At 70.5% G+C, this 53,519-nt stretch carries 59 protein-coding genes, 1 other RNA gene and 17 pseudogenes (2 of these 77 running past the window's edge); 44 read left to right on the top strand and 33 right to left on the bottom strand.

Annotated features, from left to right (window positions below; genetic code table 11):
* The 4 genes and pseudogenes from O0235_RS01510 to O0235_RS01495 form a co-directional block, all read left to right on the top strand.
* Positions 1-387, top strand: partial view of a (2Fe-2S)-binding protein gene (locus tag O0235_RS01510; protein WP_270056815.1) — the 3' portion only. It extends 96 nt beyond the left edge of the window; 387 of the gene's 483 nt are visible here — the last part of the coding sequence; the start codon falls outside the window, past its left edge; its stop codon occupies positions 385-387.
* Positions 384-1,546, top strand: a pseudogene (locus tag O0235_RS15320) (xanthine dehydrogenase family protein molybdopterin-binding subunit); the annotation flags it as partial. The gene O0235_RS01510 and the pseudogene O0235_RS15320, both read left to right, overlap by 4 nt.
* An 81-nt stretch (positions 1,547-1,627) precedes the next feature.
* Positions 1,628-2,647 carry a xanthine dehydrogenase family protein molybdopterin-binding subunit gene (locus tag O0235_RS01500; RefSeq protein WP_373324400.1) on the top strand — a complete coding sequence of 340 codons (1,020 nt, stop codon included), beginning with the start codon at positions 1,628-1,630 and terminating at the stop codon, positions 2,645-2,647.
* On the top strand, positions 2,647-2,910 hold the full coding sequence (locus tag O0235_RS01495) for a MoaD/ThiS family protein (RefSeq protein WP_270056813.1): 264 nt from the start codon (positions 2,647-2,649) through the stop codon (positions 2,908-2,910). Before O0235_RS01500 ends, O0235_RS01495 begins: the two co-directional genes overlap by 1 nt.
* Before the next feature lie 12 nt (positions 2,911-2,922).
* Here O0235_RS01495 and O0235_RS01490 read toward each other — a convergent pair whose 3' ends face one another.
* Both O0235_RS01490 and O0235_RS01485 read right to left on the bottom strand, forming a co-directional pair.
* The gene (locus tag O0235_RS01490) at positions 2,923-3,501 is read right to left on the bottom strand and encodes a nitroreductase family protein (protein ID WP_270056812.1); all 579 of its coding nucleotides are present in this window, start codon (positions 3,499-3,501) and stop codon (positions 2,923-2,925) included.
* 4 nt (positions 3,502-3,505) lie between these two features.
* Positions 3,506-4,689: pseudogene (locus O0235_RS01485) on the bottom strand (acyl-CoA dehydrogenase family protein).
* A 164-nt stretch (positions 4,690-4,853) separates the two neighbouring features.
* Here O0235_RS01485 and O0235_RS01480 point away from each other — a divergent pair.
* The 12 genes and pseudogenes from O0235_RS01480 (at position 4,854) to O0235_RS15305 (ending at position 14,498) form a co-directional block, all read left to right on the top strand.
* A complete protein-coding gene (locus O0235_RS01480) occupies positions 4,854-5,156 on the top strand; it encodes an urease subunit gamma (protein ID WP_270056811.1) in 303 nt (100 codons plus the stop codon).
* On the top strand, positions 5,153-5,530 hold the full coding sequence (gene ureB, locus O0235_RS01475) for an urease subunit beta (protein WP_270056810.1): 378 nt from the start codon (positions 5,153-5,155) through the stop codon (positions 5,528-5,530). The genes O0235_RS01480 and ureB overlap by 4 nt, the downstream gene beginning before the upstream one ends.
* Positions 5,527-7,226, top strand: a pseudogene (locus tag O0235_RS01470) (urease subunit alpha). Before ureB ends, O0235_RS01470 begins: the two are co-directional and overlap by 4 nt.
* A gap of 8 nt (positions 7,227-7,234) precedes the next feature.
* Positions 7,235-7,504, top strand: coding sequence for a hypothetical protein (locus O0235_RS01465; RefSeq protein WP_270056809.1), 270 nt, complete (start codon positions 7,235-7,237; stop codon positions 7,502-7,504).
* Between the two features lie 64 nt (positions 7,505-7,568).
* Positions 7,569-7,928, top strand: a complete 360-nt coding sequence (locus O0235_RS01460) for an urease accessory UreF family protein (protein WP_270058011.1) — start codon at positions 7,569-7,571, stop codon at positions 7,926-7,928.
* Positions 7,925-8,593, top strand: a complete 669-nt coding sequence (locus tag O0235_RS01455) for a GTP-binding protein (RefSeq protein WP_308445655.1) — start codon at positions 7,925-7,927, stop codon at positions 8,591-8,593. The genes O0235_RS01460 and O0235_RS01455 overlap by 4 nt, the downstream gene beginning before the upstream one ends.
* A complete protein-coding gene (locus O0235_RS15315) occupies positions 8,590-9,318 on the top strand; it encodes an urease accessory protein UreD (RefSeq protein WP_373324352.1) in 729 nt (242 codons plus the stop codon). The genes O0235_RS01455 and O0235_RS15315 overlap by 4 nt, the downstream gene beginning before the upstream one ends.
* Before the next feature lie 144 nt (positions 9,319-9,462).
* A pseudogene (gene urtA / locus O0235_RS15310) lies at positions 9,463-10,744 on the top strand (urea ABC transporter substrate-binding protein); the annotation flags it as partial.
* Between the two features lie 122 nt (positions 10,745-10,866).
* Positions 10,867-11,765 (top strand): annotated as a pseudogene (gene urtB, locus O0235_RS01430) (urea ABC transporter permease subunit UrtB).
* 37 nt (positions 11,766-11,802) lie between these two features.
* Complete coding sequence (gene urtC / locus O0235_RS01425; protein ID WP_308445665.1) at positions 11,803-13,509, top strand: urea ABC transporter permease subunit UrtC; 1,707 nt, start codon at positions 11,803-11,805, stop codon at positions 13,507-13,509.
* A complete protein-coding gene (locus O0235_RS01420; RefSeq protein WP_270056806.1) occupies positions 13,479-13,742 on the top strand; it encodes an ABC transporter ATP-binding protein C-terminal domain-containing protein in 264 nt (87 codons plus the stop codon). Before urtC ends, O0235_RS01420 begins: the two co-directional genes overlap by 31 nt.
* A pseudogene (locus O0235_RS15305) lies at positions 13,739-14,498 on the top strand (ATP-binding cassette domain-containing protein). Before O0235_RS01420 ends, O0235_RS15305 begins: the two are co-directional and overlap by 4 nt.
* Here the strand turns inward: O0235_RS15305 and O0235_RS01410 are convergent.
* From O0235_RS01410 to O0235_RS01390, 5 genes and pseudogenes are all read right to left on the bottom strand, one after another.
* Complete coding sequence (locus O0235_RS01410) at positions 14,495-14,773, bottom strand: DUF6295 family protein (RefSeq protein ID WP_270056804.1); 279 nt, start codon at positions 14,771-14,773, stop codon at positions 14,495-14,497. The pseudogene O0235_RS15305 and the gene O0235_RS01410 overlap by 4 nt on opposite strands.
* Entirely contained in the window at positions 14,701-15,423 is a 723-nt protein-coding gene (locus O0235_RS01405) for a dienelactone hydrolase family protein (protein WP_373324351.1), read from the bottom strand. Before O0235_RS01405 ends, O0235_RS01410 begins: the two co-directional genes overlap by 73 nt.
* A gap of 168 nt (positions 15,424-15,591) precedes the next feature.
* Positions 15,592-18,163, bottom strand: a pseudogene (gene polA / locus O0235_RS01400) (DNA polymerase I).
* 38 nt (positions 18,164-18,201) lie between these two features.
* Positions 18,202-18,324, bottom strand: a complete 123-nt coding sequence (locus O0235_RS01395; protein WP_270056803.1) for a hypothetical protein — start codon at positions 18,322-18,324, stop codon at positions 18,202-18,204.
* A gap of 58 nt (positions 18,325-18,382) precedes the next feature.
* Positions 18,383-18,652 carry a hypothetical protein gene (locus O0235_RS01390; protein ID WP_270056802.1) on the bottom strand — a complete coding sequence of 90 codons (270 nt, stop codon included), beginning with the start codon at positions 18,650-18,652 and terminating at the stop codon, positions 18,383-18,385.
* On the opposite strand from O0235_RS01390, the pseudogene O0235_RS15300 reads away from it, so the two are divergent.
* The 6 genes and pseudogenes from O0235_RS15300 to O0235_RS01370 form a co-directional block, all read left to right on the top strand.
* Positions 18,633-19,064: pseudogene (locus O0235_RS15300) on the top strand (acyl-CoA dehydrogenase family protein); the annotation flags it as partial. The gene O0235_RS01390 and the pseudogene O0235_RS15300 sit on opposite strands and share 20 nt — an antisense overlap.
* Positions 19,065-19,257: 193 nt before the next feature.
* A complete protein-coding gene (locus O0235_RS01385) occupies positions 19,258-19,575 on the top strand; it encodes an acyl-CoA dehydrogenase family protein (RefSeq protein ID WP_373324350.1) in 318 nt (105 codons plus the stop codon).
* 145 nt (positions 19,576-19,720) lie between these two features.
* Positions 19,721-19,888 (top strand): annotated as a pseudogene (locus O0235_RS15295) (ABC transporter ATP-binding protein); the annotation flags it as partial.
* Between the two features lie 110 nt (positions 19,889-19,998).
* Entirely contained in the window at positions 19,999-20,472 is a 474-nt protein-coding gene (locus O0235_RS15290) for an AAA family ATPase (RefSeq protein WP_373324349.1), read from the top strand.
* Complete coding sequence (locus O0235_RS01375; protein WP_270056800.1) at positions 20,469-21,383, top strand: ABC transporter permease subunit; 915 nt, start codon at positions 20,469-20,471, stop codon at positions 21,381-21,383. Before O0235_RS15290 ends, O0235_RS01375 begins: the two co-directional genes overlap by 4 nt.
* A 21-nt stretch (positions 21,384-21,404) precedes the next feature.
* Positions 21,405-21,668 carry a flagellar biosynthesis anti-sigma factor FlgM gene (locus O0235_RS01370; protein ID WP_270056799.1) on the top strand — a complete coding sequence of 88 codons (264 nt, stop codon included), beginning with the start codon at positions 21,405-21,407 and terminating at the stop codon, positions 21,666-21,668.
* On the opposite strand, the gene O0235_RS01365 is transcribed toward O0235_RS01370, so the two are convergent.
* The 3 genes from O0235_RS01365 to O0235_RS01355 form a co-directional block, all read right to left on the bottom strand.
* Positions 21,665-22,753 (bottom strand): CoA transferase, encoded by a 1,089-nt coding sequence (locus tag O0235_RS01365; protein ID WP_270056798.1) that lies wholly within the window; start codon positions 22,751-22,753, stop codon positions 21,665-21,667. The two genes, O0235_RS01370 and O0235_RS01365, sit on opposite strands and share 4 nt — an antisense overlap.
* Entirely contained in the window at positions 22,750-22,884 is a 135-nt protein-coding gene (locus O0235_RS01360; protein WP_270056797.1) for a hypothetical protein, read from the bottom strand. Before O0235_RS01360 ends, O0235_RS01365 begins: the two co-directional genes overlap by 4 nt.
* A 164-nt stretch (positions 22,885-23,048) precedes the next feature.
* Positions 23,049-23,456: a thioesterase family protein gene (locus tag O0235_RS01355; RefSeq protein ID WP_270056796.1), complete on the bottom strand. Its 408-nt coding sequence runs from the start codon at positions 23,454-23,456 to the stop codon at positions 23,049-23,051.
* 91 nt (positions 23,457-23,547) lie between these two features.
* Between O0235_RS01355 and rnpB the strand changes: the two genes are divergently transcribed.
* The 7 genes and pseudogenes from rnpB (at position 23,548) to O0235_RS01320 (ending at position 27,610) form a co-directional block, all read left to right on the top strand.
* An RNA gene (rnpB, locus tag O0235_RS01350) (RNase P RNA component class A) lies at positions 23,548-23,914 on the top strand.
* 95 nt (positions 23,915-24,009) lie between these two features.
* Complete coding sequence (locus O0235_RS01345) at positions 24,010-24,195, top strand: YbbN family protein (RefSeq protein ID WP_270056795.1); 186 nt, start codon at positions 24,010-24,012, stop codon at positions 24,193-24,195.
* Positions 24,129-24,941, top strand: coding sequence for a tetratricopeptide repeat protein (locus O0235_RS01340; RefSeq protein ID WP_270056794.1), 813 nt, complete (start codon positions 24,129-24,131; stop codon positions 24,939-24,941). The genes O0235_RS01345 and O0235_RS01340 overlap by 67 nt, the downstream gene beginning before the upstream one ends.
* Positions 24,938-25,588 carry a hypothetical protein gene (locus tag O0235_RS01335; protein ID WP_270056793.1) on the top strand — a complete coding sequence of 217 codons (651 nt, stop codon included), beginning with the start codon at positions 24,938-24,940 and terminating at the stop codon, positions 25,586-25,588. Before O0235_RS01340 ends, O0235_RS01335 begins: the two co-directional genes overlap by 4 nt.
* On the top strand, positions 25,558-26,022 hold the full coding sequence (locus O0235_RS01330; RefSeq protein ID WP_270058005.1) for a hypothetical protein: 465 nt from the start codon (positions 25,558-25,560) through the stop codon (positions 26,020-26,022). Before O0235_RS01335 ends, O0235_RS01330 begins: the two co-directional genes overlap by 31 nt.
* A gap of 89 nt (positions 26,023-26,111) precedes the next feature.
* A pseudogene (locus O0235_RS15285) lies at positions 26,112-26,746 on the top strand (SDR family NAD(P)-dependent oxidoreductase); the annotation flags it as partial.
* A gap of 3 nt (positions 26,747-26,749) precedes the next feature.
* Positions 26,750-27,610 (top strand): PAS domain-containing protein, encoded by an 861-nt coding sequence (locus O0235_RS01320; protein ID WP_373324399.1) that lies wholly within the window; start codon positions 26,750-26,752, stop codon positions 27,608-27,610.
* On the opposite strand, the gene O0235_RS01315 is transcribed toward O0235_RS01320, so the two are convergent.
* Positions 27,600-28,337 (bottom strand): tyrosine-protein phosphatase, encoded by a 738-nt coding sequence (locus O0235_RS01315; protein ID WP_270056792.1) that lies wholly within the window; start codon positions 28,335-28,337, stop codon positions 27,600-27,602. The genes O0235_RS01320 and O0235_RS01315 overlap by 11 nt on opposite strands.
* Before the next feature lie 113 nt (positions 28,338-28,450).
* Here O0235_RS01315 and O0235_RS01310 point away from each other — a divergent pair, with 113 nt between their 5' ends.
* Positions 28,451-29,308: a M20/M25/M40 family metallo-hydrolase gene (locus tag O0235_RS01310; protein WP_373324347.1), complete on the top strand. Its 858-nt coding sequence runs from the start codon at positions 28,451-28,453 to the stop codon at positions 29,306-29,308.
* The gene (locus O0235_RS15280) at positions 29,274-29,540 is read left to right on the top strand and encodes a M20/M25/M40 family metallo-hydrolase (RefSeq protein ID WP_373324346.1); all 267 of its coding nucleotides are present in this window, start codon (positions 29,274-29,276) and stop codon (positions 29,538-29,540) included. The genes O0235_RS01310 and O0235_RS15280 overlap by 35 nt, the downstream gene beginning before the upstream one ends.
* Here the strand turns inward: O0235_RS15280 and O0235_RS01300 are convergent.
* The 4 genes from O0235_RS01300 to yqeC all read right to left on the bottom strand — a co-directional run bounded on the left by O0235_RS01300 (position 29,444) and on the right by yqeC (position 31,483).
* Positions 29,444-30,079, bottom strand: coding sequence for a hypothetical protein (locus tag O0235_RS01300; RefSeq protein ID WP_270056791.1), 636 nt, complete (start codon positions 30,077-30,079; stop codon positions 29,444-29,446). The genes O0235_RS15280 and O0235_RS01300 overlap by 97 nt on opposite strands.
* A 2-nt stretch (positions 30,080-30,081) precedes the next feature.
* Positions 30,082-30,291: an ACT domain-containing protein gene (locus tag O0235_RS01295; RefSeq protein WP_270056790.1), complete on the bottom strand. Its 210-nt coding sequence runs from the start codon at positions 30,289-30,291 to the stop codon at positions 30,082-30,084.
* Between the two features lie 66 nt (positions 30,292-30,357).
* Complete coding sequence (locus O0235_RS01290; protein ID WP_270056789.1) at positions 30,358-30,738, bottom strand: hypothetical protein; 381 nt, start codon at positions 30,736-30,738, stop codon at positions 30,358-30,360.
* Entirely contained in the window at positions 30,701-31,483 is a 783-nt protein-coding gene (gene yqeC / locus O0235_RS01285) for a selenium cofactor biosynthesis protein YqeC (protein ID WP_270056788.1), read from the bottom strand. The genes O0235_RS01290 and yqeC overlap by 38 nt, the downstream gene beginning before the upstream one ends.
* A 22-nt stretch (positions 31,484-31,505) precedes the next feature.
* Here yqeC and mobA point away from each other — a divergent pair, with 22 nt between their 5' ends.
* The 5 genes from mobA to O0235_RS01260 all read left to right on the top strand — a co-directional run bounded on the left by mobA (position 31,506) and on the right by O0235_RS01260 (position 35,506).
* Positions 31,506-32,123 carry a molybdenum cofactor guanylyltransferase gene (gene mobA / locus O0235_RS01280; protein ID WP_270056787.1) on the top strand — a complete coding sequence of 206 codons (618 nt, stop codon included), beginning with the start codon at positions 31,506-31,508 and terminating at the stop codon, positions 32,121-32,123.
* 205 nt (positions 32,124-32,328) lie between these two features.
* Positions 32,329-33,729 carry a MoxR family ATPase gene (locus O0235_RS01275; protein ID WP_270056786.1) on the top strand — a complete coding sequence of 467 codons (1,401 nt, stop codon included), beginning with the start codon at positions 32,329-32,331 and terminating at the stop codon, positions 33,727-33,729.
* 63 nt (positions 33,730-33,792) lie between these two features.
* A complete protein-coding gene (locus O0235_RS01270) occupies positions 33,793-34,269 on the top strand; it encodes a GNAT family N-acetyltransferase (protein WP_270058002.1) in 477 nt (158 codons plus the stop codon).
* Between the two features lie 38 nt (positions 34,270-34,307).
* Positions 34,308-34,643 carry an RNHCP domain-containing protein gene (locus O0235_RS01265; protein WP_270056785.1) on the top strand — a complete coding sequence of 112 codons (336 nt, stop codon included), beginning with the start codon at positions 34,308-34,310 and terminating at the stop codon, positions 34,641-34,643.
* Positions 34,640-35,506, top strand: a complete 867-nt coding sequence (locus O0235_RS01260; protein ID WP_270056784.1) for an acyl-CoA thioesterase — start codon at positions 34,640-34,642, stop codon at positions 35,504-35,506. Before O0235_RS01265 ends, O0235_RS01260 begins: the two co-directional genes overlap by 4 nt.
* Here the strand turns inward: O0235_RS01260 and O0235_RS01255 are convergent.
* The 7 genes from O0235_RS01255 to O0235_RS01225 all read right to left on the bottom strand — a co-directional run bounded on the left by O0235_RS01255 (position 35,460) and on the right by O0235_RS01225 (position 40,964).
* Positions 35,460-36,782: a dihydrolipoamide acetyltransferase family protein gene (locus O0235_RS01255; protein WP_270056783.1), complete on the bottom strand. Its 1,323-nt coding sequence runs from the start codon at positions 36,780-36,782 to the stop codon at positions 35,460-35,462. The two genes, O0235_RS01260 and O0235_RS01255, sit on opposite strands and share 47 nt — an antisense overlap.
* Positions 36,783-36,786: 4 nt before the next feature.
* Positions 36,787-37,770 (bottom strand): alpha-ketoacid dehydrogenase subunit beta, encoded by a 984-nt coding sequence (locus O0235_RS01250; RefSeq protein WP_270056782.1) that lies wholly within the window; start codon positions 37,768-37,770, stop codon positions 36,787-36,789.
* Positions 37,771-37,773: 3 nt separating this feature from the next.
* Positions 37,774-38,364: a thiamine pyrophosphate-dependent dehydrogenase E1 component subunit alpha gene (locus tag O0235_RS01245; RefSeq protein WP_270056781.1), complete on the bottom strand. Its 591-nt coding sequence runs from the start codon at positions 38,362-38,364 to the stop codon at positions 37,774-37,776.
* Entirely contained in the window at positions 38,337-38,489 is a 153-nt protein-coding gene (locus O0235_RS01240; protein WP_270056780.1) for a hypothetical protein, read from the bottom strand. The genes O0235_RS01245 and O0235_RS01240 overlap by 28 nt, the downstream gene beginning before the upstream one ends.
* Positions 38,489-38,761 (bottom strand): thiamine pyrophosphate-dependent enzyme, encoded by a 273-nt coding sequence (locus tag O0235_RS01235; protein ID WP_270056779.1) that lies wholly within the window; start codon positions 38,759-38,761, stop codon positions 38,489-38,491. Before O0235_RS01235 ends, O0235_RS01240 begins: the two co-directional genes overlap by 1 nt.
* Positions 38,758-40,179: a dihydrolipoyl dehydrogenase gene (gene lpdA, locus O0235_RS01230; protein ID WP_270056778.1), complete on the bottom strand. Its 1,422-nt coding sequence runs from the start codon at positions 40,177-40,179 to the stop codon at positions 38,758-38,760. Before lpdA ends, O0235_RS01235 begins: the two co-directional genes overlap by 4 nt.
* Positions 40,180-40,289: 110 nt before the next feature.
* Entirely contained in the window at positions 40,290-40,964 is a 675-nt protein-coding gene (locus O0235_RS01225) for a class I SAM-dependent methyltransferase (RefSeq protein ID WP_270056777.1), read from the bottom strand.
* Here O0235_RS01225 and O0235_RS15275 point away from each other — a divergent pair.
* From O0235_RS15275 to O0235_RS01200, 7 genes and pseudogenes are all read left to right on the top strand, one after another.
* Positions 40,963-41,439, top strand: a pseudogene (locus tag O0235_RS15275) (aminotransferase class III-fold pyridoxal phosphate-dependent enzyme); the annotation flags it as partial. The gene O0235_RS01225 and the pseudogene O0235_RS15275 overlap by 2 nt on opposite strands.
* Positions 41,440-41,660: 221 nt before the next feature.
* Positions 41,661-42,371 carry an aminotransferase class III-fold pyridoxal phosphate-dependent enzyme gene (locus O0235_RS01220; protein ID WP_373324345.1) on the top strand — a complete coding sequence of 237 codons (711 nt, stop codon included), beginning with the start codon at positions 41,661-41,663 and terminating at the stop codon, positions 42,369-42,371.
* 36 nt (positions 42,372-42,407) lie between these two features.
* Positions 42,408-42,785 carry a hypothetical protein gene (locus tag O0235_RS01215; RefSeq protein WP_270056776.1) on the top strand — a complete coding sequence of 126 codons (378 nt, stop codon included), beginning with the start codon at positions 42,408-42,410 and terminating at the stop codon, positions 42,783-42,785.
* Positions 42,786-42,827: 42 nt separating this feature from the next.
* Entirely contained in the window at positions 42,828-43,826 is a 999-nt protein-coding gene (locus tag O0235_RS01210; RefSeq protein WP_270056775.1) for an aldo/keto reductase, read from the top strand.
* The gene (locus O0235_RS01205) at positions 43,826-43,948 is read left to right on the top strand and encodes a hypothetical protein (RefSeq protein WP_270056774.1); all 123 of its coding nucleotides are present in this window, start codon (positions 43,826-43,828) and stop codon (positions 43,946-43,948) included. The genes O0235_RS01210 and O0235_RS01205 overlap by 1 nt, the downstream gene beginning before the upstream one ends.
* Positions 43,935-44,366 (top strand): annotated as a pseudogene (locus tag O0235_RS15270) (inositol monophosphatase family protein); the annotation flags it as partial. The gene O0235_RS01205 and the pseudogene O0235_RS15270, both read left to right, overlap by 14 nt.
* An 8-nt stretch (positions 44,367-44,374) precedes the next feature.
* Positions 44,375-44,602 carry an inositol monophosphatase family protein gene (locus O0235_RS01200; protein WP_270056773.1) on the top strand — a complete coding sequence of 76 codons (228 nt, stop codon included), beginning with the start codon at positions 44,375-44,377 and terminating at the stop codon, positions 44,600-44,602.
* A gap of 79 nt (positions 44,603-44,681) precedes the next feature.
* Here the strand turns inward: O0235_RS01200 and O0235_RS01195 are convergent, their stop codons facing one another.
* From O0235_RS01195 to nusA, 8 genes and pseudogenes are all read right to left on the bottom strand, one after another.
* Positions 44,682-44,855 carry a DUF5679 domain-containing protein gene (locus tag O0235_RS01195; protein WP_506005448.1) on the bottom strand — a complete coding sequence of 58 codons (174 nt, stop codon included), beginning with the start codon at positions 44,853-44,855 and terminating at the stop codon, positions 44,682-44,684.
* Between the two features lie 145 nt (positions 44,856-45,000).
* A complete protein-coding gene (locus tag O0235_RS01190; protein WP_270056772.1) occupies positions 45,001-45,168 on the bottom strand; it encodes a hypothetical protein in 168 nt (55 codons plus the stop codon).
* A 62-nt stretch (positions 45,169-45,230) separates the two neighbouring features.
* Positions 45,231-45,377 (bottom strand): annotated as a pseudogene (locus tag O0235_RS15265) (tRNA pseudouridine(55) synthase TruB); the annotation flags it as partial.
* A gap of 121 nt (positions 45,378-45,498) precedes the next feature.
* Positions 45,499-45,807, bottom strand: a pseudogene (gene truB, locus O0235_RS15260) (tRNA pseudouridine(55) synthase TruB); the annotation flags it as partial.
* Positions 45,808-45,865: 58 nt separating this feature from the next.
* Positions 45,866-46,150 (bottom strand): annotated as a pseudogene (gene rbfA, locus O0235_RS01185) (30S ribosome-binding factor RbfA); the annotation flags it as partial.
* Between the two features lie 101 nt (positions 46,151-46,251).
* A pseudogene (gene infB, locus O0235_RS01180) lies at positions 46,252-48,000 on the bottom strand (translation initiation factor IF-2); the annotation flags it as partial.
* 26 nt (positions 48,001-48,026) lie between these two features.
* The gene (gene rnpM / locus O0235_RS01175) at positions 48,027-48,338 is read right to left on the bottom strand and encodes an RNase P modulator RnpM (protein ID WP_444546134.1); all 312 of its coding nucleotides are present in this window, start codon (positions 48,336-48,338) and stop codon (positions 48,027-48,029) included.
* Between the two features lie 30 nt (positions 48,339-48,368).
* Complete coding sequence (nusA, locus tag O0235_RS01170) at positions 48,369-49,898, bottom strand: transcription termination factor NusA (RefSeq protein ID WP_270056770.1); 1,530 nt, start codon at positions 49,896-49,898, stop codon at positions 48,369-48,371.
* 115 nt (positions 49,899-50,013) lie between these two features.
* On the opposite strand from nusA, the gene O0235_RS01165 reads away from it, so the two are divergent.
* Positions 50,014-51,183 (top strand): cysteine desulfurase family protein, encoded by a 1,170-nt coding sequence (locus O0235_RS01165; RefSeq protein WP_270056769.1) that lies wholly within the window; start codon positions 50,014-50,016, stop codon positions 51,181-51,183.
* A gap of 39 nt (positions 51,184-51,222) precedes the next feature.
* Here the strand turns inward: O0235_RS01165 and acpP are convergent, their stop codons facing one another.
* The 3 genes and pseudogenes from acpP to fabF (O0235_RS01140) all read right to left on the bottom strand — a co-directional run.
* A complete protein-coding gene (gene acpP, locus O0235_RS01160) occupies positions 51,223-51,474 on the bottom strand; it encodes an acyl carrier protein (RefSeq protein WP_270056768.1) in 252 nt (83 codons plus the stop codon).
* A 54-nt stretch (positions 51,475-51,528) separates the two neighbouring features.
* Positions 51,529-52,770: pseudogene (gene fabF, locus O0235_RS15255) on the bottom strand (beta-ketoacyl-ACP synthase II).
* A gap of 8 nt (positions 52,771-52,778) precedes the next feature.
* On the bottom strand, positions 52,779-53,519 hold the 3' portion of the coding sequence (fabF, locus tag O0235_RS01140) for a beta-ketoacyl-ACP synthase II (protein ID WP_270056766.1). The gene runs 498 nt beyond the window's last position; 741 of the gene's 1,239 nt are visible here — the last part of the coding sequence; the start codon falls outside the window, past its right edge — the gene reads right to left on this strand; the stop codon is at positions 52,779-52,781.

The raw sequence follows: 53,519 nt of genomic DNA, 5'->3' as shown, positions 1-53,519 counted from the left end.
CTCGGCCTCACCGGCAGCAAAGAGGGTTGCAACAACGGCAACTGCGGCGCCTGCTCCGTTCTCATGAACGGCCGCGTCGTCAACGCCTGTTGCGTCCTGGGCGTCGAAGCCGACGGCGCCGACATCACCACCATCGAAGGCATCGCCCGCGGCGACCGCCTCCATCCCCTCCAGCAGGCCTTCCTCGAAGAAGCCGCCCTCCAGTGCGGCATCTGCACCCCCGGCTTCATCGTCTCCGCCAAGGCCCTGCTCGACCGCGAGCCCGACGCCGACGAGCGCCGCATCCGCTTCTGGCTCTCGGGCAACCTCTGCCGCTGCACCGGCTACGACAAGATCATCCGCGCCGTCCAGCGCGCCGCCGCCCAGCTCCAGGAGGCCCAGGCATGACGACCGTCGAAAAGCCCCAGTACCGCGTCATCGGCACCCGCCCCATCCGGCCGGACGGCGTCGAGAAGGTCACTGGCAAAGCCCTCTACGGCGCCGACGTCCGCCTGCCGGGCATGATCTACGGCAAAATCCTCCGCAGCCCCCACGCCCACGCCCGCATCCGCAGCATCGATACCTCGGCCGCGGAGCGTGCGCCCGGCGTCCTCGCCGTCGTCACCCACGCCGACCTCCCCACTGCCGCCGACCGCGTCGAAGAGCTCGGCGAGAGCGCCGTCAACGTCAAAGAAGTCTCCGAGAACATCCTCGCCTCCGAGAAAGTCCTCTACCGCGGCCACGCCGTCGCCGCCGTCGCCGCCACAAGCCCCCACCTCGCCGAGGAGGCGCTCAAGCTCATCCGCGTCGACTACGAGGTCCTCCCGCCCGTCCTCGACGTCCTCGATGCCATGCGCGAGGACGCGCCCCTCCTCGACGAGAACCGGCGCACGAAGACCCTCATGACCGGCGAACTGAGCGAAAAGCCGTCCAACGTCGCCAGCTACAACCGCTTCCAGGGCGGCGACATCGAGGCCGCCTTCGCCGAGGCCGACGTCATCGTCGAGCGCGAATTCCGCACGAAGATGGTCCACCAGGGCTATATCGAGCCCCAAAACTCGACCGCGAACTGGAACGCCGACGGCACGCTCACCATCTGGACCAGCACCCGGGCGCCTTCGCCGTGCGGAACCTCGTCGCCGAGGTGCTCAAGAAGCCCATCGCCCAGGTCAAAGTCGTCCCGATGGAAATCGGCGGCGGCTTCGGCGGCAAGCTCCCCATCTACCTCGACCCCGTCGCCGCCCTCCTCTCGAAGAAGAGCGGCCGCCCCGTCAAAATCGTCATGTCCCGCACCGAGGTCTTCGAGGCGACCGGCCCAACCTCCGGCACCGTCATCCGCGTCAAAGCCGCCGCGAAGGGCGACCGCCTCACCGCCGTCCGGGCCAGCCTCTTCTACGAGGCCGGCGCCTTCCCCGGCTCCTCCGTCGGCGCCGGCTCGATGACCATGCTCGCTCCCTACGACGTCGAGAACTTCGAACTCCACGCCTACGACGTCGTCGTCAACAAGCCCAAGACGGCCGCATACCGCGCCCCCGGTGCGCCCGCCGCCGCCTTCGCTATCGAAAGCGTCATCGACGAGCTCGCCCGTCATCAGAAGGTCGACCCGCTCGTCTTCCGCAAGGTCAACTCCGCCCGCAAGGGCACGAAGATGGTGAACGGCATCGCGTTTCCCCGCATCGGCCACGAGGAGTGCGTCGAAGCCGCGCTCAACTCCGACCACTACCGTTCGCCCATCGAAGGCCCCTACCGCGGCCGCGGCGTCGCTTCCGGCTACTGGTTCAACGGCGGCATGCAATCCTCCGTCGTCGTCGCCGTCAACACCGACGGGACCGTCAACCTCGTCGAAGGCTCGACCGACATCGGCGGCACCCGCGCCTCCCTCGCCATGCAGCTCGCCGAGACCCTCGGCATCCCGTACGAAGACATCCGCCCATCCGTCGTCGATACCGACTCCATCGGCCACAACGACGTCACCGGCGGCAGCCGCACGACCTTCGCGACCGGCATGGCCGTCTACGAAGCTGGCATGGCCGTGCGCCGCGAGATGATCGCCCGCGCCGCGAAGCTCTGGGGCCTCCCCGAAGACGACGTCGAATATGCCGACGGGGTCGTCCGCAGCAAGAAGGACGGCCGCCAGTTCACCTTCAAGGAGATCGCCGCCCAGTCGGCCCGCACCGGCGGCCCCATCACCGGCAAAGCGTCGCTCGTCGCCCGCGGCGTCGGCGGCGCCTACGGCACCCACATCGTCGACGTCGAAGTCGACCCCGAGACCGGCAAGGTCACCATCCTCCGCTACACCGCCGTCCAGGACGTCGGCACCGCCATCCACCCGTCCTACGTCGAAGGGCAAATCCAGGGCGGCGTCGTGCAGGGCATCGGCTGGGCCCTCAACGAAGAGTACGTCTTCGACGACGAGGGCCGGATGGTGAATTCGAGCTTCCTCGACTACCGCATGCCGACCGCGCTCGACGTGCCGATGATCGACACCATCCTCGTCGAAGTGCCGAACCCCGGCCATCCCTACGGCGTCCGCGGCGTCGGCGAAGTGCCCATCGTCCCGCCGCTCGCGGCCATCGCCAACGCCATCTACGACGCCACCGGCCACCGCTTCACCGAGCTCCCGATGTCGCCGCGCCGCATCGTCGAGGCGCTGAACGGCCTCGCCTGATGGCGCGCATCGTCATCCCTGCGGCCCTCCGCAATCTTTGCGGCGGGTCGCAGGAACTCGACGTTCCCGCGGCAACCGTCGATGAGCTACTGCGCGCCGTCGATGCGCGCTGCCCCGGCTTCTACGCCCGCGTCGTCGAGGACGGCCGGCTCCGCCCCGAACTCGCCTTCGCCGTCGACGGCGAAATCGCGCCGCTCGCCCTCCACGACGCGCTCGGCCCCGCAGCCGAGGTCACCATCGTCCCGGCGCTCGGCGGCGGCTGAGGCCCGCTCGCCTCACCACGCCTCGCCCCACCGCTCCCGGAAGGCCACCTCGCGCACTGGCCGGCGGCGGTTCCTGCCGTATGCGCGGTCCGGCCACCCGAGCGGGATGATGGCGTGCACGGCGGCATCCCCCGGCAGGCCGAGCAGCGCGCGCACCTCCTCCTCCCGCGCCTTCCAGCGCGTCGTCAGCACCGCGCCCAGCCCGGCCGCCTGCGCGGCGAGCAGCAGATTCTGCACCGCCGGGTAGATGGAGGCGCCGAGCGCCGCCGCCCCCGCCTCCCCGCTGCCGAACACATCGCGAGCCGAGCACACCGCGATGAGCACCGGGACCTCCTCCCACGGCGTCCGGTCCGGCGCGCCCGCCCCGTAGAACTGCCGTCCCAGCTCATCGAACAGCTCGCCCAGCCGCCGCTTCGTCTCCCGCTCGCGCACGACGACGAACCGCCACGGCTGGGCGTTCCGCGCGCTCGGCGCCCGGGTAGCCGCCCGAAGCAGCCGCTCGACGAGCTCATCCGGCACCTCCCGGCCGGTGAAGTGCCGGACCGCCCGCTGCCGTGCCGCGAACGCCTCGAACTCCTCCAGCGTCACCATCTCGCTACCCCCGCGGCAGCCCCAGCCCGCGCGTCGCGATGATGTTCCGCTGGATTTCGCTCGTCCCCGCCGCAATCGTGGCCGGAACGACCTGCATGTACTCCAGCGCCGCGCTCCTGCCGAGCACCCGCTCCGGGTCATCGAACTGCCGCAGCTGGCCCGCCATCCCCGTCAGGTGCATCTTCGTCAGCGCAATCCGCTGCGAAAGCTCCGAGCCGTACATCTTGCACATCGAGGCCTCCATGTTCGGGACGCCCCGCGCGCCTGCACGGAGATCACCACGAACGAGAGCAGCTCGCACACCGCTGTCTCCACCGCCCGGTCCGCCACCTCCAGCCGGTAGGCCGGCGCGACCGGCCGGCCAGCTGCCGTGCGCCCCCGCACGTACTTCGCCATCCGCTCCACGTTCTTCCGCGCCGCGATCGCCCGCGCGATGTTCGAACGCTCGAAATCGAGCGTGGTCGTTCCCACGTACCAGCCGCGATGCTCCTCGCCCACCCGGTTCCGCACCGGCACCCGCACGTCTTCGAAAAACACTTCGTTGAACACGTGCCCGTTCGCCATGTTGATCAGCGGCCGCACCGTAATCCCCGGCGACTTCATGTCGACCAGCAGGTAGCTGATGCCCCGGTGCTTCGGCGCATCCGGGTCGGTACGCACCAGCATGAACATCCAGTCCGCCCGGTGCGCCCCGGAGGTCCAGATCTTCTGCCCGTTCACGACGTACTCGTCGCCGTCGCGTACCGCCCGCGTCTGCAGCGACGCGAGGTCGCTGCCCGAGCCCGGCTCGCTGAAGCCCTGGCACCACGCCACTTCGCCCCGCAGCATCGGGGGCAGGTGTTCTGCCTTCTGCTCCTCCGTGCCGTGGAGCATGATCGTCGGCCCCACCAGGTTCAGCATCTGCCGGCTCGTCGGCGCCCCGGCCTCGTGCAGCTCCTGGCTCAGCACGAACTGCTCCAGCACCGACATGTCCGCGCCGCCGTACTTCTTCGGCCAGGCCGGCGCAATCCACCCGTTCTCGGCCAGCCGGTCCAGCCACCGCTTCACCCGGTCTTCGTCCTGCGGCGCCTCGAAGGGGCTCTCCTCCTCGTCTTCCGCCGGCGCGCCAGCGCGCCAGTGCTCATCGACGAAGGCCCGCACCTGCGGCGCCACGCGGCCAGTTCCGGCGAATCCCGGAATCTCATGCATCACACCCCGGGAAGTGCCGCGGATTCTACGCGAACGCCGTTCGCCCCGCACCGCCGCCCGCCACCGTTGCGTTCCTGTTACGAACCTGCGTCGCGGCCGCCGGTGAAACATGCCCGAAACTCCGCCCGCCTAGCTTGCTTCCATCCCCTTCGACAGGAGCAGCGATGCGGCTCACCGAGCGCGAAGTCGACAAACTCCTCATCACCCTCGCCGCCATGCTGGCGCGCGAGCGCCGCGCCCGCGGCCTCAAGCTCAACTACCCGGAGGCGGTCGCCGTCATCGCCTCCGGCCTCCTCGAGGCCGCCCGCGACGGCCGCTCCGTCGCCGAACTCATGGCCATGCAGGGCGCCTTCCTCACCCGCGACGACGTCCTCGAGGGCGTCCCCGAGATGATCGACAGTGTCCAGGTCGAGGCCACCTTCCCGGACGGCACCAAGCTCGTCACCCTCCACCAGCCGATCCCATGAGCGGACCCCACACCAGCGACCCCACCCTCCCCGGCGCCATCCTCTTCGGCGAAGGCGACATCGTCATCAATGCCGGCCGCGACGTCGTCGAACTCGAGGTCGTCAACACCGGCGACCGCGCCGTCCAGGTCGGCTCCCACTTCCACTTCTTCGAGGCCAACGCGGCTCTCCGCTTCGACCGCGCCGCCGCCTTCGGCCGCCGGCTCGACATCCCCGCCGGCACCGCCGTGCGCTTCGAAGCCGGGCAGTCCCACACCGTCCGGCTGGTCCCCTTCGGCGGCGCCCGCCGCATCATCGGCTTCAACCGGCTCGCCGAGGGCCGCTCGCCCGGTGAGGCGCTCGAAGCCGCCCGCGACCGGGGGTTCCTGCCGTGAGCCAGTCCCTCTCCCGCAGCCGCTACGCCCACCTCTACGGCCCCACCGCCGGCGACCGCATCCGTCTCGCCGATACCGACCTCTTCGCCCTGGTCGAGCGCGATTACCACACCCCGGGCGATGAAGCCTGCTTCGGCGGCGGCAAGAGCATCCGCGACGGCATGGCGCAAACCGCCTCCCCGGCGAAGCGCTCGACCTCGTCATCACGAACGCCGTCATCATCGACCACTGGGGCATCGTGAAAGCCGATATCGGCGTCCGCTGCGGCCTCATCGTCGGCATCGGCGCCGCCGGCAACCCGGACACGATGGACGGCGTCACGCCCGGCCTCGTCATCGGCCCCGGCACCGAAGTCATCGCCGGCGAACACCTCATCGCCACCCCCGGCGGCATCGATGCCCACATCCACTTCATCTGCCCCCAGCAGGTGGAAGAGGCGCTCACCAGCGGCGTCACCACGATGATCGGCGGCGGCACCGGCCCCGCGACCGGCACCAACGCGACCACCTGCACGCCCGGGCCCTGGAACATCGCCCGCATGCTCGAGGCCGCCGACACCTACCCGGTCAACATCGGCCTCCTCGGAAAGGGCAACACGTCCGATGTCACCGCTCTCTGGACGCAGGTCGAAGCCGGCGTCTGCGGCCTGAAGCTCCACGAAGACTGGGGCTCCACGCCGGCCGCCATCGATACCGCCCTCCGCGTCGCCGATGCCTTCGACATCCAGGTCGCCATCCACACCGACACCCTGAACGAGGCCGGCTTCGTCGAGTCCACCATCGCTGCCATCGGCGGCCGCACCATCCACACCTTCCACACCGAAGGCGCCGGCGGCGGCCACGCGCCCGACATCATCCGGGTCGCCGGCCTGCCGAACGTCCTCCCCTCGTCCACGAACCCGACCCGTCCCTTCACCGTGAACACCGTCCAGGAGCACCTGGACATGCTCATGGTATGCCACCACCTCAACCCGGCCGTGCCCGAAGACGTCGCCTTCGCCGAATCGCGCATCCGCGCCTCGACCATCGCCGCCGAGGATATCCTCCACGACCTCGGCGCCATCTCGATGATGTCGTCCGACAGCCAGGCGATGGGCCGCGCCGGGGAGGTCATCCTCCGCACCTGGCAGACCGCCGACAAGATGAAGCGGCAGCGCGGCCCGCTCCCGGGCGACCCGCCCGGCGCCGACAACGCCCGCATCAAGCGCTACATCGCCAAGTACACCATCAACCCCGCCGTCGCCCAGGGCATCAGCCACGTCGTCGGCGCCATCCAGCCCGGCCTCCTCGCCGATATCGTCCTCTGGAACCCGGCATTCTTCGGCGTCAAGCCCGAACTCGTCATCAAGGGCGGCATGATCGCCTGGGCTGCGATGGGCGACCCCGGCGCCAGCATCCCAACCCCGGAACCCGTCCGCTACCGGCCGATGTTCGGCAGCCGGGTGCCGTCGACCCGCCGGCTCTTCCTCTCGAAGGCCGCCGTCGATGCCGGCGTCCCGGCCCGCCTCGGCCTCCGCACCCCCGCCGTCGCGGTCGCCAACACCCGCGCCATCGGCAAGCGCGATATGGTGCACAACGACGCCTTGCCTGACATCCGTGTCGACCCGGAGACGTTCACGGTCACCGTCGACGGCGAGCCCGCCCTCTGTGACCCTGCGGCCGAGCTGCCGATGGCCCGCCGCTACTTCCTCTTCTGAGGCTGGCGATGGAGCGCGAAACCGGCACGCTCCCGCTGCTCCGCCTGCTCCAGCTCGCCGATTCGGCGTTTCCCATCGGGGCGTTCGCCTACAGCCACGGCCTCGAAACGCTCGCCGCCGAGGGCCGCCTTGCCGGCGAATCCGGCCTCGCCGACCTCCTCCGCCGCTACATCGCCGGGCCGGTGTGCGGCCAGCTTTGCCTGCCGCCCGCGCCGCGGCTGACGCCCGCTCCGACCGCGCCATCGCCCGCGCCGACGACCGGTTCGACGGTTCGCTGACGCTCCCCGGAGAGCGCACCGCGAGCGCCGCCATGGGCCGCCGCCTCATCGACCTCGCCCCGAAATCGCCGCGCACCTCCGCGACTGGTCCTACCGGGCCGCCGTCCTCAGCGGCGAATCCCCGGGCCACCATCCGATCGTCTTCGGCGCGCTCGCCGCCCGGCTCGGCGTGCCGCTGCGCGAGAGCCTCGCCGCTCTCGGGCTCGGCGCAGTGACCAGCCTCGTCAGCGCCGCCGCACGCCTCGGGCTCATCGGCCCTGCGGCCAGCGTCCGCCTCGCGGCCGGCGCAGGCCCGGCCCTCGCCGCCGCCGTCGACGCGGCGGTCAGCGGCCCGGCCCGGCGGGTGTTCGGCAGCTGGTTCCCCGAACTCGAAATCGCCGCCGCCCGTCACCCCAGCCTCCCCTTCAGGATGTTCGCCACATGACCGGTCTCCACCCCCACACCGAAATCCCCACCGCCCCGCGGTCCCGCCCCATCGACCCCCGCGGCATCGTCCGCATCGGCGTCGCCGGTCCCGTCGGCTCCGGCAAGACCGCCACCCTGCTCGCCCTTTGCCGCAAGCTCTACCCCTTGCTCGACCTCGCTGTCGTCACCAACGACATCTACACCGAAGAAGACGCCCGCATCCTCCGGTCGCACGCGGCCCTGCCCGACGACCGCATCATCGGCGTCGCCACCGGCGCCTGCCCCCACAGCGCCATCCGCGAGGACCCGTCCCTCAACCTCGCCGCCATCGACACCCTCGCGGCGCGCCACCCGCGGCTCGAACTCATCCTCATCGAAAGCGGGGCGATAACCTCTCGGCCACCTTCAGCCCCGAACTCGTCGACCGCATCATCTACGTCATCGATGTCGCCGGCGGCGACAAGATCCCGCGCAAAGGCGGGCCCGGCACCACCCGCGCCGACCTCCTCGTCATCAACAAAGGACCTGGCGCCCTACGTCGGCGCCAGCCTCGACGTGATGGAGCGCGCCGCCCGCGCCGCCCGCGGCGACCGCCCCATCCTCGTCACGAACATGAACGACCCGGCCGACCAGGCCGCCGTTGCTGCCTGGGTCACAGCGCAGGTCGCGGCCCTCCGGCAGTGACCTCCCGCGCCCGCCTCATCGTCGCCGCGGGAGCCCCCGCGCCTCGCCGAGGCGTACGCCGAGTCGCCCCAGCGCTGGACCCCGGGGCACGCCGAGGCCTCCTGGCGCATCATCTACCACCAGCTCCTCGGCGACGGCTGCTTCCCCGCCGACCGGCTGCTGACGTCGGTTGCGGTCTCCGGGGCGCCCGCGCGGTCGTCCGGGCCGCGGCAGCCACCCCGCTGCGCGCTGGCGCGCCGTCCGTCGCAGCTGCCCGGCTCAGGGTCGGCGCCGGCAGCGCGCTCATTTACGCCCCCGGCGCGCTCATCCCCCACGCCGGCGCCCGCCACCTCGCCGCGCTCGACGCCCGCGTCGAACCCGGCGGCTGCCTCGCGGTGGTGCAGGCATGGGCGCCCGGCCGAACCGCCCACGAGCGCGGCCGCTTCCACCATCTCCGCTCGCGGGTTCGCCTCGCGGTCGGCGCCCGCCTGCTCCTCCATGAGGACGTGACCGTCCGCGCCCCCGACTGGCCCGCAGGCGATCCCGTCGCCGTCACCATCTGCGCCATCGGCGATTGGGCCCCGGCCTGTCCCGACTGGTGGAAGCCCGCGCTCGAACCCCTTCCGTACGCTGCCGCGAATCCCCTGCGCGGCGGCGCCATCGTTCGCGCCCTCTTCCCGGCGCTCGGCGCCGCGGCGGCGTTCGTCGAGGGAGTGTTGAGGTTATGCGCAAATCCCTCGACATGAAGATTTGTTCATCGCCGGGAAAATTCCCCGAAACACTCCCGAAAGACGACTGAAACGAACCATTCCTACCTTTCCTGCATGCCCGGGCGATCCAGGGTTCGCACATCAGGCGGTCCGGGCAACAACGGAGAGGAGTTCTTTCGCATGACCAGTGACCCGAAAAACAACTACTGGCTCCGCCGGCGCTTCGGCCGCCGGACCTTCGTCAAGGCCGGCGCAGCGCTCGCCGTCTCCCCGGCCATCGCCTCCATCGCTGCTGCCTGCGGCGGCGATGACGACGATACCGCGCCCGCCTCGGGCGGCTCCGGCGGCTCGTCCGGCGACACCATCCGCGTCGGCATCCTCCACTCCCTGAGCGGCACCATGGCCGTCTCCGAGGTCGCCGTCCGCGACGCCGACCTCATGGCCATCGAAGAGATCAACGCCGCCGGCGGCGTCCTCGGCAAGAAGCTCGAGCCCCGCGTCGAAGACGGCGCATCCGACTGGCCCACCTTCGCCGAGAAAGCCAAGAAGCTCATCCAGAGCGATAAGGTCGCCGTCACCTTCGGCTGCTGGACCTCCGCCTCCCGCAAAGCCGTCCTGCCCGTCTTCGAATCGAACAAGGCCCTCCTCTACTACCCGGTCCAGTACGAAGGCCTCGAATCCTCGCCCTACATCTTCTACACCGGCGCCACCACCAACCAGCAGATCGTCCCGTCGGTCGAATACCTCCTCGAACAGGGGAAGAAGAACTTCTTCCTCGTCGGCTCCGACTACGTCTTCCGCGCACGGCCAACAAAATCATCAAGGCGCAGCTCGCGGCGTCCGGCGGCAAAGTCATCGCGGAAGAGTACACGCCCTCGGCCACACCGAGTACGCGACGCTCATCGCCAAGATCAAGTCGTCGAACGCCGACGTCATCTACAACACCCTCAACGGCGACTCCAACGTCGCCTTCTTCAAACAGCTCCGCGATGCCGGCATCAAGGCCTCGGACCTCACCACGATGTCCGTCTCCATCGCCGAGGAGGAGGCTGCGGCCATCGGCGGTGACGTCATGGAAGGCCATCTCGTCGCCTGGAACTACTTCCAGACGGTCAAGACTCCGGAGAACGAGAAGTTCGTGCCCGCCTACCACGCCTTCACCGAGAAATCCGGCAAGAAGCGCCCGACCTCCGACCCGGTCGAAGCCGCCTACATCTCCGTCCACCTCTGGGCCATGGCCGCCAACAAGGCCGGCACGACCGACGTCGAAAAGGTCAAGGAGGCGATGGCCAACCTCGAATTCGCCGCCCCCGAAGGCCCCGTCAAGGTCCACCCCACCAACCACCACATCTCCAAGACGGTCCGCATCGGCCGCATCCGGCGCGACGCCCTGATCGACGAAATCTGGGCGACCCCCGGGCCGGTCGAGCCGGACCCGTACCTCGAAACCTACCCTGGGGCGCCGAGTTCGCCAAGGAAAAGAAGTCCTAGCCCGCTGCCTCCCGGGCGCTGCCTGGCGGGGGCAGGATGCCTGCCCCCGCCCCTGTATTTCCGCAAGCACCGGCTCTTCGACGGAGGGACACCATGGATATCTGGCTTCAACAACTCTTCAACGGCGTGAGCCTCGGGTCGATTCTCCTGCTCGTCGCCATCGGCCTGGCGTTCTCCTTCGGCCTCATGAACGTCATCAACATGGCCCACGGCGAGATGATCATGATTGGCGCCTACTGCGCCTACCTCGCCCAGCAGCTCCTCGAAGGGCCGCTCGGGTCCAGCGCCCCCGACATCAGCTTCCTCCTCGCGCTGCCGGCCGCGTTCGCCGTCGCCGGGCTCGTCGGCATGGGCCTCGAAGTGACGCTCATCCGCCGGCTCTACGGCCGGCCGCTGGATACGCTGCTCGCCACCTGGGCGTCAGCCTCGTCCTCCAGCAGCTCGCCCGCTCCATCTTCGGCGCGCCGAACGTCCAGGTCACGACCCCGTCCTGGCTCCAGGGCGGCATCGCTGTCACCGGCAGCTTCACCATGCCGTACATCCGTCTCTTCATCATCGCGATGGTCCTCGCCGCGGTCGCCCTCGTCTGGCTCTACCTCGTGCGGACCGCCGCCGGCCGCCGCACCCGCGCCACCATGCAGAACCGCGAGGTCGCCGCCGCGCTCGGCGTCCGCACGCCCCGCGTGGACATGCTGACCTTCGGCCTCGGCTCCGGCCTGGCGGGCCTCGCCGGGTGCGCCCTCGCCCTCCTCGGCCCCATCGGCCCCTCGCTGGGCACCTACTACATCGTCGATTCGTTCCTCGTCGTCATCCTCGGCGGCATCGGGCAAGTCGTCGGCACGGCCATCGCCGCCCTCGCCATCGGCGGCGCCAACGCCCTCCTCGAATTCCAGCTCAGCGCCTCCGTCGCGAAGGTCCTCGTCTTCGCGCTCGTCATCGCCTTCCTCCAGTGGCGGCCGGCCGGCATCATCGCCCGCCGCGCGGCCCGCTGAGGAGCGCCCGCATGGCAGCTGCAGCCGCTCGCGTCACATCCCCGGGACCGGTCCGCGCGACCTGCTCCGCCTCGCCGGTCCGCTCGTCCCCATTCTCCTGACTGGCGCCATCCTGTTCCTCGCGCCGGCCTTTCTCTCCGACTTCCGGCAGAACCTGCTGGCGAAGTTCCTCTGCTTCGCCATCCTGGCTATCGGCATCGACCTCCTCTGGGGCTACGCCGGCATGCTCAGCCTCGGCCACGGCGTCTGGTTCGGCCTCGGCGGCTACGCCATGGGCATGTACCTCAAGATGGAAGACGCCGACGGCCGCCTGCCCGACTTCATGAACTGGAGCGGCCTCACGTCCGTCCCCTGGTTCTGGAAGCCGTTCGAACATGCCTGGTTCGCCCTCCCCGCCGCCGTCCTCGGCCCCGGCATCATCGCCTACGTCGTCGGCTACCTCGTCTTTCGGAGCCGGGTCAAGGGGGCGTACTTCTCCATCATCACCCAGGCCCTCGCCCTCATCCTCTCCATCTTCTTCGTCGGCCAGCAGCAGTACACCGGCGGCACCAACGGCCTCACCAATTTCAGCACCCTCTTCGGGTTCAGCCTCGCCGACCGCGCCACACAGGACGCGCTCTATTACCTCACCGTCGCCACCCTCCTCGCCACGATGCTCTTCGCCACGTGGCTCACCCGCGCGCCGCTCGGCCGGCTCCTCATCGCCATCCGCGACGACGAGGACCGCGTCCGCTTCTCCGGCCACAACGTGACGCTCCTGAAAGCCGCAGTCTTCGCGGTCTCCGCCGCGCTCGCCGGGCTCGCCGGCGCCCTCTACGTGCCCCAGGTCGGCATCATTTCGCCAGCCAACATGGGCATCGTCCCGTCCATCGAATTCGTGCTCCTCGTCGCCGTCGGCGGCCGCGCCACCATCACCGGCGCCGTCATCGGCGCCATCCTCGTCAGCTGGGCGCGGAGCATCCTCAGCGAGAACTACCCGGATACCTGGCTCTACTTCTTCGGCGCGCTGTTCATCGCCAGCGTGCTCCTCTTCCCTGCCGGCATCGTCGGCACCTGGCGCAGCCTGGTCCGCCACCGCCGCCTGCCCATCCGCCGGCCGCCCTTCCGCACCCCCGCCGCCGTCCGGCTGGAATCCCCGGAGCATCCCATGAGTGAGGCCATCCTCAATATCGAAAACCTCTGCGTCTCCTTCGACGGCTTCCCCGTCCTCGATGACCTCAGCCTCCTCGTCGCCCGCGGCGAACTCCGCTTCCTCATCGGCCCCAACGGCGCCGGCAAGACGACCCTCATGGACGTCATCTCCGGCAAAGTCCGCGCCCGCTCCGGCCGCGTCCTCTTCGACCCGGCCGTCCCGGCGTCCGGCGACCCCCACCCCTCGACCATCGAGGTCCACGGCGAAATCCGCTTCGAAGGGCTCGACCTCGCCCGCATGCGCGAAGACGCCATCGTCCGCGCGGGCATCGCCCGCAAGTTCCAGACACCCTCCGTCTTCAACAGCCTCACCGTCGCCGAGAACGTCGCCGTCGCCGCCGCCTACCGCGACCGCTTCCTCCGCCAGCTCTTTCCGCCTTCGGCGGCCCGCCGCGAACGCGTCACCCGCGCGCTCGAAGACGTCGCCCTCCTCCACCGGGCCGACGTCCCGGCCGGCGCGCTCTCCACGGCGAACGCCAGTGGCTCGAAATCGCCATGCTCCTCGTCCAGTCGCCCCGGATCATGCTCCTCGACGAGCCGATCGCCGGCATGACCCGGCAGGAGCGCGAGCGGACCGGCGAACTCCTCCACCGCCTCGCCGGCGCTCACACCATCATCATCACGGAGCACGACATGGAGTTCGTTCGCGAATTCGCCCGCACCGTCACGGTGCTCCACATGGGCCGCGTCCTGCGCGAAGGCCCCATCGACGAGATCCAGCGCGACCCGGTCGTCCGCGAGGTCTACCTCGGGCGCCAGAAGGCCGCCGCCGGGGATGCCGCATGACCCCGCCCCTCCTCGACCGCCTGCCCTTGACCCGCCCCGCTCCGCCGCCCGTCCCCATGGACGGCGCCCTCCTCCGCATCGACCGCCTCTCCCTCGCCTACGGCCAGGTCGAGGTCGTCCGCGGGGTCAGCCTCAGCGTCGCTCCCGGCCAGGTCGTCTGCGTCATGGGCCGCAACGGCGCCGGCAAGACCACGCTGATGAAGGGCATCATCGGCGCCCTCCGCGCCCGCTCCGGCCGCATCCTCTTCGACGGCCGCGACCTCACCGCCCGGCCATCGTTCGACCGTGCGCGCGCCGGCATCGGCTACGTGCCCCAGGGCGCGGCATCTTCCCCAGCTGTCCGTCCTCGAGAATCTCCTCCTCGGCCTCGAACCTCGCGGCGGCCGCGACGACGGCCGGCTCGAGGAGGTCTTCGAGCTCTTCCCCGTCCTCCGGCAGATGGCGAAACGCACCGCCGGCGTCCTCTCCGGCGGCCAGCAGCAGCAGCTCGCCATCGGCCGCGCCCTCATGGGCCGGCCCCGCCTCCTCCTCCTCGATGAGCCCACGGAGGGCATCCAGCCGAACATCGTCGAGCAGATCGAGGGCGTCATCGCCTCGCTCAAGGGCCAGGTCGCCGTGCTCCTCGTCGAGCAGTTCCTCGACTTCGCCCTCGCCAACGCCGACTACTGCTGCGTGCTCGAAAGCGGCGCCGTCACCATGGAGGGTCCGCCTGCGTCCCTCGAGGCCGAGCGGCTCCGCGAGGCGCTCGCCGTCTAGCCCCGGGCCGCGCCGCCCGATTCGTACGCCTCTGCCTCGGCGCACGCCGCGAGCAGCGCCTCCGCGAGCGCCCGCGCCGAGGCCACCGTCAGCTCGACCCCCACTCGCGCGTCCAGCCCGCCAGCCTCATCGACGAAGTCCACCGTCACCGCGTGTTCGAGGTCGATGTGGAACGGGTGGTCGTAGGTGACGTTCGCCCGCGTCACCGGGAACCAGCCCTTCCGCCCGAACCCTGCGCCCTCGAGCTGCGTGTGGATGAGGATGTTCGTGCACATCGCCGTCCCTCCCATTCAGCCGAGGTGCTGGCGGAAGAAGCTGATGACCTTCTTCCAGCCGTCGACCGCCTGCTCGGCCCGGTAGGCCGCCGGCCGGTCGTGGTAAAGAAGCCGTGCCCGGCGCCGGCGTACATATGGAACTCGTACTGCTTGCCGTGCCGCTGCAGCGCTTCCTCGTGCTGCCGCACCTGCTCTGGCGACGGCGCCCGGTCCTCTTCGCCGAACAGGCCCAGCAGCGGGCACGAGAGCCGCTCCGTGTAGTCGATCGGCGCCACCGGCCGCTTTTCCGTCAGGTCCTCCGGCCGCATCACCACGCCGCCGCCCCAGAGGTCCACGCACGCGTCGAACGGTTCGAGGCAGGCGGCCAGGTACGCATGCCGCCCGCCCGAGCAGGTGCCGGTCACGCCCACCTTCCCGTTCGATTGCGGCAGCGCGCGCAGGAAGTCCCTGCACGCCGCCGCATCAGCGACTACCTGCGCGTCCGGCACGCCGCCCTCCGCCCGGACCTTCGCCGCCACGTCCTCCGGCGCCCCCGTGCCGGCCCGGCAGTAGAGGTCTGGCGCCGCCACCATGAAGCCGTGGTGCGCCAGCTTCCGGCAGGCCTCCTTCGTCCACTCGTCCCAGCCCGGCATGTGGTGCAGCCACACCACCCCGGGAACGGCCCCGGCCCGAGCGGGCGCACGAAATACACCGAAATCCAGTCGCCCCCGTGGCCGGGAATCTTCGTCACCTCGGCGAGCATGCCCTCGTAGCTGCCGGTATCGGCCATGCGGCCCTCCTTGAACCAGGTTCGGATGTGCGCGCGAGTATACCCGCGCCTACTCCATCTCGCCCCAGTTCCGCCCCTGCTTCAGGTCCACCTTTAGCGGCACCTTCAGCTCGATGCTCGCCGGCATGATCCGCGCCGCCAGCTCGCGAATCGCCTCAACCTCGTCCGCCGGGCACTCGAAAATCAGCTCGTCGTGCACCTGCAGGATCATCCGGCTCCGGAAGCCCCGCTCCCGCAGCTCCGCATCCACGCGAATCATCGCCACCTTGATGATGTCCGCCGCCGTCCCCTGGATCGGCATGTTGATCGCCTCCCGCTCCGCCGCCGACCGCACCTGGAAGTTCGAGCTCCGGATGGCCGGCAGGTACCGCCGACGCCCGAAGAGCGTCTGCGCATAGCCGTGCTCCCGCGTGAACGCCAGCGTCTCCTCCTGCCACCGCGCGATGCCCGGGAAGTTCCGGTAGTACGACTGGATGAACGCTTCCGCCTCCTCTCGCGTCATCCCGGTGCGGCTTGCTAGCCCGAACTCCCCATCCCGTAGGCGATGCCGAAGTTCACCATCTTCGCCGTGTCGCGCATCTGCCGCGTGACCTCCGAGGGGTCCACGCCGTACACCGTCGCCGCCGTCGCCCGGTGGATGTCCTGGTCCGCGAGGAACGCCTGGATCAGCCCCTCGTCGCCCGTGACGTGTGCGAGGATGCGCAGCTCGATCTGCGAATAGTCCGCGCCCACCAGCCACGGGTCATCGAACCCGCTCGCGACGAACGCCCGCCGGATCGCCCGGCCCGTGTCCGTCCGCACCGGGATGTTCTGCAGGTTCGGGTTCACGGAGCTCAGCCGGCCCGTCGCCGCCACCGTCTGCTGGAAGTCGGTGTGGATCCGCCCGTCCTCCGCCACCGCCGCCGGCAGCGCGTCCGCGTACGTCGATTTCAGCTTCGTCAGTTCGCGGTACTGGAAGATGAGGTCGATGATCGGCGTCAGCGGCCGCAGCGATTCGAGCGACCGCTGGTCCGTGCTGTACCCCTGCGTCGTCTTCCGCGTCTTCGGCAGCCCGAGTTCGCCGAACAGCACGTCGCTCAGCTGCTTCGGGCTCGCGATGTTGAACTCGTGCCCGACGATGGCGAAAATCTCGCGCTCCGCCTTCGCCGCCTCTTCGCCGAGCTGCCGCGAGGCCTCCCGCAGCACCGTGAGGTCGACCGCCATGCCGGCCTTCTCCATCCGGTACAGGACCGCGATGAGCGGCATCTCCATCTCCGCGAACAGCGCCCACTGCCCCCGCTCCCGGAGCTCCTCCGCCAGCGGCTCCCGCATCCGGAGCGCGTAATCCGCCTGCTGGCAGGCATACGGCAGCACCGTATAGACGCTCTCCTGCCCCAGCATCGTCGCGTTCCGTCCCGACCCCGTCAGCGACTCCACCGAAATCAGCTCCACGCCCATCCGCTCGTTGACCAGCGCGTTCAGCGTCGAGGACGTCTCGCCGAGCAGGAACGCCGCGATGGCGACGTCGAACCGGTGCCCCGCCAGCGTCATCCCGGCCCGGTCGAGCAGGTGGAGCAGGTACTTCGTCCCGTACGCCGTCTTCTCCAGCGCTTCATCCGCGAGCAGCGGGCCGAGCACCTCGCGCACATCCGCCAGCCGCGCCTGCGGCACCTCGTAGTCCATCCGCGGCGCGTGCCCCACCGGCACGTACCACGCCCGGCCCGGCGCGGTCGCGAACGCCAGCCCCAGCAGCATCGGGTGGCTCGAATCGCCGGTCGTCGTGATGCCTGCGAGGGCGAACCCTCCCGCTGCCCGCAGCTCCGCTGCCAGCGCCTCCAGCTCGCTGCGGCTCTCCGCGTCCCGGTAGTCCACTTCCACCGCTGCCGCGGCGGCCACCTCCTTCCGCGCGCCGAGCACCTCGTCCAGCCGGCGCGCCAGCACCCGGAACTCCAGCTCCCGGAAGAGCGCCGCGACCCGCTCCCGGTCGAAGTCCCGCACCCGGCACTGCTCGAGGTCGAAGTCGACCGGCACGTCCGTCCGGATGGTCACCAGCTCCTTGTTCCGGAACGCGATCTCCCGGCCGTCGATGAGCTTCTGCTTCACCGCGCCCCGGACCAGCTCGATGTTGTCGTAGATCTTCTCGAGCGGGCCGAACTGGCGGATGAGGTCCGTCGCTGTCTTTTCGCCGATGCCCCGGATTCCCTCGATGTTGTCGCTCGTGTCGCCTTTCAGCGCCTTGAAATCGACCATGTACTTCGGGCTGAAGCCCCAGCGTTCCGCCGCCTTCGCCTCGTCGTACTCCACCGGGTCACGCTGGAACGGCCGAAGCATGAACAGCTTGATGTTCGGCCCCAGCAGCTGCACGAGGTCCGTGTCGAGCGTGGCGATGTACGTCTCGATGCCCTGCTTCGCCGCCGCGACCGCGATCGTCCCGGCGACGTCATCGGCTTCGTACCCCGGGACCTCGTAAATCGGGATGCCGAACGCCTCCAGCAGCTCCCGCACTTTGGCCATCTGCCGAAGCAGCTCGGGGGCGTCTCGCGCCGGGTCGCCTTGTACGCCTCGAGCTCCTCGTGCCGGAACGTCTTCCCGCCCGCATCCCACGCCGCGCAGATGTGCGTCGGCCGCAGCACGTCCAGCACCCGGATGAGCGTCTCCGCATAGCCGTGCACCGCGAAGGTCAGTTCCCCTTCGAGGTCATCAGCGGGTGTTCCGTGTTCGCGAACGCGAAGAACGCGCGGTAGAGAATGCCGTGCGAATCCAGCACGACGAGGCGGGGTTTGCCGTCCGTTCTCCCGGGCACCCGCCCAGTATAGGCCACCGCTGCGGCCCCGGGCCCCTCGCTCCACCACGCCGCCTCGCTACACTATCCCCGGCCGCAACTGCGGCTGGAGCCCCTGCACATGGATTTTCGCCTCACCCCCGAACAGCAGGCCTTCCAGGCGGAAGTCATCGACTTCATCGAGCACGGCCTTCCCGCCGGCTGGGACGAAGAATTCGAGTCCCTCGAAGACCGCCTCGCCATCGAACGCGACATCATGAAGCGGCTCGCCGCAAAGCGCTGGCTCGCCCTCCCTGGCCGAAGGAGTACGGCGGCCTCGGCGCCTCCCCATGCAGCAGATGCTCTTCAACGAGCAGATGGCCTACCACGGCGTCCCCGGCACCGTGAACATGGGCGTCGCCTGGGTCGGCCCCGTCGTCATGCTCTACGGCACCGAAGAGCAGAAGGCCCGCTACCTCACCCGCATCGCCGACGGCACCGACCTCTGGTGCACGCTCTACTCCGAGCCCGGCGCCGGCTCCGACCTCGCCGCCATGCAGACCCGCGCCGTCCGCGACGGCGACGATTACATCATCAACGGCCAGAAGATCTGGACCACCTTCGGCCACTACGCCGACTGGGGCTGGCTCGCCGCCCGCACCGACCCCAACGCCCCCAAGCACAAGGGCATCTCCACCTTCGCCGTCAAGATGGACAGCCCCGGCATCACCGTCCGGCCGCTCGTCAACATGGCCGGCACCCACGAATTCAACGAAGTCTACTTCGAAGACGTCCGCGTGCCCGCCAGCCAGCTCATCGGCGAAGAAAACCGCGGCTGGTACAACGTCGCCGTGGGCCTCGATTTCGAGCGCTCCTCAATCGGCGCCACCTCCAACGCCCGCCGCACGGTCGACGACCTCGTCGCTTACCTGAAGGAGCGCCGCGGCCGAGACCCCCGACGCCATCCGCCACCGCATGGCCGAGCACGCCATCGGCGTCCAGCTCCTCCGCAACATGGCCTACTACATCGCCTCCCAGCAGGAGAAGACCGGCATCGCGCCCACCCGCGAAGCCCAGATGGCCAAGCTCTTCGGCGCCGAACTCCAGCAGCGCATCGCCGCCACTGCCGTCCAGATCTTCGGCATGGAAGGCCAGGCCGCCCGCCCCGGCGCGAAAGCCCTACGCTACCAGTACCTCCTCCTCCGGAGCGTCGCCAACACCATCGAAGGCGGCACCTCCGAAATCCAGCGCACCGTCATCGCCACCCGCGGGCTCGGGCTGCCGCGCGAATGACGGCCGCAGCCGCGCCGCCAATCGCAACGCGCGGCCTCACCCGGCGCTTCGGGCGGCTCACCGCCGTCGATGACCTCGACCTCGCCGTCGAACGCGGCGAGGTCTTCGGTTTCTCGGCCCCAACGGCGCCGGCAAAACGACGACCATCCGCCTCCTCCTCGGCTTCCTCAACCCCACTGCCGGGACCGCCGCCGTCTTCGGGCGTCCCGGCGCAGACCCCGCTGTCCGACGCCGCATCGGCTACCTCCCGGCCGACCTCGCCATCGACCCCCGCTACACGGCCCGCGACGTCATCGAGTTCTTCGGCGCGCTCCGCGGCGGCTACGACCGCCAGTTCACCGCGAGCCTCCTCGAACGGTTCGCCCTCGACCCGGCGCGCCCCTCGGCGACCTCAGCACCGGGAACCGCCGAAAGGTCGGCATCGTGCAGGCGTTCATGCACCGCCCCGACCTGCTCATCCTCGATGAGCCCACCTCCGGCCTCGATCCGCTTCTCCAGCAGGAGTTCCACCGCCTCATCCGCGAAGAAGTGGCCCGCGGCGCCACCGTCTTCCTCTCCTCCCACGTCCTCCCCGAGGTCGAAGCGCTCGCCTCCCGCGTCGGCATCCTCCGGAAGGGCCGGCTCGTCACCGTCGCGTCGATCGACGACCTCCGCCGGAAGGCCCGCCAGCGCATCGACATCTTCACCGCCGGGCCTGTCCCCCGCGGCCTGTTCGAAGCCGTACCCGGCGTTCGCTCGGTCGCCTACCACGACGGCGGCGTCCAGCTCGTCGTCGAAGGGACCGTCGATGCCGTCATCAAGGCCGCCGCCGCGCTCACGGTCGAACGCATCCACACCCCGGGGCAGGACCTCGAAGACCTGTTCCTCGAGTACTACGAGGCGAGCGACGAAACATGACCATCCTCCGCCGCGCCCTCCGCGACCGCCGCAACGCCCTCCTCTGGTGGATGCTCGGCCTCGCCGTCCTCAACCTCTTCACGCTCGCCTTCTACCCCACCGTCCGGGGCCAGCAAAACTTCGATGAGCTCGTCCAGCAGATGCCCGAGGCGCTCCGCGCCATGTTCGGCATGGAGGACGGCGTATCGCTCAGCTCCGCCCCCGGCTACCTCTGGGCGCGGCTCTTCTCTTCGCTCCTCACGGTCCTGCTCGTCATCTACGCCATCGTCGGTGGCGCCGGCCTCATCGGCGGCAGCGAAGAGGATGGGACGCTCGAACTCATCCTCGCCAACCCCGTCTCCCGCGCGGCGGTTGCCTTCCAGCGCTTCCTCGCCCTCCTGCTCCTCCTTGCGGCGCTCACCCTCTTTGCCGCCGTCACGCTCGTCCTCATGGCGCTGCCGTTTTTCGCGCTCGAGGGCGTCGAGGCCGGCGGCCTCGCCGTGGCGTTCGCCGGCCTCTTCAGCCTCGCGTCCCTGCACGCCTCGGTCGCGTTCGCCGGCGGCGCCATCGCCGGCCGCCGCGGCCCCGGCCTCGCCGCAGGCACGGTGCTCGCGGCCGGCGGCTTCCTCGCGCAGGGCCTGCTCGCCGCTGCTGGCGCCCCGGCGTGGGTCCGCAACCTCAACCCCGGCACTGGTACCTCGAGCAGAATCTCCTCGCCTTCGGCCCGCGGTGGGAGGCCGTCGTCCCGGCGCTCGCGCTCGCGGCGCTCCCCGTCGCCGCCGGCATCGCCGTCTTCCGCCGCCGCGACCTCCGCTGAGACCCTCCAGCGGCCGGTACAGGGTTCTCCCTGCTTCCCGATTGTGAACATTCCGAAAGAATCCCGCCGGAACCCCTGCGCACCCATCCGCCACGTGCCGTTCACCATGGTGTAACGCCCGCGCGGAGGTGCCAGCATGGCCGCATCGAACCAGGACCCGAAGCCCGCCGTCGTCCCCTTCGACGACCGCACCCGCCGCATCCTCGAGCTTCGCGAGCTCATCCGCACCGGCCGCTACTGCCCGGACCCCCGCGAGGTCGCCCGCGCCATCCTCGAGCACGCCCGCACCGCGCCCGCCTTCGACGACGCCCCGGCAGCGCCGGCGTTTCAGCCGTCACGCTTCATCGTCCGCACCGCCCCTGCGGCCCCTGCGCAGGACCGCGCCCGCGCCGCGTCCTAGTTCCGGTCGAGCCAGCGCGGCTCCCCGCTCCCCGGCGGCGCCGTCGGCAGCTCCCAGTGCGGGTCCGTCTCCGACATCCGCAGCGCGGGGCGGAGGAACCGCATCCGCCCGTAGCCCGTCTCCCGCTCCAGCATCGCCGCCGTGAGGTCGCCTGTGCCCGCCGCGTCGGCGGGATCGAGGTCGTCGCCGAGGTCGAAGTACCACATGCTCGTCCGCGCCAGCGACACCCGCACCAGCCACGACCCGCCCTCCATCGCCCGCCGCCGCAGCGCCATCATCGCTCCAACTGCCCCGAAGTACCCCGTCGTGTAGTCGTTCATCGCCGCCGGCGCCAGCACGGGCGCGCCGTCGCCGCCCTGCCGCACGCAGATGCCCGTCGCCGCCTGCGCGAGCTGCTCCCAGCCCGGCCGCCCGTCCCACGGCCCGCCGAACCCGAACGCGTTCTCCGCGACATAGATGATGCCGGGCCGCAGCTCCGCCGCCTGCTTCGGCCCGAAGCCTCGCCGCTCCAGCGACCCCCACTGGAACCCCTGTGAAAACACGTCCGCGCCCCGGACCAGCTCGCGGAGGGTCGCCGCCTGCTCCGGGTCCGCGAGGTCGAGGTGCGCCTGCCGCTTCCCGTGGCCCGTGTCCATCTCGAACCGCTCGATGGTCGGCAGGTTCGGGCTCGCGATGTGCAGCACGTCGGCCCCGTGCTCCGCCAGCGTCCGCGCCACCGTCGGCCCGGCCAGCACCCGCGTCAGGTCGAGCACGCGCACGCCCCGCAGCGGCCGGTCCGCCTCAGCGAGCGGCTCCGGCGGCGCGTCACCGATGCGCTCCAGCGTCACCACCGGCTGCGCCGCGAGCACCTGCCCCTGCGGATGCGCGCGCCATTCCTCCCGCGTCCGGCACACGGCCGCGCACAGCCCCTGCGCCGCCAGCGCGTCCTCCAGTTCGAACGCCCCGCGCCGCTGCGTCGCCGCCGCGATCTCCTCCGCCGTCGCGCCCTCGCCGAGCCCCAGCTCAGCGAGGATCCCCGGCCCGTGCGTGAAACTCCCGTGGAGGTGGATGAACCGCCCGTCGCCGCACGGCCAGATCGCCGTCACGTTCGACCCCGCCCGCGGCGGCGGCGCCCCGCCTGCCCGTTCACCTCCAGCACCATGTAGCTGCGCAGCGACGCCGCGGCATGCCGCACATCGACCCGGATCGCCTGCGGGCGCCCCCGCGAAGCTCCCACAGCCGCGCCGCCTCCTGCCCGGCGAGCGCCAGCGCCACCGCCGCCCCTTCCCCGAGATGGAACGGCGTCGGCAGGACCGGGTCCTCGCCGGTGATGGCGATATCCAGCGCCGGGTCGAGCTCCAGCCCGGCGCGCCGCGAACCACGCGGCCCGGTCGCGGTCCATCAGCGGCCTCCCGGCAGCTTCGCTGCCAGCCGGCCCTCGAACCGCGCCCGGTCGACCACGAACCGCTGGTGCGTCCCGTGGCCCACCTGCTCCGCGCCGTCGTGCGCCGTCCATGCGAAGTCGAACCGCCGCCCGTCCACGGCCACCAGCTGCACCTCCGCCGTCACCTCCATCCCCTCCGGCGTCGCCGCCGTGTGGTTGATCACGATCTGCGCCCCGACCGTCATCTGCCCCTCGTCGAGGTGCTGCGCCATCCACTCTGCCGCCGTTTTCTCCACCAGCGCGCCCAGCGCCGGCGCCGAGAACACATCCGGCGTCCCTGCCACGATGCGGCTCGCGAAATGCTCCGGCGCGCACCGCACCGAACCGTGCGCCACCGCGCCGACCTGCATCGCTTCGATGCCCATCTGCCAGTCCCCCGGTTCCGAACTGCCGCCGCATCATACCGGACCCGCCGCCGTCGACAGCCTCACCCCGCCCGCGGGACAATAGAAGTGTCCAGCAGGCCGGGCAGCCGCTCCTCGCCCCGCGCGGGAGAGGAAAGTCCGGACTCCACCGGGCAGGGTGCCGGTAACGCCTGGGCGGCGCGAGCCGACGGAAAGTGCAACAGAAACATACCGCCGCCAGCCCGCGGCACCGGGCAGGCGGTAAGGGTGAAATGGTGCGGTAAGAGCGCACCGGCGTCCCGGCAACGGGGCGGCCGTGCAAACCCCACCCGGAGCAAGGCCGAATAGGGAGGAGGGTGCCCGGCCCGTCATCACTCCCGGGTTGGCCGCTAGAGCGCGTCAGCGATGCCGCGCCCAGAGAGATGGCTGCCGCTCCGCTCCGCGGGGTACAGAATCCGGCTTACAGGCCTGCTGGACGCACCTCCGGACCAGGCCGCGCGCTGCCCGTTCCATACCCCTCCGGGTATGCTACGATCATTCCACCACGACGAATTCCCACGACGGAGTGCTCCCAATGCCCGCCGCAACCGTCATCGAAGTCACCGACGCCACCTTCGCTGCCGACGTCCTCGAACGCTCGAAATCCCTGCCCGTCGTCGTCGACTTCTGGGCCCCTGGTGCGGCCCCTGCCGCATGCTCGGCCCCGTCATCGAAAAAGTCGCCGCCGAAAACGAAGGCCGCGTCGTCCTCGCCAAGCTGAACACCGACGAAAACCCCCGCACCGCGATGCAGTACCGCATCCAGGGCATCCCCGCCGTCAAGGCCTTCAAGGACGGCAAGGTCATCGCCGAGTTCACCGGCGCCTACCCCGAGCCCCAGGTCCGCGCCTTCTTCCAGAAAGTCATCGGCGCCGCCGGCTCCGGCGCCTCCACCGCCGACGACCTCCTCCGCAAGGGCGACGTTGCCGGCGCCGAGCGCGAATACCGCGCCATCCTCGAGAAATCCCCCAACGATGCCGGCGCCATCGTCGGCCTCGCCACCATCCTCCTCGCCCGCGGCGCTCGAAGCGAAGCCGAGAAGCTGCTCGAACGCGCACCCACCGACCGCCGCGCCAAGGCGCTCAAGCACCGCATCTTCCTCGATGAGTTCCGCCAGAAGCACGCCGGCGAAGACCTCGAAGGCGAGGCCCGCCGCAACCCCCGCGACCCGCGCGCCCGCTACCGCTGGGGCGTCATGCTCGCCGCCCAGGAAAAGTACGAGCAGGCGCTCGACGAGCTGCTCGAATCCGTCCGGCTCGACCGGACCTTCGCCGACGGCGCCGCGCGCAAGGCGATGCTCGCCATCTTCGACATCCTCGGGCTCGACTCCCCGTCACCCGCGAGTACCAGCGCCGCCTCTCCAGCGTCCTCTTCTGACGGCGCGCTGTCCGGCCCCGCCGCACCGATCGCCCGTACCCCGGTCCCGGGAGATAATCGCGCAAACATAACCTCCCGGGACCGCCCATGATCATCCACATGGCCGAAGGCGCCACCATCGAGCAGGTGGAGCGCGTCATCAACCGCATCACCCAGGACTACGGCCTCCGCTGCGAAACCATCGTCTCCAGCACCACCGTCATCGGCGTCAAAGGCGTCGCCTCCATCGTCGATGAGGGCCGCATCCTCGAACTCCCCGGCGTCGACCGCGTCATCCGCATCACCGAGAAATACAAGGACGCCTCCCGCACCTTCCATCCCGAGGACACCATCGTCTGGATCGACGGCCGCGTTCCCGTCGGCGGCCCCCACCTCACCTTCTTCGGCGGCCCCTGCGCCATCGAATCCGAACAGCAGGCCCTCGAATCCGCCCGCATCGCCAGGGCCGCCGGCGTCGATGTCCTCCGCGCTTTCGTCGATAAGTCCCGCACCAGCCCCTACGACTACCGCGGCCTCGATATCAAGAAAGGCCTCGAAATCGTCGCCGCCATGAAGGCCGAGACCGGCCTTCCCACCGTCTCCGAGCTCATCGACCTCCGCCACCTCGACCTCTTCCTCGAGTACGGCATCGACGTCATCCAGATCGGCGCCCGCAGCGCCCAGTACTCTCCCTCCTCGAAGAACTCTCGAAGGTCGATAAGCCCGTCATCCTCAAACACGGCTTCGGCAACGACATGAACGAATGGCTCTGCGCCGCCGCCTACATCATGTCCGGCATCGACCGCGAACGCCGCTCCGTTTCCGAGGGCAACCGGAACGTCATCCTTTGCTATCGCGGCATCAAGAGCTTCGAAACCGAAACCCGCTTCGCCGCCGATATCGGCATGATCCCCATCGTCCGCCTCAAGTCCCACCTGCCCCTCATCGCCGACCCCTCCCACTCCTCCGGCGACCGCAAGCTCGTCGAGCGCGTCACCTACGGCTTCGTCGCCGCCGGCGTCCAGGGCATCGAGTTCGATATCCACTCGAACCCGGCCGAGGCCCTCTGCGACGGCAAGCAGGCGGTCAACCACGAAGCGGCCCGCATCATCGAAAACGCCCGCCGCATCCACGCCCTCCTCGCCGGCGTCGGCATCGAATCCGGCAGCTCCGTCGCCGCCGCCGCGAAGTAGCCGCCGGGGAAGCCCACACGCCCGCGATGGCGTAGCATTCGCTCGCACATCCGCTTCCTCGGAGGAACACCCCATGGCAGTCCGTCTCGATGGCCAGGTCGTCCTCGGTCACCGGCGCAGGCCGCGGCCTCGGCCGCGCCTACGCCATCGACCTCGCGAAGCATGGCGCGAAGGTGATCGTCAACGACTTCGGCGGCTCCGTCTCCGGCGAAGGCCACGACGACACCCCGGCCCAGCAGGTCGTCAACGAAATCAAGGCGCTCGGCGGCGAAGCGATCGCCGACGGCGGCGACGTCGGCAGCTTCGAAGACTGCTACAAAATGGTGAAGCTCGCCATCGACACCGGGGCCGCCTCGATGCCGTCGTCGCCAACGCCGGCATCCTCCGCGACGTCACCATCCACAACATGAGCGAGCAGGACTGGGACAGCGTCATCCGCGTCCACCTCAAGCAGTGCTACAACCTCGCCCATCACGCCTGGCCCGTCTTCCGCCAGCAGGCCTACGGCCGCTTCGTCATGGCCACCAGCACCTCCGGCCTCATCGGCAACTTCGGCCAGGCCAACTACGGCGCCGCCAAGGCCGGCATGTACGGCCTCATGAACGTCCTCAAGCTCGAGGGCGAGAAGTACAACATCAACGTCAACCTCATCGCCCCCGCCGCCCAGACGCGCATGACCGCCAACCTCATGGGCCGCGACCCCAACGACCCCGAGCGCGCCGTCGTCATGGCCCCCGAGCATGTCGCCCCGGCCGTCACCTACCTCTGCTCCCCCAGTGCGAAGAGAGCGGCATCTGCATCGCAGCCTCCGGCGGCCGCTACTCCCGCATCGCCATCGTCGCCAACCGCGGCGTCAGCTACGACCCCCACGAGTTCAAGGACGCCGACTGGTTCGCCGAGCACTGGAGCAAGATCACCGACCTCTCTGACGCCTACGTGCCGTGGTCCTTCCGCGAGACCCGCGAAGAGCACTACGCCGCGAAGAAAGCCGCCGGCCGGGCTGATTCCCCGCCCCGGCACCGCAGCGGGCCGGCCCGGGCGCTCCCCGGCCGGCCCGTTTTCGCGCCGAACTGCGCTGGAAACCGGCATCCGGACGGCGTACCGTCCCGGGCATCACTCCCCGGAGGCCGCCATGGACGCCGCCCTTGCTGCCCTGCTCCTCCAGCAATCGCCCGACGCCGTCATCTTCGCCGGCGCCGATGGGGTCATCCAGGTCTGGAATCCGGCCGCCGAGGCCCTCTTCGGCTACGCCGCGGCCGAGGCTGTCGGGAGCGACCTCAACATCATCATCCCCGGGCAGTTCCAGGACGCCCACTGGAAGGGCTACGACCGCGCCCTCGCCGCCGGCGAAACGAAGTACGGCGGCCGCGCCCTCGCAACCCGCGCCCGCCGCCGCGACGGCCGCGAGTTCTACATCGAAATGACGTTCGCCATCGTGAAAGACCAGGCCGGGGCCGTCCTCGGCGCCCTCGCCCACTGCCGCGACATCACCGAACGCTTCGAACTCGACCGCCAGCAGCGCCGCCGGCTGCGCGACCTCGAGGCCGAACTCGAGCAGCTCCGGAGGGGCAGCGCCCCTACGCCGTAAGCCGCGCGCGCACCGCCGAGAGCGCCGTATCGCTCACGCCGATTGCCCGCGCGTACCCCTCCGCCGAGCCGAACCGCGCCCGCAGATGCCGCAGCGTCGCCTCCATGTCCTCCCGGGGCGCCGCCAGCAGCGCGGCTGCCCGCTCCTCGTCGTACCCCCGCTCCCGCATCTGCGGCAGCCACTGGTCCTTCAGCGGCGCCAGCAGCAGCTCGGTTACCGTGTAATCCTCGATGATCGCCTCATCTTCCACGCCTGCCAGCTCCAGCAGCAGCGCAGCTGCGACGCCGGTCCGGTCCTTCCCCGCCGCGCAGTGGAAGAGCACCCGCCCCTCCGCCTCCGCGAGCGTCTCGAACAGCGTCCGATAGGCCGACATGCCCATCTCCGGGAACATCGCGTACACCGCCGCGAACCCGGGGAATTCGTTCGCGAGCCCGACCGGCGAAGCGTCGTGCTGGAACACTGGCGCATGCACGACGCGGATCCCGTACCGCCGCGTGTCCGGCGTCACGTCCCGCTCCCGCTCCACATCCGACCGGAAATCGACGATGGTCAGCACCTCCTGCTCGCGGAGCTGCTCGAGCCCCCGCTCCGTCAGGCGGTGCAGACTGGCCGAGCGAATGGTGACATCCGTCGTCACGGTCCCGCTCCCGGTGCGGTAGCCGCCCAGGTGGCGCACGTTGTGCGCGACTTCGAGCCGAAGCTCCCGGCTGAGGGTAGACGTTTCCATACTTCCACCGTGCCACGCCCGCGTGAAACGTTCATTAACGGCGCGAGAAATGTTGCTCCCCGCGCGCCGGCGTATCCTCTCCCGCGCGAGACCGCGCACCCGGAGTTCGCCCCGTGATCACCCGCGACCGCGTCGTGCAGACGTTCCTCGACCTCGTCGCCATCGATTCGCCGTCCGGCGACGAGGACCGCATCGCCGCCGAACTCGAGCGCCGCCTCCGCGCCCTCGGCCTGCAGGCCGCGCAGGATGCCGCCGGCAACGTCCTCGCCCGCCTCGAAGGCGCCGGCGAGCCGCTCCTCCTTTCCGCCCACATGGATACCGTCGAGCCCGGCCGCGGCATCAAACCCCGCTGGGATGGCCCGGATATCATCCGCAGCGACGGCACGACCATCCTCGGCGCCGACAACAAAGCCGGCTGCGCCGTCATCCTCGAAGTCCTCCAGTCGCTCATCGAGGACGGCGGCAGCCACCGGCCAGTCGAAGTCGCCATCAGCCGCGGCGAAGAGGTCGGCCTGGTCGGCGCCGCGAATATGGACTACTCCCGCATCTCCGCGCGCGTCGCCATCGTCATCGACAGCGGCGGCCCGCCCTCGAGCATCCAGGGCCAGGCGCCCTACCACTACACCTGCGACATCGAGGTCCACGGCCGCAGCGCCCACGCCGGTCTCGAGCCCGAGAAGGGCATCCCCGCCATCACCATCGCGGCCGAGATCGTCGCCGGCCTCCCCAGGGCCGCCTCGACAGCGAAACCACCGGCAACGTCGGCGTCATCCGCGGCGGCCTCGTCCGCAACGCCGTTCCCGACTACTGCCTCGTCCAGGCAGAGTTCCGCTCCATGGTCGAAGAAAAGCCGAAACCATCGCCCGCAACGTGCGCCGCCATCTCGACCTCGTCCGCGAGCGCCACCCCGGCGCCCGCATCGAGGCCCGGCTGGGCATGGCCTATCCCGGCTACCGGCTCGAACCCGGTGACCCCGCGGTCGAACTCCTCTACCCCGTCCTCCGCTCGCTCGGCTTCGAACCCAACCCCCACCCGGTCGGCGGCGGCACCGACGGCAACGTGTTCCGCGGCCGCGGCATCAGCGCCGTCGTCATCGGCCGCGGCGGCTACAACCAGCACACGAAGGACGAATACCTCGTCATCCCGGAGATGCTCGACTGCGCCCGCGTCGTGGAAGCTGCGGCCCGCTCCGGCGCCGGCTGACGGTCAGGCTGCTCCGAGCGTGATCGCCCGCGCCGGCAGGCTGCCCGGCGCCCCGGCGCCCAGGGCCTCGCAGCCGGCCCCGCCCCGAGCGCGGGCGCCACAGCCATCGCCAGCGCTTCGAGCCGCTCCAGCTCGCCCCGGTAGAACGGAACGTTCGTGCAGCGGAACGCCGCCGCAATCTCCGTCCCGCCCAGCGGCGCGAGCGCGACCCACGCCGCCCGCGTCTCCGCCGCGAAGGCCGCCGGCGCCCAGCCCTCGGCTGCCGGGAACGCTGCGGCCGTCCGCTGCTCCAGCACCCACCGCCCCGCGAACGGCTCCCGCGGGCCGATGACCGCCGTCGCCGGCAGCCCGGCCACCGGCACGAACCCGCCCGTATCGATGCACCGCAGCACGGCCGCCCGGTCGGCCCGCATCACCCGGATGATGCCGCTCACCGCCCGCGCCGCCGCATCGACCCGCGTCGGCGCGCCCGTCGCCGCCGCGATCGCCCGCCCCATCTCCACCGCCGGGTCCGCGACCGGCGCATCGAACGTCCGCACGCTCACCTCCGGCCAGAACCCCCGATCGCCGCGCCGATGTCCTCCGCCGTCGCCGCCTCCAGCAGCAGGTCATCGACCACGTACTCGCCCTCATGCGACACCACGTCGAGCCGGACGATATCGACCCGGTGCGCCGCGAGCGCCGTCGTGACCGCCGAGAGCGCCCCCGGCCGGTCGGGCATCGTGATGCGGATGGAGCGGACGACTGCCATGCCACGAGCTTGCCAGCCGCCCGTTGCCGCCGCATTTCGAGCGGATTTCGCCCGTGTTGCGCCGCCTCAGCCCAGCGTCTCCCGCTCGAATGTCCCATTCGCCAGCTCGCTCAGCCGCCGGGCGAGCGCCCCGCTCCCCTTCCGCACCGGCTCAAACCGCCATGCGAACGCCTCTTCGAACACCTCCGCCGTCGCCCGCGGCACCGCGCCCTCCCGCGCCATGATCCATGCCCCGGCGAGCAGCCGCAGGTGGTACATCGTCGAACCCCGGTACGTCTTCGCGTCCAGCTCCTCGACCACCGCCGCGAACTCGCCCGCCACGCGCTCGGCCAGCGCTGCGGCCGGCAGCTTCACCAGCGGGTCGCGGTCGACCACCCGCCCGAACGACGTCATCAGGTTGCCGTAAATCTCATCCGTGATGCGCGGCCGGCGCCGAAACCATCCCATGTCGCGTTACCCCGTACACGATGCCCAGGTGGGCGGTCGCGATGACTGCGGCCTCGAACCCGCCCGCCGCCAGCGCGTCGGCGAGCCGCACCGCATCCCGGCTCCCGTCGAACCCGGCCGGGGCGTTCAGGAGCGCCAGCAGCCGCGCACCCGGCGGCACCCCTTTCCGCCCGCCCTCCGGGTGGAGGAGCACGGCCGCCATCGCCTCGGCCGTCAGCGGCTGCCCGGGCTGCAGGCCGCACAGCCGCGCCGCCAGCTCCGGCCGGTGCACCCAGCGCTCATCGAGCGGCCGCCCGAGCGCCTGCAGCCCCGCGCAGACCACCACGTGCGTCGCCGCGCCGGGGATGACGGGCTCGTGCGCCGCCGGCGCCTTGAACGGCCGGTGCGCCGACCCGTCCGCCTCGACCAGCACGATGCGGCCCGGCTCGCGGAGGCGGTCGACCTCACCCGGCGCGAAGCCGAGCAGCCGCCCCCGGTCGCCCTCCCCGCTGACCAGCGTGACCGCGCCGCCGGCAGCGAGCGCTGCCGCGCAGCGCTCCGCCGCCCCGCCGGGCTCGGCGGCGGCTAGCGGCGGCATCGGCAGCCCGGCCGGCCGGGTGAACTTCACCGTCGTGGTCACCGCCGCCGGGATGCCGCGCTCCTGCGCCTCGAACGCCAGCCGGAACACGAGGCTCGTCTTGCCCCCGCCGCCGACGGCGGCCACCATGGAGCCCGGGCCAGCGCCGAATGCCTCCAGCAGCGACATCCCTCCCATCGTACGGCCTTCCATGAGCCCCGGCATCGAGGCGGTCATCCTCGCCGGCGGCCGCAGCACCCGCTTCGGCCGCGATAAAGCCTCCGCCCCGCTCCGCGGCCGACCCCTCCTCCAGTGGGTCGCCGAAGCGGTCGCCCCCGCCGTCGAGCGCATCATCATCGTCCGGGCCCCGGGCCAGCCGCTGCCGGCCATCGAAGTTCCCCTGCCGGTCGAGGCCGCCGAGGACGAGCTGCCCGGCCGCGGTCCGCTCGCCGGGCTCGCTGCCGGCTTCGCCGCCGTCCGCGCCGGCCTCGCCTTCGCCTGCTCGTGCGATGCCCCGCTCATCGCCCCTGCGCTGGTGACCGGGCTCGCGGCCGTCGCCCGCGAAACCGGCGCCGACGTCGTCCGGCCGCTGGTCGGCGGCTTCCCCCAACCGCTCGTCGCCGTCTACCGCCCCGCCGCCTGTCTCCCCGCCTTCCGCCGCGCCCTCGAGACCGGCGCGGGCGGCCTCCGCATCGTCGCCGCCTGCGAAGGTCTCCGCGTCGTCGAACCGGGCGAAGCCGACCTGCGCCCCTTCGACCCGGACCTCCGCAGCTTCCTCAACGCCAACACCCCCGAGCGTCTCGCCGAGATCGACCGCCTGCTGGGCTGACCTTCCCCCTTGCCCGCCATGCCAGCCTGCTTACCCTCGGTTGACACGCCTTGGGGGCACCCTATGATCGAGCCAGAGGCCCGGCACCCTCGAAGTTCCGGGCGCACTGCCTCCACGGCAGTGTCCGGGATCGGGCTCGCGCCGGGGGCGCCGCCCTCCATCGGCTCCCGGCATCCGCCGGTAACCAACTCGGAGTGGGACACCAGTGACGACACTCGAACGGCCTCGCACGGTAGGCGAACTGCGCGCCTCCGGGTACCGCGTCCTCCCCGTCCGCGAGGAGATGCGCAAGAACCTCATCGCCAAGATCCGCAGCGGCGAACCCCTCTTCCCCGGCATCTACGGCTACGAAGACACCGTCATCCCCCACATCGTCAACGCGATCCTCGCCGGCCAGGACATCATCTTCCTCGGCGAGCGCGGCCAGGCGAAATCCCGCATCATCCGCTCCCTCGTCTCCCTCCTCGACGACGAAATCCCCATCCTCGCCGGCTGCGAAATCCCCGAAAACCCCTTCGAACCGATCACCCAGGCCGGCCGCGACATCCTCGCCGAGAAAGGCGACGACGCCGAGCTCGAATGGCTCCCGCGCGATAAGCGCTACGGCGAAAAGCTCGCCACCCCGGACATCACCATCGCCGACCTCATCGGCGAGGTCGACCCCATCAAGGTCGCCGAAGGCCGCTACCTCAGCGACGAGCTCACCATCCACTACGGCCTCATCCCCCGCACCAACCGCGGCATCTTCTGCATCAACGAGCTCCCGGACCTCGCCGAGCGCATCCAGGTCGGCCTCCTCAACATCATGGAGGAGCGCGACGTCCAGATTCGCGGCTACCGCATCCGCCTCCCGCTCGACGTCTTCATCGTCGCCTCCGCCAACCCGGAGGACTACACGAACCGCGGCCGCATCATCACCCCGCTCAAGGACCGGTACGGCGCGCAGGTCCGCACCCACTACCCGACGCGCATCGAGTACGAAATCGACATCATGGAGGCGGAGCACCACCCGGTGCCGGCCGACTTCGACGTCGCCGTTCCGCAGTACATGAAGGAGATCATCGCCGAGATCAGCCGCCTCGCCCGCCGCAGCCCGGATATCAACCAGCGCTCCGGCGTCAGCGTCCGCGCCTCCATCGCCAACTACGAATCCATGCTCGCCAACGCGCTGCGCCGCGCCATCGTCACCGGCGAAGACCGCGTCGTCCCGCGCGTCAGCGACCTCCCGTACGTCGTCCCCGCCCTCTCCGGCAAGGTCGAATTCGAAACCGTCGAAGACGGCCGCGAAGACCAGATCATCGAAAAGCTCATCCAGGGCGCCGTCGTCGCCGTCTTCAACCGCTCCTTCAACCTCGGCGAGCTCGAACCCGTGGTCAACCGCTTCAAAGCCGGCGTTGCCGTCGAAGTCGGCGATATGGTCCCGTCCCGCGAGCACGCCGCCATCGCCCGCCAGATCGAAGGCCTCATGCCCGCCATCGACAAGCTCGGCGGCAGCCGCAGCGACGCCGAAACCGCCGCCGCCCTCGAATTCATCCTCGAAGGCCTCCACCTCAACAAGCGGCTCAACAAAGACCGCGTCGGCGGCAAAACCCAGTACCGCGGCTAAGGTGACTGCCACCGACCTCCGCATCCGTGACATCGAACCGGCTGGCCCCCTCTTCGAGGGGCCATCGCCGTCTACGGCGACGCCTTCGCCGAGCCGCCCTACAGCGACCTCGACCGCGGCCGCGAAGTCCGCGCCCGCATCCGCGATACCCACCGCCACCGCAAAGGCTTCCGCTTCCTCATCGCCGAATCGGAGGGCGCCGTCCTCGGCATGGCCTACGGCTACCGCGGCGAAGACGGCCAGTGGTGGCACGATGCCGTCGCCCGCTGGCTCGGCCCCCGCAAGTCCGCCGAATGGCTCAGCGACGCCTACGAGGTCGTCGAAGTCGCTGTCGCCCCGTCCGCCCAGGGCCGCGGCATCGGCGCCGCCCTCGTCACCGCGCTCCTCGAGGGCCGCCCCGAGCGCACGGCCGTCCTCAGCACCCGCACCGACAGCCGCGCCCACGAGCTCTACCACCGCCTCGGCTTCGAATACCTCGCAGAGATGACGTTCACCGCCGGCGGCTGGCCCTTCTACATCATGGGCCGCCGCCTCCGCTGACCGTAACCGCCGCTGGCGCTACCTTTACGCTCAGCCCCATGCCCGATGCCGAGACCTTTCGCTGCATCAAGTGCCGGAGCACGGTCGAAACCCTCGCCTTCGGCACCACGCAGCGCAACCACTGCAACCAGTGCCTCTGGAGCCGCCACGTCGACAACTTCCCCGGCGACCGCAAGGCCGCCTGCGGCGGCCCCATGGAGCCGCTCGCCGTTTTCGTCGCGCCTGACGGCGAATGGATGCTCATCCACCGCTGCAAATCGTGCGGCGTCCTCCACGAAAACCGCATCGCCGGCGACGACAACCTGATGATCCTCATGGCCATCGCCGCCCGGCCGCTCGCCAACCCACCTGTCCCCCTGGAGTACCTCCCGTGACCCGCAGCCGCGCCCTCGACCTGCTGCTCCAGAATCTCCAGCTCGAACGGCTCGACCGCGACCTCTTCCTCGGCCAGCCCGGGCCCGGCAGCGGCCGCCTCTTCGGCGGCCACGTCGCCGCCCAGTCCGTCATGGCCGCAGGCCTCACCCTCGAACCCGGCGCCGGCTTCATCCATTCCCTCCACGCCTATTTCCTGAAAGGCGGCACCCACGACGTGCCCATCCGCTTCGTCGTCGACCGCATCCGCGACGGCCGCACCTTCTCCACCCGCCACGTGGTCGCCTACCAGGGCGGCGAAGCCATCTTCGACCTCTCCGCCTCCTTCGCCCGGCCCGAAGACGGCGTCGCCCACCAGGACGTCATGCCGAGCGCGCCGCCGCCCGACGGCCTCCCCGACTGGGAAGACGTCCGCGGCGAAATCCTCGAAGACGCCGAGCGCCGCCGCCGGTCGCAGCCCATCGAAATCCGCGTCGTCGACCCCGACCTGCCGGGCGAGCGGCTCCCCGCCCGCCGCCGCATCTGGATGCGCCCGAACGGCGACCTGCCCGATGACCCGCTCATCCACGCCGCCGTCCTCACCTACGCCAGCGACCGCACCCTCCTCTCCACCGCCGCCCGGCCCCACGGCCTCACCTGGGGCCGCCGGATGTCGGCGAGCCTCGACCACGCCGTCTGGTTCCACGGCCCCGTGACGTTCAACGACTGGGTCCTCTACGCCAGCGAGAGCCCGGTCGCCCGCCACGCGCGCGGCCTCATCTTCGGCTCGATCTGGACTCCCGGCGGCCTCCGCATTGCCTCCGTCGCGCAGGAGGGCCTCATCCGCATCCCCCGCGACCGCGTCGAAGACCCGCCCGGCCGCTAGAGCGCCAGCGTCGCCGGCTGCTCCAGGATCCCCGGATCTCCGTGATGAACCGCGCGCCTTCCGCGCCGTCCGTCACCCGGTGGTCCGCGCTCAAGGCCACCTTCATCACCTGCCGCACCACGACCTCGCCGTCGCGCACCACCGGCTTCGGCATCACCGAACCGACGCCGAGGATGGCGGCCTGCGGCGGGTTGATGATCCCGATGAGCGTCTCCACCCCGTAGGCGCCCAGGTTCGTGATCGTGAACGTCCCCTCGCCGTACTCCGCCGCGGTCAGCTTCCCGGCCCGCGCCCGTTCGATCAGGTCCTTCGTCTCCTGCGCGATGCGGCCGAGCGACTTCGCCTGGCAGTCGAGCACCGCCGGCGCGATCAGCCCCTCATCGAGCGCGATGCCGATGCAGATGTTGATGCGGTCGTGCATCCGCAGGCCCTCGTCGCTGTACGCCGCGTTGAACTTCGGGTGCCGCTCCAGCGCAATCGCGCACGCTTTCACGATGAGGTCGTTGATCGTGACCTTCTGACCCTCCGGCAGGCCGGCGTTCAGCTGCGCCCGGAACGCCAGCGCGTCCGTCATGTCGATGTCGAGGGTCAGGTAGTAGTGCGGCTGCGTCTGCTTCGAAAGCGTCATGCGGTGCGCGATCGCCTTCCGCATCTTGCCCAGCTCGGCTACCTCGCCTGGCGCTGCTGCGGGAGCAGCTGCCGGCCGGGGCGCCGGGGCCGCCGGAGCGGCCGGCTCAGGCTCCCGCGCGGGCGCCGGGGCCGCGCACCGCGCCGCAATCGCGGCCTCGACGTCCCGCCGCAGGATCCGGCCGTCCGGCCCGGAGCCCCGCAGCCCCCGGATGTCGAGCCCCGCCTCCTTCGCGATCTTCCGCGCCACCGGGCTGATCCGGATGCGTCCCTCGTCGGGCTCGGCGGCAGCCGGCGCCGCTGCGGCCGGTGCCGGTTCCGGCTTCCGCGCCGCCGCCTTCACCTCCGGCTCGATCTCCCGCTTCGCCGGCGGCGGGACGGGCTTCCGCGCCACCTCCGGCGCCGCTTCGCTCGGTTCGCCAAGGATGGCGATGACGTCGCCGACCGGCACGATGTCGCCCTCGTTCGCCACCAGCTTCAGCACGGTGCCCGATTCGAACGCTTCGAGCTCCACCGTCGCCTTGTCCGTCTCGATCTCCGCGATGACGTCGCCCCGCTTCACCTGGTCGCCGACCTGCTTCAGCCAGCGCACGAGCGTCCCCTCGATCATGTCGGCGCCCATCTGCGGCATCGTCACTTCGATCGTCACCGGCCTACTCCTTGAACATCCCGAGGACCGCCTCCACGACGTCCTCTTCCGAGGGCAGAGCGTGGAACTCCAGGTTGCGATTGTAGGGAAGCGGCACATCCTTGCACGCCACCCGCGCCACCGGCGCATCCAGCCAGTCGAACGCCCGCTCCATGATCTGCGCCGCCAGCTCGCCCCCGAACCCGCCGAACTTCCACGCATCCTCCACGATTACGGCCCGGTTCGTCTTTTTCACCGACCGGATCACGGTGTCCATATCCAGCGGCCGCAGCGTCCGCAGGTCGATGACCTCCGCGCTGATCTCCTCCTGCTGCTCCAGCAGCTCCGCGGCGCGGATCGCCTGGTGGACGCTCCCGCTGTAGCCCACGATCGTCACGTCCGTTCCCTCGCGCACGACGTTGGCCACCCCGAATTCGACCAGGAAATCGGGATCGTCCGGCACCTCGCCGCGGAGGCCGTAGTTCGCCGTGTGTTCGATGAAGATGACCGTGTTCTGGTCGCGGAACGCGCGCTTCAGCAGCCCTTTCGCATCGGCCGGCGTCGAGGGGCACACCACCTTGAGCCCCGGGAAGTGCGCATACAGCCCCTCGAGGCTGTGGCTGTGGGTCGCCGCCAGCTGCGAACCGCCCCCGCTCGCCATCCGGATCACGAGCGGCACGTTGATCTGCCCGTTCGACATGTGGAGCAGCTTCGCCGCGTTGTTCACGATCTGGTCCAGCGCGAGGAAGCTGAAGTTGATCGTCATGATCTCGACCATCGGGTGCAGCCCGCCCATCGCCGCACCGATGCCGATGCCGACGATGGCCGATTCCGCGATCGGCGTATCCCGCACCCGCTCCTCACCGAACTCTTCCAGCAGCCCCTTCGTCACCGCGTACGAGCCGCCGTACAGCCCGATGTCTTCGCCCATCAGGAAGATCCGCTCGTCCCGGAGCATCTCCTCGCGCAGCGCTTCCCGGAGCGCGTCCCGCATCCGCATGATGGCCATCGCCTACTCCTTGTAGAGGTGGTCGAAGAGCGTATCCAGCGCCGGCTGCGGGCTCCGTTCCGAAAACTCCACCGCCTCATCGACGACGGCCGTCGCCCGCGCGTCGATCTCCGCGAAGCCCTGTTCGTCGAGCATCCCGGCTTCCATCATCTGTCGCTTCAGGCGCTCGATGCAGTCCCGCTGCTTCGCTTCCTCGATCTCCTCTTTCAGGCGGTACAGCTCGGGGTCGGCCATCGAATGCCCGCGGTAGCGGTACGTCATCGCTTCGATGAAGTAGGGCCCCTTGCCCGCCCGCGCATGCGCGACCGCCTCCCGGGTGGCCGCATACACCGCCAGCACGTCCATCCCGTCGACCGAGACCGCCGGCATGTTGTACGCCGCCGCCAGCTTCGGGATCTCCGTCGAGAGCGACGCCTTGAACGGCACGCCCATCCCGTACAGGTTGTTCTCGCAGAAGAAAATCGTCGGCGTGTTCCAGAGCACTGCCATGTTCAGCGCCTCGTGGAATTCGCCCTCGCCCACGCTCCCGTCGCCGAAGATGCAGAGCGTGACGAAGTCTTCGCGCTTCATCTGCGCCGCGACGCCGAGCCCCACCGCCAGGGCAGGTGGGCCGCCACGATGGCATACCCGCCGAGGAACCCTTTCTCCACGTCGTACAGGTGCATCGAGCCGCCGCGTCCCCCGGCGACGCCCGTCGCCTTGCCGTACAGCTCGGCCATCACCCGGTTCGGGTCCACCCCCGCGCCAGCGCGTGGCCGTGGTCGCGGTAGTGCGTCAGGATCTTGTCCCGCTCTTCGAGGCAGTTGATGGAGCCGACCGCGCACGCCTCCTGCCCGGTGTACAGGTGCAGGAACCCGCGGATCTTCCCCTTCGTGTACAGTTCGCCGCACTTCTCTTCGAAGTGCCGGATGAGCACCATCTGGTAGAGGAACATGCCCAGCTGTTCCGCTCCCAGCTCGCGCATCAGGGCGCTCTGCACGTCGGTCGTCATGCTGTCACGGCTCCTTCCCGCGGCGCAGCCCGCCGCTTTGCGATGTGGATCGCCTCGCCATCGGCCGCCAGCGCGGCCTCCTTCAGCGCCTCCGGCAGCGTCGGATGCGCGTGCACCGCAAATCCCAGCTCGGCAGTCGTCGCTTCCAGCATCGCCACCATCGTCGCCTCGCCGAGCAGGTCGTTGATGTCGTGCCCGACCATGTGGATGCCGAGCACCTGTCCGGTCGCCGCATCCACCACCACCTTCACGAACCCTTCCGTGTGCCCCGCAGCCACCGCCTTCCCGAGCGCCGTGAGCGGGAACCTGCCGGTCTTCACCTCGAACCCTGCCTGCCGCGCCCCCGCCTCCGTGTACCCGATCGAGCCCGCTTGCGGCTGGCAGAACGTCGCCCGCGGCATCTGCACATAATCCGGCTCCGGCCGCTGCAGCCCTGCGATCGCCTCCGCTGCCAGCACGCCCTGCTGCGATGCCACGTGGGCCAGCATCAGCTTCCCTGTGACGTCGCCGACCGCATACACGCCGGGCACGTTTGTCGCCATCCGCCCGTCGATCTCGATGAACCCGCGGGTCGTGCGCACCCCCGCCGCCTCGAGCCCCAGCCCCTCCGTCCGCGGCGTGAACCCGACCGCGACCAGCACGGTCTCCGCTTCGATCGCCGATGCGCTCCCTTCCGCCTGCGTTCGCACCAGCGCACCCGCTGAAGTCCGCTCGATGCCGGCGACCCGCGTCCCGACCAGGCACCGGATGCCGCGCGCCTCGAAGCTCCGCTTCAGCAGCCGGCCGATCTCCGGGTCCTCGAGCGGCAGCAGCGTCTCCATCAGCTCGATGAGCGTCACCTCGCTGCCGTAGCTCGCCCAGAGATGGGCGAACTCCACCCCGACCGGCCCGGCGCCGATGATGACCGCCCGCCGCGGCGCATCCCGCCGCGCCAGCGCCTCCCGGCTCGTGATGACCGTTTCGCCGTCCGGCTCCAGTCCCGGCAGCACCCGCGGCCCGGCGCCCGTTGCGATGATGATGTTCGCCGCCCGGTGTTCCGCGCCGCCCGCTGCGACCGTCCGCGTCCCGGTCAGTCGCGCCTCCGCGGCGATGAGCTCAACGCCGTTGTCACGCAGCAGCCCTTCGACGCCGCCGACGATCTGGTCGACGACCCGCCGGCTCCGGTCCACCGCCGCGCCGTAGTCGAACCTGACCGCTTCCGCCCCGGTCAGCCCCCACTGCGCGCCCTCGCGCACGGCGTTCACCACGTCCGCATTCTTCAAGAGCGCCTTGCTCGGGATGCAGCCCCAGTTGAGGCAGAGCCCGCCGACCCGCTCCTTCTCGAAGACCGCCGTCTTCAGGCCCAGCTGCGCCGCGCGGATCGCCGCCACGTACCCGCCCGGCCCGCCTCCGATGACTGCGACGTCCCACTGAGCCATAGCGTCCTCCTAGACTACCATAGCGAGTATCGAACGGTCCCGGGCGAGGCCGCAGTGAGCCGCCCCTCCACTCTGCCCGAATTCGCAACCGCCTGTCTATCCGGAAACGTTTACGATTCCTGCCCCGCCCGCCCGCGGAACACATCCACCTGCCCCGGCCGCCGCAGCACGTACAGCGCGTGCGTCCGCAGCACCGGCACCGCCGCGAGCGGCCCGTACAGCCACGGCGCGAACCGCCCGATGCGCCGCGCGATCGGCGGCGCCAGCGTCAGCGTCTTCGTCCGCATCGGGCACCGCGGGAACCACCGCCGCACGTCATCTTCGAGCACGGGGTGCACGTTCGGGTTCGCCGGGTTCCGCCGCCGCATGTCGTACACGAGGATCAGCCCGCCCGGCCGCGTGATCCGCACCAGCTCCGCCGCGATCCGCTGCGCCACGTCCTCGTCCGGCACCGAGCTGAACAGCGTGAACGCCAGCGCGAGGTCGAACGCCCGGTCCGGCTCCGGGATCCGCTCGGCGCTCCCCTCGTGCACGCGGATATCGCTCGCGTGCGCCCGGCAGTAGGCCACCGCCGCCGGGTCGAGGTCCTGGCCCGCCACGTTCGCCGGCTTCGCGCCCCACTGCACGAGCATCCGCAGGTTGTACCCCGTCGAACACCCGGCTTCGAACGCCCGCAGCTCGGCGAGCGATTGCCAGCCCACCCGCCGGAACAGGCCCGCAAGGTACCGCTCCCGCTCCTGCACCATGAGCAAATTGCCGGGCTGAAGAATCGACTGGTCCGCCATGCCGCATGGCCAATCTACGCCCCCGGCAGCATCGAGAAAAGGCGGTATCATCGCCCTCGTCATGGCCATCGAACAGGAGTACGTCGACCGCCACCCGGGCTCCCGCGCCCTCTACGAACGCGCTGCCCGGGTCCTCCCCAGCGGCGTCACCCACGACAGCCGCTATCTCCGCCCCTTCCCCATCTACGCCGACCGCGCGGACGGCGCCGCGAAATGGGACGTCGATGGCCACCGCTATATCGACTACGTCGTCGGGCACGGCGCCCTCCTCCTCGGCCACAACCACCCGGCCGTCACCGCAGCCGCGCAGGCCCAGCTCGCGCGCGGCACCCACTACGGCGCCAGCCACGAGCTCGAAATCGCCTGGGCCGAAGAGGTCGTCCGCCTGGTGCCCGCCGCCGAGGTCGTCCGCTTCACCTCCTCCGGCACCGAAGCCACGCTGATGGCCCTCCGCCTCGCCCGCGCCGCCACCGGCAAGCCGGCAGTCATCAAGTTCGAACGCCACTTCCATGGCTGGCACGACTACGTCGTCCCGGCCTCCAGCTACGCGGGCCGCGTTCCCCCGGCATCCCTGCCGCCACGCTCGATTCCGTCCTCGTCCTCCCGCCCTCGCTCGATGCCGTCGACCGCGCGTTCGCCGAGCGCGGCGACATCGGTGCCGTCATCGTCGAAGCGGCCGGCGCGTCGAGCGGCCAGGTGCCGCTGCCCCGCGGCTTCCTCCAGGGCCTCGCCGAGCGCTGCGCCCGCGCCGGCGCCGTCTTCATCATGGACGAAGTCGTCACTGGCTTCCGCTGGGCGCCGGGCGGCGTCCAGGAGGTCGAAGGCGTCCGGCCCGACCTCGTCACCCTCGCCAAGATCCTCGCGGGCGGCTTCCCCGGCGGCGCCGTCGCCGGCCGCCGCGACCTCCTCGAATACCTCCAGTTCCCCGGGGCCGGGCCGCGGACGGAGAAGGTCGGCCACCCGGGCACCTTCAACGCCAACCCGCTCTCCGCCGCCGCCGGCGCGGCCTGCCTGCGCGAAATCGCCGACGGCACCCACCAGCAGCGCGCGGCCGGCCTCGCCGCCAGCCTCCGCAGCGGCATGAACGCCGTCCTCTGCGAACTCGGCATCCCGGGCATCGTCTACGGCCAGTCCTCTGCCTTCCGCGTCCACCTCGCGGGGTCCGCGGTGCCCGAAGCCGGCGACGCCGACGGCCGCGACCTCCCGCCGGGCCTCCTCGAAACGCCGATGCCGCCCGAGCGCGCCCGGCTCCTCCAGCTCGCCCTCCTCAACCGCGGCGTCCAGCTCTTCGGCACGGGCGGGATGCTCAGCTCCGCCCACACCGAGGCCGATATCGAGGCCACCCTCGAAGCCTGGCGCGGCGCCCTCCTCCAGCTCCGCGATGAGGGCCATCTCGAGCCCGCCTGACGGCATAGCGCATCCGAAATCCGCTACACTACGGGCATGCTGCAGTCGGTGCTCTTCTTCCTGATCCTCGGGCTGCCCTTCTTCGTCTACCTCCTCAACGCCTACCTGGCGCAGCGCGAGGCGCGGAAGGGCATGGGTGGCGGCATCGCCGGCGGCATCCCCAAACCGAAACAGGCGAAGCCGCCCCGCGCGTCCCGCCGCGCCCGCGTCCGGCGCGCCCGGGTCGCCAACTGCGGCCGCACCTTCAGCCACTTCGCCCTCGCCCTCGTCGGCTCCTCCGCGTCCTGCCGCTACTGCACCTACATCGAGCCGGTCAGCCCGTCCGACCCGCCGGCCGGGGGCGGCGACCCGCTCGACGACACCGAAGCCGCGATCCGCGCCGCCGAGGAGATCATCGACCAGTCCCGCCACTGACCCGGGCGCGACACCGGCGTCCGCCTCCGGCACAATCGCCGCATGCAGTACACCCGCCTCGGCCGCACCGGCCTGCCCGTCTCCCGCCTCTGCCTCGGCACCATGACCTTCGGCTTCCAGTGCGACGAGCCTACCTCGTTCGCCATCATGGACCGCGCCTTCGAAGGCGGCATCACCTTCTTCGACACCGCCGATGTCTACCCCCTCGGCGCGCCGCCCGGCTCGCAGGGCCGCACCGAAGAAATCATCGGGCGCTGGCTCGCCCGCACCGGCAACCGCAGCCGCATCATCCTCGCGACGAAGTGCTTCGCCCCTGTCGGCCCCTCGCCGTGGGACCGCGGCAACTCCCGCAAGCACATCCTCGATGCCGTCGACGCGTCGCTCCGCCGCCTCGGCACCGACTACATCGACCTCTACCAGCTCCACGGTCCCGACCCCGAGACACCGATCGACGAGACGCTCAAGGCCCTCGACGACCTCGTCCGCTGGGGCAAAGTCCGGTACATCGGCTGCTCGAACTTTCTCGCCTACCAGGTCGCCCGCGCCATCGGCCGCAGCGAAGTCCTCGGTGTCGCGCGCTTCGATTCCGTCCAGCCGCGCTACAACCTCCTCTTCCGCGAAATCGAGCGCGAGCTCCTTCCCCTCTGCCGCGAAGAAGGCATCGGCGTCATCCCCTACAACCCGCTCGCCGGCGGCCTCCTCACCGGCAAGCACAACCCTTCGGCCGGGCCCGAAGAAGGCTCCCGCTTTACGCTCGGCACCGCTGCCCGCATCTACCAGGACCGCTACTGGCACGAGCGCATGTTCCAGACGGTCGAAGCGCTCCGCCCCATCGCTGCCGGGGCCGGCATGTCGCTCGCCCAGATGGCCGTCGCCTGGGTGCTCGCCAACCCGGCCGTCACCTCCCCGATCATCGGCGCCAGCCGCCCCGAGCAGCTCGCCGATTCCCTCGCGGCCGCCGAAACGCCGCTCCCCGCCGACCTGAAGCAGCAGCTCGATGACCTCACCGCCGACTACCGCCGCGGGGACGCCGTCCGCTGATGGCCGAGCTCGACGACCTCCTCGCCATCGCCCTCCGCGCCGCCGACATCGCCCGCGGCGTCATCATGCCCATCTACGCCGGGCCCTTCGACGTCGAGCGGAAAGCCGATCGCACCCCGTGACCGAAGCCGACCGCCGCGCCGAAGTCGCCATGCGCGAATTCTTCGCCCGCGAAACCCCCGGCTTCGGCGTCCTCGGCGAAGAGTACGGCGAATCCCCGGCGACGGCCGGCACCGCTGGATCGTCGACCCCATCGACGGCACCAAGTCGTTCATCCACCGCGTCCCGCTCTTCGGCACCCTCGTCGCGCTCGAGCAGGACGGCGAGCCGGTCCTCGGCGTCATCGCCTGTCCCGCCGTCGGCGAAACCGTCGCCGCCGCCCTCGGCCGGGGTGCGCGCCTCAACGGCGAACCCTGCCGCGTCTCGGCCGTCGACCGCCTCGACGACGCCACGCTCACCATGACGTCGTTCGCCCGCACCGCGGCCCGCCGGCCCCGCGGCTACGCGGCGCTCGTCGAGCGCTGCGGCCTCGCCCGCGCCTGGGGCGATTGCTACGGGTACCTCCTCGTCGCCACCGGCCGCGCCGAGATCATGCTCGACCCCGATATGAGCACCGGGACGCCGCCGCCCTCCAGCCCATCGTCCGCGAAGCCGGCGGCGGCTTCAGCCAGTGGGACGGCAACCCCCGCCTCGGCGATTCCGCTGTCGCCACGAACGGCCGCCTCCACGCCGAAGTCCTCCGCCTCCTCGCCGCCGACCTCGAGCCCCAGCCCTGACCCGATCCCAAAGCGAACGCCCGCCGGGAGCCCGGCGGGCGTTCGCTGCGCGTTCGGTTCTGGTGCGGAAAGCCCGGCCTCAGGCCTTCCCGATCTTGAACATCTTCGTCCCGCACACCGGGCAGGTTCCCTCGGTGGCGGGCTTCCCGTTCTTCATCGTGATCGCCTTCGGATCCTTCATCTCGCGCCGTTCCCGGCACTTCAGGCAGTAGGCTTCCAAGTGGACCCTCCTTCTCCCGTCGTTCGACGGCACCGGCCAAATTGTGAGAGTGCCTACGCAGCTGCGCAGACCAACCGGCCACCGAGCATGATCACCCTCGGCCCTGCACCTGTCAACAAGAACATGAACCTGAAAACGACATAACGTACGATTTCGCGGGATTACCCGCGAAGAACCTTCACCGGTCGCACCACCCCGGCGCCATCCACGCTCCCCACGCCGAGGAAGCCGCCCCCGCGTCGTACACCCGCGCCAGCGCTGCCGGCGCCCGGAAGCCCCCGCCCCGGTGCGGATTCCCGCGCGTGAACGCCCCTGCCCCCGCCTCCCCAGGATCGCCGCGCTCCACCAGAGCATCCCTTCATCGGCCGGCAGCACCGCCTCCCCGGCCCGTCCCGCCGCCGCGAGCTGCTCCAGCGCCTCCATCGTGAGCGCCTCCTCCACCCGGAACGGTCCCGAGCGCGTCCGCCGCAGCACCGCGAGGTGTGCCCCGCACCCGATCGCCCGGCCGATGTCCCGCGCCAGCGCCCTGACGTACGTGCCCGGCCCGCACCGCACCCGCAGCGTGAGCCGGTCCGGCCCCGCCGGTGCCAGTGCGAGGGCGAAAATTTCGACCTCGCGCGGCGCCAGCTCCACCGCCTCCCCTTCCGGGCGAGCGCATACGCCCGCTGCCCCCGACCTTCACCGCGCTGTGCGCCGGGGGCACCTGCGCGAGCCGCCCCGTGAACCCGGCTGCGAGCCGCTCGAGGTCGGCTGGCCCGAGGTCCGGGACCGGGGCCCGGAAGACCGCCTCGCCGTCCCCATCCCCCGTGTCGGTCTCGACCCCGAGCGCCATCTCGCCCGCGTACTCCTTCTCGTGCGCGGTCAGGTACTCCGCGAGCCGCGTCGCCTGGCCCAGGCACAGCACCAGCAGTCCCGTCGCGAACGGGTCCAGCGTCCCCGTATGCCCGATGCGCGGCTGCCCGAAGAGCCGGCGCGCCTTCGCCACCACATCGTGGCTCGTCCACCCCGCCGGCTTGTCGACCAGCACGAGGCCGTCGAGCCCGCTACTCGCCCGCTTCCTCGCCACGCCGCTCCGCCCGCACCTGCTCGATCAGCTCCGCCAGCCGCGCGCCCCGCTCGATCGAGGGGTCGAACCGGAACACCAGCTCCGGAACGTTCCGCAGCGAGAGCCGGTGCACGAGCTCCCGGTGCAGGAACGGCGCCGAATGCTGCAGCCCCTCCATCGCCTCCGCGCGCTCCGCCTCCGTGCCCAGGTGGGAGACGTACACCACCGCCCGCCGCAGGTCCGGCGAGACCTGCACCTCCGTGATCGTGACCATCCCGCGGCCGACCCGGGGTCTTTCACCCCCGCAGCAGCAGCTCCGAAATCTCGGCGCGCAGCAGTTCGCCCACGCGCGTCGTGCGCATCGTCATCGCGCCCTCCGCGGCGTCAGCTCACCCGCTCTTCGTGGTAGAACTCGATGATGTCGCCGACCTGGAACTTGTCGAACCCGGAGATGACGATGCCGCATTCGTAGCCGGTCTGCACTTCGCGGACGTCGTCCTGGAAGCGCTTCAGCCCCTCGCAGCGGCCCTTCGCCACCTCCTCCTTGCCCCGGAGCACGCGCGCCAGCGACCCGCGCCGCACCACGCCGTCGGTGACGTAGCTGCCCGCGATCTGCCCGACGCGGCTCGATTTGAAGACCGCGCGGACTTCCGCGTGGCCGTCGACCACCGTCTGGTACACCGGCTCGAGCATGCCCTGGAGCGCCTTCTCCACGTCCTCGAGCACCTGGTAGATGATGTTGTAGCTCCGGATTTCGATGCCCGCGGCCTCCGCGCGCTTCTTCGCGCTCGGTTCGATGCGCGTGTTGAACGCGATGATGATGCCGTTCGACGCCTCCGCCAGCATCACGTCGCTGTCCGTCACCGGGCCCGTCGCTGCGTGGATGATCTTCAGCTTCACTTCCTGCGTGCTCAGCCGCTCCAGCGCGCCTTTGATCGCCTCCGCGCTCCCGCGCACGTCCGTCTTCAGGATGATGATGAGCTCCTTCAGCTTCCCGGCGCTGATCTCGTTGAAGAGCGTGTCGAGGTTCACCCGCGCATGCTGCGTCTGCTCCTGCGCCTCGCGCCGGCGCCGCCGCTCTTCCACGATCTGCCGCGCCAGCTTCTCATCGGCCACCGCGCGCAGCCGCTCACCGGCCTCCGGCACGTCCTCGAGCCCGAGGATGACCACCGGCGTCGAAGGCCCGGCCTCCTTGATTCGCCGGCCGCGGTCGTCCAGCATCGCCCGGACCTTGCCGCTCGTCTCGCCCACCACGACCGCGTCGCCCTGCCGCAGCGTCCCGCGCTGCACGAGCACCGTGGCCACCGGCCCGCGGCTCGGGTCCAGCTCCGCCTCGATGACGACCGCCGAGGCGGGCCGGTTCGGGTTCGCCTTCAGTTCGCTGATCTCCGCGACGAGGTTGATCGCCTCCAGCAGGTCGCCGATGCCCTGCCCCGTCGCCGCCGAAACCGGCACGCAGACCGTATCGCCGCCGTACTCCTCGACGACGATGTTGTGCTCCGTCAGCTGCTGCTTCACCCGGTCCGGGTTCGCCGCCGGGAGGTCGATCTTGTTGATCGCGACGATGATCGGCACCTCGGCCGCCTTCGCGTGGTTGATCGCCTCCACCGTCTGCGGCATCACGCCGTCATCCGCCGCCACCACCAGCACTGCGATATCCGTCACCTGGGCGCCGCGCGCCCGCATCGCCGTGAACGCCGCGTGGCCCGGTGTATCGATGAACGTGATCAGGTGACCGTCCCGCTCGACCTGGTACGCGCCGATGTGCTGCGTGATGCCCCCGGCCTCGCCTGCCGCCACCCGCGTCTTGCGGATGGCATCGAGCAGGCTCGTCTTCCCGTGGTCGACGTGCCCGAGGATGGTCACGACCGGCGGCCGCGGCTTGAGCGATGCCGGGTCGTCCGGCTCCTCCTCCGGCTCCACGAGCGGCGCGCCCGGCTCAGGCGCGGCCGCCGCTTCCGGCTCCGGCTCGAACCCCAGCTCCACCGCGACGATCGCCGCCGTGTCGTAGTCGATCGTCTGGTTCTGGTTCGCCATCACCCCGTTCGTCATCAGCCGCTTGATGACTTCCACCGGCGATACGCGCAGCAGCTCCGCCAGCTCCCGCACCGTCAGGGCGGCCGGGATGGTCACGCGCGATTGGGTCGAACTCTTTGCCGTCATACGCTATCGCCTTCCTTCGCCGGCAACGCCAACCCGAAGGCCCGCAGGGCTTCGATATCGTCCACGGCCGGGGTAATTTTCAGTGCATTCTTTATCGTACCCCCTCGGAGCGCTTTCTCCCAGCACTCGCGATAGGGATGGAGGTAGGCCCCGCGGCCGTTCGCCTTCCCCGTCGGGTCGACCCGCACCCGCCCCTCCGGCGTGCGAACGAGCCGCACCAGCTCCCGCTTCCCCTGCTCAGTGCGGCAGGCGATGCACGTCCGCTGCGGCTGCCTCCGTGGCCGAACCCCCGTCGTGATGGCGAACACCTCCCCGCGCTCGCGACCCGCAGCCCGGCATCAGTGAATCCGGCCCGCGTAGTCGATGTCTTCCATGTCGTCGCCCTCGTCGTAGTACCGGGGCGCGCGCTTGCCCTTCTTCCCCGCCGCCTTCTTCGGCAGCGGCTCGTCTTCCTCCTCCCGCCGCGGCAGGACATCCTCCGCGAACCGGATCGACGACGGCCGCTCCTCCTCGATGATCGCAGCGGGAATCTCGTACTCTTCGTCCTCGTCCTCGCCGTAATCCTCCGATTCCCGCTCTTCCCCGCGGGGCACCGGGATCGACTCGACGATCGAGGCGAACGAGATCTCTTCCTCTTCCTCCACCGGCTCCGGCTCGGGCTGGACCCGCGGCTGCTCGGTGACGGCCGACGCCACAGGCTGGGCCGCCGCAGCCTCCTCGGCCGCTGCCGCCACCTGCTCCGCCGCGTGCAGGATGTCGATGTCCGGCGCTTCGCCCGGCGCGTACGGCTCGAACGCCATCGGCGTCTCCGGTTCGCCAGCTTCCAGGCGCTCCTTCGCCGATTCGCTCAGCACGGTGATCCGCCAGCCGGTCAGCTTCGCCGCCAGGCGCGCGTTCTGGCCGTCCTTGCCGATCGCCAGCGACATCATCTTGTCCGGCACTACCACCCGCGCGAGGCGCTCCTCCGGGTCGATCTCGACTTCTGTCACCTGCGCCGGGCTCAGCGCGTTCGAGACGAACTTCGCCGGGTCCGGGTCCCATTTGATGACATCGATCCGCTCGCCGTTCAGCTCATTGACGATGTTCTGGATGCGCGTGCCGCGCACGCCCACGCACGCACCGATCGGGTCGATCGCCGGGTTCCGGGCCCATACCGCAATCTTGCTCCGGTGCCCGCCCTCGCGCGCGATGCTCTTGATCTCCACCGTGCCGCTCTTGATTTCCGGCACTTCCATCTCGAACAGCCGCCGCAGCAGGTTCCGGTGCGCCCGGCTCACCACGATCTGCGGCCCCTTCGAGGCCCTGTTCACTTCGACGACCAGCACCCGCACCCGCTGCCCCGGCCGCAGGTGCTCGTTCCGCACCTGCTCGCTCGCCGGCAGCACCGCCTCGGTCCCGCGCCCGAGGTCCATGATGATCTGGCGGGCCTCCGCCTTCTGCACCGTCCCGACGATCAGCTCGCCGACCTTCGAAATGTACTCCTCGTAGATCGCGTCCCGCTCCGCCTCGCGCAGCCGCTGCAGCACCACCTGCTTCGCCGTTTGCGCCGCGATGCGGCCCGCGTTCTTCGGGATCTCCTCTTCGAAGTCCAGCACGTCGCCCGGCCGCGCGTCCTTCTTCCAGCGGCGCGCCTCCTCCACGCTCATCTCGACGCGCGGGTCTTCCACCTGCTCTACGACGATCATCTGGCGGTACGCCCGGATCTCGCCGTTCCGCGCATCGATCTTCACGTACATGTTCGGCGCGTCGTCCTCTTCCCGCCGGAAGGCCGACGTCAGGGCAGCCTCCACCGCCTCGTACACCGTCTCCGGCGGGAGGTTCTTCTCCGCCGCCAGCTGGTTCAGCGCCAACAACAGTTCGTTTTTCATGCTCTCAACAAAAAGTGGGCGCGGGGCCCACTCCCGGATGGAATTGCCGCCTCTCAGCATACCACGTCCGCCGACCCCGTGAACGTCCGCCCCCGCCATCCGCTACCCTGTTTCCATGCCGCGCATCTACCTCGACCACGCTGCGACGACCCCGCCAGACCCGCGCGTCGTCGAAGCGATGCTCCCCTTCCTCACCACGCACTGGGGCAACCCCTCCAGCATCTACCTCGAAGGCCAGCAGGCCCGGCAGGCGCTCGACGCCGCGCGGAAGACCGTCGCCGACCTCCTCGGCGCTTCGCCCCGCGAGATCGTCTTCACCTCCGGCGGCACCGAATCCGATAACGCCGCCATCCGCGGCGCTGCCTTCGCCCAGCGCGCCCGCGGCCGCGGCAACCACATCGTGACCACCGCCATCGAGCACCACGCCGTCCTCCACACGGTCGAACAGCTCGAGCGCGAAGGCTTCCGCGCCACCTACCTGCCCGTCGACCGCGACGGCGTCGTCTCGCTCGAAGCCCTTGCCGAAGCCGTCGGCCCCGAAACGGTCGTCGTCTCGATCATGACCGCCAACAACGAGGTCGGCACCATCCAGCCCGTCGCCGAGGCCGCCCGCATCGCCCGCGAGCGCAATCCCCGCGTCGTCGTCCACACCGACGCCGTGCAGGCCGCCGGCTCCCTCGACATCACCCCTTCCCGGCTCGGCGTCGACCTCCTCAGCCTCGCCGGCCACAAAATCTACGGCCCGAAAGGCGTCGGCCTCCTCTACATCAAGAACCGCACCCCGTGGCAGCCCCTCATCCTCGGCGGCAGCCAGGAGAAGGAGCGACGCGCCGGCACCGAAAACGTGCCGGGCATCGTCGGCCTCGCCGCCGCCATGCAGCTCGCCTGGCAGGAGCGCGAGGAATTCAACGCCCGCGTCGGCCGCCTCCGCAACCGGCTCCTCTACGAACTCCCCGAGCGCATCCCGGATACCGTCATCACCGGGCCAGCCGACCCGGAGCGGCGCCTGCCGAACCATTTCTCCTGCTGCTTCCGGAACGTCGAGGGCGAGAGCGTCCTCCTCGCCCTCGACCTGGCCGATATCGCCGCCAGCAGCGGTTCCGCCTGCACCACGGGCTCGCTCGAGCCCTCGCACGTGCTGACCGCCATGGGCATCGACCGCGACCTCGCCCACGCCTCGCTCCGCCTCACCCTCGGCCGCCACACCACCGACGCCGAAATCGAGCGCGTCCTCGACGTCCTCCCCGGCATCGTCCAGAAGCTCCGCGCCCTTGCTGGCGGCTGACCGCTCCGCCGCCCCGTGGAGCCCCCGGCCCGCCGCGGACTAGTGGATGCCCTGGTGCGCCAGGAAGTCGATGATGTCCTGCACCGTCTTGATGTTCTCGGCGTCCTCGTCGCGGATTTCGAACTCCGCCTGGTCCGCGAACTCCTCCTCGATCGCAATCGTCAGGTCGACGATATCGAGCGAGTCGGCCCGCAGGTCGTCGACGAGGCTCGCCTCCGGCGTGACTTCGTCCGGGCTCACCTTCAGCTGCCGCACCACCACATCGCGGACTCGTTCGAACACTGTTGCCATTGGCGATTGCTCCCCTCTTCGTGCTGTGCGCTGCCGGGTGTCCGCTAGGCTACGTCAGCCCTCGTACTTGCGGAAGATCACCGAGCCGTTCTGGCCCCCGAAGCCGAACCCGTTCGCCGCCGCGGCGCGGATGCGCATCGCCCGCGCCTTCAGCGGCACGTAGTCGAGGTCGCACTCCGGGTCCGGGTTCTCGAGGTTGATCGTCGGCGGCGCCACGTCATGGTACACCGCCAGCGCTGCCGCCAGCGCGCCGACCGCGCCGGCCGCCCCGAGCAGGTGCCCCACCATCGACTTCGGCGAGCTCACCGCGAGCCGCCGCGCGTGCTCCCCGTAGGCCAGCTTGATCGCCTTCGTCTCGGCGACGTCGTTCAGCGGCGTCCCCGTCCCGTGCGCCGCGATGTAGTCCACGTCTTCCGGCGCCATGCCCGCGTCCCGCAGTGCCTCGGTCATCGCATCGCACGCCCCCGAGCCATCCTCCAGCGGCGCCGTGATGTGGTACGCGTCGCAGCTCAGCCCGCCGCCCGCCAGCTCGGCGTAGACGCGCGCCCCCGCGCTTTCGCCCGCTCCTCCGACTCGATGACCATCACGACGGCGCCCTCCCCGAACACGAACCCGTCCCGGTCGCGGTCGAACGGCCTGCTCGCCTTCTCCGGCTCGTCGTTCCGGCGGCTCAGCGCCTTCATATTGGCGAGCGCCGCGATCGGCAGCGGGTGCAGCGCCGCCTCCGTCCCGCCCGCCAGCACCACATCGCACCGCCCGGAGGCGATCAGCTGCTTCGCTTCGAGGTAGCTGTACAGCCCGCTCGCGCAGGCTGCCACGCTCGCCATCGCCGGGCCCCGCAGCCCGAGGTGCATCGACACCGGCAGGCGCCCATGTTCGGCGCCATCGTCGGCACGTAGAACGGGCTCACCCGGCCGGGTCCCCGCTCCTTCAGCACCAGCACCTCTTCCATCGTGTCGATGGCGCCCCCGCGCCCGTCGCAATCGCCGAACCCGCCCGGCGCCGCTCCTCGTCGGTCAGCACCAGGCCCGCATCCTCGGCAGCCAGCTTCGCCGCGGCCACCGCGAACTGCGCGAACCGCGACATCCGCCGCGCCTCTTTCGTGTCCATGTACTTCCCGGGCTCGAAACCCTTCACCTCGGTCGCGATCTTCACCGGCATATCCGCCGTATCGAACCGCGTGATCGGCCCGGCGCCGGAAACGCCCGCGACGAGGTTCTCCCAGAACTCGTGCGCGGTCAGTCCAATCGGCGTGATGGCCCCCACGCCGGTCACCAGTGCTCGCCTCACAGGCATCTCCCCGGTCAGTCGACCTTCCGGAATATCAGGCACGCGTTGTGGCCGCCCAGCCCCACCGACGTCGTCATCGCCACCCGGACGGGCATCTCCCGCGCGACGTTCGGCACGTAGTCGAGGTCGCACTCCGGGTCGGGCGTCGTGTAGTTGATGGTCGGCGCCACCTTCTGGTCGCGGATCGCCATCACACAGGCCAGCGCCTCCACCGACCCGCTGGCGCCCATGCAGTGGCCCGTAATCGGCTTCACCGACGAAATCGCCGCCCGGTACGCCGCCTCGCCCATCACGTCCTTGAAAACCAGCGTCTCCACCCGGTCGTTCAGCGGCGTCCCGCTCCCGTGCGGGTTGATGTAGTCGATCTCCGCCGGGTCGATGCCGGCCTTCCGGATCGCCGCGACCACTGCCCGCTTCAGCCCGCGCCCCGTCTCGTGCAGCGCAATCATGTCGTACGCATCGTTCGAGGCCCCGTAGCCGATGACTTCGCAGTAGATCCGAGCGCCGCGGGCCTTTGCGTGCTCATACTCCTCGAGCACCATCCCGCACGCCCCTTCACCCGCCACGAAGCCGTCCCGGTTCAGGTCGAACGGCTTGAGCGCCCGCTCCGGGTGCTCGTTGTCGCTCGCCAGCGCCCGCATCGAGCACCACGTCGCGTGGTAGATCGGCAGGAGCACCGCCTCCGAGCTGCCGGTGATGATCGCGTCCGCGTCGCCGCGCCGGATCGTCTCGAAGGCCTCGCCGATGGCGGCAGC

This window comes from Tepidiforma flava, from assembly GCF_027594505.1.
Taxonomy (GTDB): Bacteria; Chloroflexota; Dehalococcoidia; order Tepidiformales; family Tepidiformaceae; genus Tepidiforma; species Tepidiforma flava.
Note: the sequence above shows the minus strand (reverse complement) of the source record. Positions and strands in the feature narration are given on the sequence as shown.

What these genes read in the sequence shown, in the direction of transcription:
- O0235_RS01500 (WP_373324400.1), top strand. Translation starts at nt 1,628, where the DNA reads ATGGTGAACGGCATCGCGTTTCCCCGCATCGGCCACGAGGAGTGCGTC.
- O0235_RS01495 (WP_270056813.1), top strand. Translation starts at nt 2,647, where the DNA reads ATGGCGCGCATCGTCATCCCTGCGGCCCTCCGCAATCTTTGCGGCGGG.
- O0235_RS01490 (WP_270056812.1), bottom strand. Translation starts at nt 3,501, where the DNA reads ATGGTGACGCTGGAGGAGTTCGAGGCGTTCGCGGCACGGCAGCGGGCG.
- O0235_RS01480 (WP_270056811.1), top strand. Translation starts at nt 4,854, where the DNA reads ATGCGGCTCACCGAGCGCGAAGTCGACAAACTCCTCATCACCCTCGCC.
- ureB (WP_270056810.1), top strand. Translation starts at nt 5,153, where the DNA reads ATGAGCGGACCCCACACCAGCGACCCCACCCTCCCCGGCGCCATCCTC.
- O0235_RS01465 (WP_270056809.1), top strand. Translation starts at nt 7,235, where the DNA reads ATGGAGCGCGAAACCGGCACGCTCCCGCTGCTCCGCCTGCTCCAGCTC.
- O0235_RS01455 (WP_308445655.1), top strand. Translation starts at nt 7,925, where the DNA reads ATGACCGGTCTCCACCCCCACACCGAAATCCCCACCGCCCCGCGGTCC.
- O0235_RS01420 (WP_270056806.1), top strand. Translation starts at nt 13,479, where the DNA reads ATGCTCCTCGACGAGCCGATCGCCGGCATGACCCGGCAGGAGCGCGAG.
- O0235_RS01410 (WP_270056804.1), bottom strand. Translation starts at nt 14,773, where the DNA reads ATGTGCACGAACATCCTCATCCACACGCAGCTCGAGGGCGCAGGGTTC.
- O0235_RS01385 (WP_373324350.1), top strand. Translation starts at nt 19,258, where the DNA reads ATGGCCGAGCACGCCATCGGCGTCCAGCTCCTCCGCAACATGGCCTAC.
- O0235_RS01375 (WP_270056800.1), top strand. Translation starts at nt 20,469, where the DNA reads ATGACCATCCTCCGCCGCGCCCTCCGCGACCGCCGCAACGCCCTCCTC.
- O0235_RS01370 (WP_270056799.1), top strand. Translation starts at nt 21,405, where the DNA reads ATGGCCGCATCGAACCAGGACCCGAAGCCCGCCGTCGTCCCCTTCGAC.
- O0235_RS01355 (WP_270056796.1), bottom strand. Translation starts at nt 23,456, where the DNA reads ATGGGCATCGAAGCGATGCAGGTCGGCGCGGTGGCGCACGGTTCGGTG.
- O0235_RS01345 (WP_270056795.1), top strand. Translation starts at nt 24,010, where the DNA reads ATGCCCGCCGCAACCGTCATCGAAGTCACCGACGCCACCTTCGCTGCC.
- O0235_RS01340 (WP_270056794.1), top strand. Translation starts at nt 24,129, where the DNA reads ATGCTCGGCCCCGTCATCGAAAAAGTCGCCGCCGAAAACGAAGGCCGC.
- O0235_RS01335 (WP_270056793.1), top strand. Translation starts at nt 24,938, where the DNA reads ATGATCATCCACATGGCCGAAGGCGCCACCATCGAGCAGGTGGAGCGC.
- O0235_RS01320 (WP_373324399.1), top strand. Translation starts at nt 26,750, where the DNA reads ATGGCCCCCGAGCATGTCGCCCCGGCCGTCACCTACCTCTGCTCCCCC.
- O0235_RS01315 (WP_270056792.1), bottom strand. Translation starts at nt 28,337, where the DNA reads ATGGAAACGTCTACCCTCAGCCGGGAGCTTCGGCTCGAAGTCGCGCAC.
- O0235_RS15280 (WP_373324346.1), top strand. Translation starts at nt 29,274, where the DNA reads ATGGCCTATCCCGGCTACCGGCTCGAACCCGGTGACCCCGCGGTCGAA.
- O0235_RS01295 (WP_270056790.1), bottom strand. Translation starts at nt 30,291, where the DNA reads ATGGCAGTCGTCCGCTCCATCCGCATCACGATGCCCGACCGGCCGGGG.
- O0235_RS01290 (WP_270056789.1), bottom strand. Translation starts at nt 30,738, where the DNA reads ATGGGATGGTTTCGGCGCCGGCCGCGCATCACGGATGAGATTTACGGC.
- yqeC (WP_270056788.1), bottom strand. Translation starts at nt 31,483, where the DNA reads ATGTCGCTGCTGGAGGCATTCGGCGCTGGCCCGGGCTCCATGGTGGCC.
- mobA (WP_270056787.1), top strand. Translation starts at nt 31,506, where the DNA reads ATGAGCCCCGGCATCGAGGCGGTCATCCTCGCCGGCGGCCGCAGCACC.
- O0235_RS01265 (WP_270056785.1), top strand. Translation starts at nt 34,308, where the DNA reads ATGCCCGATGCCGAGACCTTTCGCTGCATCAAGTGCCGGAGCACGGTC.
- O0235_RS01250 (WP_270056782.1), bottom strand. Translation starts at nt 37,770, where the DNA reads ATGGCCATCATGCGGATGCGGGACGCGCTCCGGGAAGCGCTGCGCGAG.
- O0235_RS01240 (WP_270056780.1), bottom strand. Translation starts at nt 38,489, where the DNA reads ATGGCCGAGCTGTACGGCAAGGCGACGGGCGTCGCCGGGGGACGCGGC.
- O0235_RS01235 (WP_270056779.1), bottom strand. Translation starts at nt 38,761, where the DNA reads ATGACGACCGACGTGCAGAGCGCCCTGATGCGCGAGCTGGGAGCGGAA.
- lpdA (WP_270056778.1), bottom strand. Translation starts at nt 40,179, where the DNA reads ATGGCTCAGTGGGACGTCGCAGTCATCGGAGGCGGGCCGGGCGGGTAC.
- O0235_RS01225 (WP_270056777.1), bottom strand. Translation starts at nt 40,964, where the DNA reads ATGGCGGACCAGTCGATTCTTCAGCCCGGCAATTTGCTCATGGTGCAG.
- O0235_RS01215 (WP_270056776.1), top strand. Translation starts at nt 42,408, where the DNA reads ATGCTGCAGTCGGTGCTCTTCTTCCTGATCCTCGGGCTGCCCTTCTTC.
- O0235_RS01210 (WP_270056775.1), top strand. Translation starts at nt 42,828, where the DNA reads ATGCAGTACACCCGCCTCGGCCGCACCGGCCTGCCCGTCTCCCGCCTC.
- O0235_RS01205 (WP_270056774.1), top strand. Translation starts at nt 43,826, where the DNA reads ATGGCCGAGCTCGACGACCTCCTCGCCATCGCCCTCCGCGCCGCCGAC.
- nusA (WP_270056770.1), bottom strand. Translation starts at nt 49,898, where the DNA reads ATGAAAAACGAACTGTTGTTGGCGCTGAACCAGCTGGCGGCGGAGAAG.
- O0235_RS01165 (WP_270056769.1), top strand. Translation starts at nt 50,014, where the DNA reads ATGCCGCGCATCTACCTCGACCACGCTGCGACGACCCCGCCAGACCCG.
- acpP (WP_270056768.1), bottom strand. Translation starts at nt 51,474, where the DNA reads ATGGCAACAGTGTTCGAACGAGTCCGCGATGTGGTGGTGCGGCAGCTG.